Source organism: Campylobacter concisus (assembly GCF_002092855.1).
GTDB lineage: Bacteria > Campylobacterota > Campylobacteria > Campylobacterales > Campylobacteraceae > Campylobacter_A > Campylobacter_A concisus_AI.
This window is the reverse complement of the sequence record NZ_LVLC01000001.1, coordinates 748,983-806,402: the sequence shown is the minus strand read 5'-3', so window position 1 is coordinate 806,402 and position 57,420 is coordinate 748,983. Positions and strand designations below refer to the sequence as shown.

60 protein-coding genes (2 of these 60 running past the window's edge) are annotated in these 57,420 nt (G+C 37.2%); 36 read left to right on the top strand and 24 right to left on the bottom strand.

The window, feature by feature from the left end; genetic code table 11:
* The 7 genes from A3223_RS04090 to A3223_RS04060 all read right to left on the bottom strand — a co-directional run.
* Nucleotides 1–411 carry the 5' portion of a DUF2393 family protein gene (locus A3223_RS04090; protein ID WP_084109182.1) on the bottom strand. Its footprint begins 120 nt before the window's first position, so the window shows 411 of its 531 coding nt (coding positions 1–411); the start codon lies at nt 409–411; its stop codon lies beyond the left edge, outside the window.
* Complete coding sequence (gene hisIE, locus A3223_RS04085) at nt 401–1,135, bottom strand: bifunctional phosphoribosyl-AMP cyclohydrolase/phosphoribosyl-ATP diphosphatase HisIE (protein ID WP_084109180.1); 735 nt, start codon at nt 1,133–1,135, stop codon at nt 401–403. The genes A3223_RS04090 and hisIE overlap by 11 nt, the downstream gene beginning before the upstream one ends.
* A gap of 3 nt (nt 1,136–1,138) precedes the next feature.
* Nucleotides 1,139–2,257, bottom strand: a complete 1,119-nt coding sequence (locus A3223_RS04080; protein ID WP_084109178.1) for a prohibitin family protein — start codon at nt 2,255–2,257, stop codon at nt 1,139–1,141.
* Between the two features lie 17 nt (nt 2,258–2,274).
* Entirely contained in the window at nt 2,275–3,189 is a 915-nt protein-coding gene (locus tag A3223_RS04075) for a branched-chain amino acid transaminase (RefSeq protein ID WP_084109176.1), read from the bottom strand.
* A gap of 105 nt (nt 3,190–3,294) precedes the next feature.
* Complete coding sequence (locus A3223_RS04070; RefSeq protein ID WP_084109173.1) at nt 3,295–3,936, bottom strand: thiol:disulfide interchange protein DsbA/DsbL; 642 nt, start codon at nt 3,934–3,936, stop codon at nt 3,295–3,297.
* A gap of 9 nt (nt 3,937–3,945) precedes the next feature.
* Nucleotides 3,946–4,443 carry a thioredoxin-dependent thiol peroxidase gene (gene bcp, locus A3223_RS04065; protein ID WP_084109171.1) on the bottom strand — a complete coding sequence of 166 codons (498 nt, stop codon included), beginning with the start codon at nt 4,441–4,443 and terminating at the stop codon, nt 3,946–3,948.
* Nucleotides 4,440–4,643 carry a tautomerase family protein gene (locus A3223_RS04060; protein WP_084109169.1) on the bottom strand — a complete coding sequence of 68 codons (204 nt, stop codon included), beginning with the start codon at nt 4,641–4,643 and terminating at the stop codon, nt 4,440–4,442. The genes bcp and A3223_RS04060 overlap by 4 nt, the downstream gene beginning before the upstream one ends.
* 116 nt (nt 4,644–4,759) lie before the next feature.
* On the opposite strand from A3223_RS04060, the gene A3223_RS04055 reads away from it, so the two are divergent.
* Nucleotides 4,760–5,164: a hypothetical protein gene (locus tag A3223_RS04055; RefSeq protein ID WP_084109167.1), complete on the top strand. Its 405-nt coding sequence runs from the start codon at nt 4,760–4,762 to the stop codon at nt 5,162–5,164.
* Here the strand turns inward: A3223_RS04055 and A3223_RS04050 are convergent.
* Nucleotides 5,161–8,469, bottom strand: a complete 3,309-nt coding sequence (locus A3223_RS04050; protein ID WP_084109165.1) for a DUF748 domain-containing protein — start codon at nt 8,467–8,469, stop codon at nt 5,161–5,163. The two genes, A3223_RS04055 and A3223_RS04050, sit on opposite strands and share 4 nt — an antisense overlap.
* A gap of 163 nt (nt 8,470–8,632) precedes the next feature.
* Here A3223_RS04050 and A3223_RS04045 point away from each other — a divergent pair, with 163 nt between their 5' ends.
* From A3223_RS04045 to A3223_RS03930, 24 genes are all read left to right on the top strand, one after another.
* The gene (locus A3223_RS04045; protein ID WP_084109163.1) at nt 8,633–10,165 is read left to right on the top strand and encodes an ABC transporter substrate-binding protein; all 1,533 of its coding nucleotides are present in this window, start codon (nt 8,633–8,635) and stop codon (nt 10,163–10,165) included.
* Between the two features lie 12 nt (nt 10,166–10,177).
* Nucleotides 10,178–11,116 carry an ABC transporter permease gene (locus A3223_RS04040; protein WP_084109161.1) on the top strand — a complete coding sequence of 313 codons (939 nt, stop codon included), beginning with the start codon at nt 10,178–10,180 and terminating at the stop codon, nt 11,114–11,116.
* Nucleotides 11,113–11,913, top strand: a complete 801-nt coding sequence (locus A3223_RS04035; RefSeq protein WP_084109159.1) for an ABC transporter permease — start codon at nt 11,113–11,115, stop codon at nt 11,911–11,913. Before A3223_RS04040 ends, A3223_RS04035 begins: the two co-directional genes overlap by 4 nt.
* Entirely contained in the window at nt 11,910–12,590 is a 681-nt protein-coding gene (locus A3223_RS04030) for an ATP-binding cassette domain-containing protein (RefSeq protein ID WP_084109157.1), read from the top strand. The genes A3223_RS04035 and A3223_RS04030 overlap by 4 nt, the downstream gene beginning before the upstream one ends.
* On the top strand, nt 12,587–13,336 hold the full coding sequence (locus A3223_RS04025) for an ATP-binding cassette domain-containing protein (RefSeq protein WP_084109155.1): 750 nt from the start codon (nt 12,587–12,589) through the stop codon (nt 13,334–13,336). Before A3223_RS04030 ends, A3223_RS04025 begins: the two co-directional genes overlap by 4 nt.
* Nucleotides 13,337–13,364: 28 nt before the next feature.
* Nucleotides 13,365–14,438, top strand: coding sequence for an epoxyqueuosine reductase QueH (locus A3223_RS04020; RefSeq protein ID WP_084109153.1), 1,074 nt, complete (start codon nt 13,365–13,367; stop codon nt 14,436–14,438).
* 150 nt (nt 14,439–14,588) lie between these two features.
* Nucleotides 14,589–15,035 carry a 3-hydroxyacyl-ACP dehydratase FabZ gene (gene fabZ, locus A3223_RS04015; RefSeq protein ID WP_021091063.1) on the top strand — a complete coding sequence of 149 codons (447 nt, stop codon included), beginning with the start codon at nt 14,589–14,591 and terminating at the stop codon, nt 15,033–15,035.
* Nucleotides 15,036–15,056: 21 nt separating this feature from the next.
* Nucleotides 15,057–15,845: an acyl-ACP--UDP-N-acetylglucosamine O-acyltransferase gene (lpxA, locus tag A3223_RS04010; protein ID WP_084109151.1), complete on the top strand. Its 789-nt coding sequence runs from the start codon at nt 15,057–15,059 to the stop codon at nt 15,843–15,845.
* Entirely contained in the window at nt 15,845–17,077 is a 1,233-nt protein-coding gene (gene clpX, locus A3223_RS04005) for an ATP-dependent Clp protease ATP-binding subunit ClpX (protein WP_021090629.1), read from the top strand. The genes lpxA and clpX overlap by 1 nt, the downstream gene beginning before the upstream one ends.
* Before the next feature lie 9 nt (nt 17,078–17,086).
* Entirely contained in the window at nt 17,087–18,124 is a 1,038-nt protein-coding gene (locus tag A3223_RS04000; protein ID WP_021090637.1) for a rod shape-determining protein, read from the top strand.
* Nucleotides 18,114–18,869 carry a rod shape-determining protein MreC gene (gene mreC / locus A3223_RS03995; RefSeq protein WP_084109149.1) on the top strand — a complete coding sequence of 252 codons (756 nt, stop codon included), beginning with the start codon at nt 18,114–18,116 and terminating at the stop codon, nt 18,867–18,869. Before A3223_RS04000 ends, mreC begins: the two co-directional genes overlap by 11 nt.
* Nucleotides 18,869–22,129 carry a carbamoyl-phosphate synthase large subunit gene (carB, locus tag A3223_RS03990; RefSeq protein ID WP_084109146.1) on the top strand — a complete coding sequence of 1,087 codons (3,261 nt, stop codon included), beginning with the start codon at nt 18,869–18,871 and terminating at the stop codon, nt 22,127–22,129. The genes mreC and carB overlap by 1 nt, the downstream gene beginning before the upstream one ends.
* Nucleotides 22,130–22,293: 164 nt before the next feature.
* Nucleotides 22,294–22,734, top strand: a complete 441-nt coding sequence (locus A3223_RS03985; RefSeq protein WP_072593936.1) for an isoleucyl-tRNA synthetase — start codon at nt 22,294–22,296, stop codon at nt 22,732–22,734.
* Between the two features lie 49 nt (nt 22,735–22,783).
* Nucleotides 22,784–23,335, top strand: a complete 552-nt coding sequence (locus A3223_RS03980; protein WP_084109143.1) for a DUF507 family protein — start codon at nt 22,784–22,786, stop codon at nt 23,333–23,335.
* Nucleotides 23,335–24,453, top strand: a complete 1,119-nt coding sequence (gene carA / locus A3223_RS03975) for a glutamine-hydrolyzing carbamoyl-phosphate synthase small subunit (RefSeq protein ID WP_084109140.1) — start codon at nt 23,335–23,337, stop codon at nt 24,451–24,453. Before A3223_RS03980 ends, carA begins: the two co-directional genes overlap by 1 nt.
* 1 nt (nt 24,454) lies before the next feature.
* Nucleotides 24,455–25,120, top strand: coding sequence for a sulfite exporter TauE/SafE family protein (locus A3223_RS03970; RefSeq protein WP_257639240.1), 666 nt, complete (start codon nt 24,455–24,457; stop codon nt 25,118–25,120).
* A 79-nt stretch (nt 25,121–25,199) separates the two neighbouring features.
* Nucleotides 25,200–25,883 (top strand): response regulator transcription factor, encoded by a 684-nt coding sequence (locus tag A3223_RS03965; protein WP_021090989.1) that lies wholly within the window; start codon nt 25,200–25,202, stop codon nt 25,881–25,883.
* Nucleotides 25,884–25,975: 92 nt separating this feature from the next.
* A complete protein-coding gene (ccoN, locus tag A3223_RS03960) occupies nt 25,976–27,463 on the top strand; it encodes a cytochrome-c oxidase, cbb3-type subunit I (RefSeq protein WP_084041628.1) in 1,488 nt (495 codons plus the stop codon).
* A complete protein-coding gene (ccoO, locus tag A3223_RS03955; protein ID WP_084109137.1) occupies nt 27,463–28,128 on the top strand; it encodes a cytochrome-c oxidase, cbb3-type subunit II in 666 nt (221 codons plus the stop codon). Before ccoN ends, ccoO begins: the two co-directional genes overlap by 1 nt.
* Nucleotides 28,129–28,137: 9 nt before the next feature.
* Nucleotides 28,138–28,347 (top strand): cytochrome c oxidase, cbb3-type, CcoQ subunit, encoded by a 210-nt coding sequence (locus A3223_RS03950; protein ID WP_084109134.1) that lies wholly within the window; start codon nt 28,138–28,140, stop codon nt 28,345–28,347.
* Nucleotides 28,335–29,198: a cbb3-type cytochrome c oxidase N-terminal domain-containing protein gene (locus A3223_RS03945; RefSeq protein WP_084109131.1), complete on the top strand. Its 864-nt coding sequence runs from the start codon at nt 28,335–28,337 to the stop codon at nt 29,196–29,198. Before A3223_RS03950 ends, A3223_RS03945 begins: the two co-directional genes overlap by 13 nt.
* The gene (locus A3223_RS03940) at nt 29,198–29,410 is read left to right on the top strand and encodes a DUF4006 family protein (protein WP_021090794.1); all 213 of its coding nucleotides are present in this window, start codon (nt 29,198–29,200) and stop codon (nt 29,408–29,410) included. Before A3223_RS03945 ends, A3223_RS03940 begins: the two co-directional genes overlap by 1 nt.
* A 106-nt stretch (nt 29,411–29,516) precedes the next feature.
* Nucleotides 29,517–30,086 carry a hypothetical protein gene (locus A3223_RS03935; RefSeq protein ID WP_084109128.1) on the top strand — a complete coding sequence of 190 codons (570 nt, stop codon included), beginning with the start codon at nt 29,517–29,519 and terminating at the stop codon, nt 30,084–30,086.
* A complete protein-coding gene (locus tag A3223_RS03930) occupies nt 30,079–30,549 on the top strand; it encodes a FixH family protein (protein ID WP_084109125.1) in 471 nt (156 codons plus the stop codon). The genes A3223_RS03935 and A3223_RS03930 overlap by 8 nt, the downstream gene beginning before the upstream one ends.
* A gap of 122 nt (nt 30,550–30,671) precedes the next feature.
* On the opposite strand, the gene A3223_RS03925 is transcribed toward A3223_RS03930, so the two are convergent.
* A complete protein-coding gene (locus A3223_RS03925) occupies nt 30,672–31,259 on the bottom strand; it encodes a flavin reductase (protein ID WP_084109122.1) in 588 nt (195 codons plus the stop codon).
* Nucleotides 31,260–31,410: 151 nt separating this feature from the next.
* Between A3223_RS03925 and A3223_RS03920 the strand changes: the two genes are divergently transcribed.
* From A3223_RS03920 to A3223_RS03895, 6 genes are all read left to right on the top strand, one after another.
* Nucleotides 31,411–33,756 carry a PD-(D/E)XK nuclease family protein gene (locus A3223_RS03920; protein WP_084109119.1) on the top strand — a complete coding sequence of 782 codons (2,346 nt, stop codon included), beginning with the start codon at nt 31,411–31,413 and terminating at the stop codon, nt 33,754–33,756.
* Complete coding sequence (locus A3223_RS03915) at nt 33,753–36,572, top strand: RecB-like helicase (protein ID WP_084109116.1); 2,820 nt, start codon at nt 33,753–33,755, stop codon at nt 36,570–36,572. The genes A3223_RS03920 and A3223_RS03915 overlap by 4 nt, the downstream gene beginning before the upstream one ends.
* A gap of 80 nt (nt 36,573–36,652) precedes the next feature.
* Nucleotides 36,653–37,081: a 50S ribosomal protein L13 gene (gene rplM / locus A3223_RS03910; protein WP_002939292.1), complete on the top strand. Its 429-nt coding sequence runs from the start codon at nt 36,653–36,655 to the stop codon at nt 37,079–37,081.
* A gap of 2 nt (nt 37,082–37,083) precedes the next feature.
* On the top strand, nt 37,084–37,473 hold the full coding sequence (rpsI, locus tag A3223_RS03905) for a 30S ribosomal protein S9 (RefSeq protein ID WP_021084780.1): 390 nt from the start codon (nt 37,084–37,086) through the stop codon (nt 37,471–37,473).
* A gap of 153 nt (nt 37,474–37,626) precedes the next feature.
* Complete coding sequence (locus A3223_RS03900) at nt 37,627–38,643, top strand: OmpA family protein (RefSeq protein ID WP_084109113.1); 1,017 nt, start codon at nt 37,627–37,629, stop codon at nt 38,641–38,643.
* A gap of 75 nt (nt 38,644–38,718) precedes the next feature.
* Complete coding sequence (locus tag A3223_RS03895; protein WP_084109110.1) at nt 38,719–39,357, top strand: HAD family hydrolase; 639 nt, start codon at nt 38,719–38,721, stop codon at nt 39,355–39,357.
* Between the two features lie 211 nt (nt 39,358–39,568).
* On the opposite strand, the gene A3223_RS03890 is transcribed toward A3223_RS03895, so the two are convergent.
* Together A3223_RS03890 and A3223_RS03885 are read right to left on the bottom strand one after the other, a co-directional pair.
* Entirely contained in the window at nt 39,569–40,705 is a 1,137-nt protein-coding gene (locus tag A3223_RS03890) for an NAD(P)/FAD-dependent oxidoreductase (RefSeq protein ID WP_084109107.1), read from the bottom strand.
* Complete coding sequence (locus A3223_RS03885; protein WP_084109104.1) at nt 40,702–42,003, bottom strand: MFS transporter; 1,302 nt, start codon at nt 42,001–42,003, stop codon at nt 40,702–40,704. The genes A3223_RS03890 and A3223_RS03885 overlap by 4 nt, the downstream gene beginning before the upstream one ends.
* Nucleotides 42,004–42,116: 113 nt before the next feature.
* On the opposite strand from A3223_RS03885, the gene A3223_RS03880 reads away from it, so the two are divergent.
* The gene (locus A3223_RS03880) at nt 42,117–42,758 is read left to right on the top strand and encodes a non-canonical purine NTP pyrophosphatase (protein WP_084109101.1); all 642 of its coding nucleotides are present in this window, start codon (nt 42,117–42,119) and stop codon (nt 42,756–42,758) included.
* On the opposite strand, the gene A3223_RS03875 is transcribed toward A3223_RS03880, so the two are convergent.
* Nucleotides 42,751–43,473: a tetratricopeptide repeat protein gene (locus A3223_RS03875; protein ID WP_084109098.1), complete on the bottom strand. Its 723-nt coding sequence runs from the start codon at nt 43,471–43,473 to the stop codon at nt 42,751–42,753. The two genes, A3223_RS03880 and A3223_RS03875, sit on opposite strands and share 8 nt — an antisense overlap.
* A 63-nt stretch (nt 43,474–43,536) precedes the next feature.
* A complete protein-coding gene (locus A3223_RS03870) occupies nt 43,537–44,193 on the bottom strand; it encodes a hypothetical protein (protein ID WP_084109095.1) in 657 nt (218 codons plus the stop codon).
* A gap of 445 nt (nt 44,194–44,638) precedes the next feature.
* Between A3223_RS03870 and A3223_RS03865 the strand changes: the two genes are divergently transcribed.
* Both A3223_RS03865 and A3223_RS09530 read left to right on the top strand, forming a co-directional pair.
* Complete coding sequence (locus A3223_RS03865) at nt 44,639–45,853, top strand: saccharopine dehydrogenase family protein (protein ID WP_084109092.1); 1,215 nt, start codon at nt 44,639–44,641, stop codon at nt 45,851–45,853.
* Nucleotides 45,850–47,037: a hypothetical protein gene (locus A3223_RS09530; RefSeq protein WP_141081789.1), complete on the top strand. Its 1,188-nt coding sequence runs from the start codon at nt 45,850–45,852 to the stop codon at nt 47,035–47,037. The genes A3223_RS03865 and A3223_RS09530 overlap by 4 nt, the downstream gene beginning before the upstream one ends.
* Before the next feature lie 354 nt (nt 47,038–47,391).
* Here the strand turns inward: A3223_RS09530 and A3223_RS03850 are convergent, their stop codons facing one another.
* The 9 genes from A3223_RS03850 to A3223_RS03810 form a co-directional block, all read right to left on the bottom strand.
* Entirely contained in the window at nt 47,392–47,937 is a 546-nt protein-coding gene (locus A3223_RS03850; protein WP_021090726.1) for a hypothetical protein, read from the bottom strand.
* Nucleotides 47,938–48,048: 111 nt separating this feature from the next.
* On the bottom strand, nt 48,049–49,155 hold the full coding sequence (locus tag A3223_RS03845; RefSeq protein ID WP_084109286.1) for an NnrS family protein: 1,107 nt from the start codon (nt 49,153–49,155) through the stop codon (nt 48,049–48,051).
* Complete coding sequence (locus A3223_RS03840; RefSeq protein WP_084109086.1) at nt 49,148–49,837, bottom strand: ABC transporter ATP-binding protein; 690 nt, start codon at nt 49,835–49,837, stop codon at nt 49,148–49,150. The genes A3223_RS03845 and A3223_RS03840 overlap by 8 nt, the downstream gene beginning before the upstream one ends.
* Complete coding sequence (locus A3223_RS03835) at nt 49,837–50,634, bottom strand: ABC transporter permease (protein ID WP_054196111.1); 798 nt, start codon at nt 50,632–50,634, stop codon at nt 49,837–49,839. The genes A3223_RS03840 and A3223_RS03835 overlap by 1 nt, the downstream gene beginning before the upstream one ends.
* The gene (locus A3223_RS03830) at nt 50,631–51,596 is read right to left on the bottom strand and encodes an ABC transporter substrate-binding protein (RefSeq protein ID WP_084109083.1); all 966 of its coding nucleotides are present in this window, start codon (nt 51,594–51,596) and stop codon (nt 50,631–50,633) included. The genes A3223_RS03835 and A3223_RS03830 overlap by 4 nt, the downstream gene beginning before the upstream one ends.
* Before the next feature lie 11 nt (nt 51,597–51,607).
* A complete protein-coding gene (locus A3223_RS03825; protein WP_084109080.1) occupies nt 51,608–53,461 on the bottom strand; it encodes a TonB-dependent receptor domain-containing protein in 1,854 nt (617 codons plus the stop codon).
* Between the two features lie 240 nt (nt 53,462–53,701).
* Complete coding sequence (locus A3223_RS03820; RefSeq protein WP_084109077.1) at nt 53,702–54,163, bottom strand: molybdate transport repressor; 462 nt, start codon at nt 54,161–54,163, stop codon at nt 53,702–53,704.
* Between the two features lie 12 nt (nt 54,164–54,175).
* Nucleotides 54,176–54,610: a molybdopterin synthase catalytic subunit gene (locus A3223_RS03815; RefSeq protein WP_072593913.1), complete on the bottom strand. Its 435-nt coding sequence runs from the start codon at nt 54,608–54,610 to the stop codon at nt 54,176–54,178.
* Between the two features lies 1 nt (nt 54,611).
* A complete protein-coding gene (locus tag A3223_RS03810; protein ID WP_084041652.1) occupies nt 54,612–54,833 on the bottom strand; it encodes a MoaD/ThiS family protein in 222 nt (73 codons plus the stop codon).
* 83 nt (nt 54,834–54,916) lie between these two features.
* On the opposite strand from A3223_RS03810, the gene nspC reads away from it, so the two are divergent.
* Nucleotides 54,917–56,056, top strand: coding sequence for a carboxynorspermidine decarboxylase (gene nspC, locus A3223_RS03805; protein WP_084041653.1), 1,140 nt, complete (start codon nt 54,917–54,919; stop codon nt 56,054–56,056).
* A gap of 57 nt (nt 56,057–56,113) precedes the next feature.
* Here nspC and A3223_RS03800 read toward each other — a convergent pair whose 3' ends face one another.
* Together A3223_RS03800 and A3223_RS09790 are read right to left on the bottom strand one after the other, a co-directional pair.
* A complete protein-coding gene (locus tag A3223_RS03800) occupies nt 56,114–56,542 on the bottom strand; it encodes a DJ-1/PfpI family protein (RefSeq protein ID WP_257639239.1) in 429 nt (142 codons plus the stop codon).
* Complete coding sequence (locus A3223_RS09790; protein ID WP_257639238.1) at nt 56,485–56,709, bottom strand: hypothetical protein; 225 nt, start codon at nt 56,707–56,709, stop codon at nt 56,485–56,487. Before A3223_RS09790 ends, A3223_RS03800 begins: the two co-directional genes overlap by 58 nt.
* 233 nt (nt 56,710–56,942) lie before the next feature.
* On the opposite strand from A3223_RS09790, the gene A3223_RS03795 reads away from it, so the two are divergent.
* Nucleotides 56,943–57,420 carry the 5' portion of a formate dehydrogenase subunit gamma gene (locus A3223_RS03795; protein ID WP_021090567.1) on the top strand. 470 nt of this gene lie beyond the right edge of the window, so the window shows 478 of its 948 coding nt (coding positions 1–478); its start codon is at nt 56,943–56,945; its stop codon lies off the right edge, out of view.

Here is a 57,420-nt window from a genome sequence, read left to right as displayed (position 1 = left end):
AGCAAATGGATTAAGCGAGTTAAAAAAATCTTTCGTATTTTGCCTTGAGCTTAGATAGAAGTCAAGCTCGATTTTACAGACACTAAGTGCATTATTTGAATTATTTGTAATATTAAAATCAACCATTAACGCATCAACATATTGAAGCTGCTTGGTTATTATTTTGCTTATGCTAACTGGCCTTAAATTTTCATTTATATATTTGTTTGCGTAGTAATTACCTACAAAAAGTCCGAAAAAACCAGCTAGAATAAATAAAAATCCTATCTGCCACCACGACTTTATCGCGATAAAAATTCCTAAAAGCACAATTAGTATAAATGCTAAAAATATCCAGCCATAGGTTAAAAAATCAATGAGCTTTGCATTTTGCAATACAAAAAGCAAGTTGTGCTTAATGCTATTTAACATCTCGCGATCTTTTCTCTTCAATGCCGCTCATACCAAAACGCCTTGCAAGTTCGTTTTTTACAGCATCTGGATGGATATTGTGGGCTGAAAGTGCCACAAGTGCATGAAAGCAAAGATCGGCTGCTTCGTAGATCAGATCATTTTTTGCTTTTAATTCATTTGAGCCCAATGCTTTAGCAAAGCCAAGATCCTTTGCAGCCATTATAAATTCGCCAGCCTCTTCGCCAACTTTCTTTAAAATTTGATTTTCGCCTTTTTTAAAAAGACTTGCCACATATGAAGTCTCAGGGTTGGCATTTAGCTTCCTATCTTCTATCACGTGATAAAGCTCGTCAAGGATGCCGTAATTTGGTTTCTTAACTTCGATTTTTGCATCCGAAATTTTACTATCTTGTAAATTTATCTTATTAAAAAAACACGACCTTGCCCCAGTGTGACAAGCTGCACCTCCGTTTTGAATCACTTTTAAAAGCAAAGTATCGTTATCACAGTCTAGAAATACAGCTTTTATCTCCTGTGTATTTCCGCTCTCTTCGCCTTTTTTCCAAATTCTATTTTTGGTGCGTGAAAAGTAGTGAGCGTAACGGCTAGATAGACTTAAATTTAGTGCTTCTTCGTTCATGTAAGCAAGCATTAAAACTTCGTTTGTGGCATAATCGCAAACCACTACTGGAAGCAATCCGCCAACTTTTTGCCAGTCTATGCTTTTTGTTACGCTGTTCATTTTTTACCTTTCGCTTGCCGAGCTAGCTTTGGTTTTATCTTTTGTATCTAGCCAGATGTTTGGCACAGCTCCGCCAGGTGTTAAGAAAATTTTAGCATCTTTGTTTTCTTTTAGAGCTTCGTTAAATTTGTTTTGCGTCTCGATCTGCTTTAAATTTAGTAGATTTTGATCTACGCTTTTTGCAACCTCTTTGTTTGCATAAGCAGTCGCATCAGCCTCGATTTTAATGGCATCAGCCTTGCCTTTTGCTTCAATGATAGCAGCTTTAGCGGTACCTTCAGCAAGTGCAGCTTGTTTTAAGGCTTCTTGATTTGCTCTTTCTACTTCGTATTTTGTTCTTTCAGCTTCTTGTTTTGCGATCTGAACGCGTTCTATTTGCTCTTTTACCTTTGAAGGCAAGATGATCTCACGAAGTTGTACTGTTAAAAGCTCAACTGGCTTATTTGGCTGAGAGTCGATGTCTTTTCTTATGCCATCATCGATTTGTCTTGCTAGGTCGTTTCTTTTTGTTGGAAGCTCTTCTGCTGTATATTTACCAGCGATACTACGAACTACATCACGAACGACAGGATCGACAATCTTACTCTCCCAGCTAAGACCCCAAGAGGCAATAGTTTGAGGAGCATTTTCCGGATTTAAACGGTATTGTACAGTAATATCAATGCTAACTGGTAAATTTCTAGCATCGAGTACCGAAATAGAGTTTTTGCGTAAAATTCCAGCACCAACGCCTTGATATGATTTTTGCATTGATTCGCCCATATCCTCGCCAGAAGTATAGTTTATGATCCTAACTCTGGTATCCACGATGATGATATCTTGGATAAAAGGTAAAAAGAAGTGAAAGCCTGGTTGCAAAGGATTTGGCTCGTATTTACCTGCTGTAGACTTTATGCCAACTTCACCTGAGTGAATTACTTTAAATGGCTGAGTGATAGCAAAAATAGCAATAATTGCAATTAAAATATAGGCAAGTGCTCCAAATTTACCAAAACCATTTGGCAAATTTGGCATTTTAAAGTCCTTTTTGAAGGGTGGCTCTTTGTCGCTATTTTGACTAGAGCCCCTGTTGTCATTACCTGGCTTTTTTTTATTGAAATAATCGTTTAAATCAGCGGGCATTTCGTTCCTTTAAATTTTTAAATATATGTTAAAAATGATTCATATTTTTTATTTAGACCATAAACTACGTCAAAATAAGCTTTTTGTAGTCTCTTTGTCACTTCGCCTCTAGCGCCGTTGCCAATCACGCGGTTGTCTATGCTATTTATAGGTGTTACTTCAGCTGCTGTGCCTGTGAAAAACGCCTCATCAGCTGTGTAAGCCTGATCTCTTGTGATGCGCTCTCTTCTTACTTCGATGTCAAGATCATGAGCAAGTCTTATGACTGTATCTTGAGTGATGCTAAGTAGGCTGTTGTCGTTTGGCGGAGTGATTAAAACGCCATTTTCAACGATAAAGAAGCACTCGCCTGGACCTTCAGCCACAAAGCCCTCGCTATCAAGAAGTAGTGCCTCGTCGTATCCAGCCTCTTTTGCCTCGTAGTTTGCCATTTGTGAGCTTAAATAGTTTGAGCTAGCTTTTGCTCTGTTCATTTGAGCAGCAGGTGCGAGTTTGGCAAAGCTTGAAATTTTAACTCTGATACCTTTTTCTAGGCCTTCATCGCCAAGATAAGCACCCCATTCCCATGAAGCGATAGCAGTTTGCACTGGTGCTTTTGTGTGAGCTACACCCATTACGCCGTATCCTAAAAATACAAGTGGGCGAATATAAACATTGCCGTCATATTTGTTTGCGCGAAGAAGCTCTATTTGCGCTTTTTCAAGCTCTTCCTCAGTGTAAGGTACATTTAAAACAGTCATTTTTGCTGATCTTAAAAGCCTTTTTGTGTGATCTTGGAGTCTAAAAATAGCTAGACCTTTTTTTGTTTTATAAGCTCTTGTACCCTCAAATACGGCATTAGCGTAGTGCAAAGAGTGAGTTAGAACGTGTACTTTTGCATCGTCCCATTTAACTAATTTTCCATCCATCCAGATAAATTCTGAAGCATTCATTGTTAAACCTTTCTTTTTTCTTAGAAATTTTGGTCTGAGTTTATCTAAAATTGCTTTAAATTTACATTTCTAAGACCAAAATTTGCAGATATTGCCTGCTAAAAACTACTTATCTAAAAGCTCTTGTATGATCTTTGCCATCTCGTCGATCGACGAAGCTGCACTTAAATTTATCAGATATTTGCCACTTACTACAAAAGCTGGCACACCGCTGATACTTGCAACATCATAAGAGGCGAACCATGCGTCTAAAAGCTCTTTTGCTCGGTCGCTATTTAGTGCTTTTTCGTAGTCGTCCTTGCTCACGTGAGCTGCTTTAAGGGCTAAATTTATAAATCTCTCTTTGTCTTTGCCATCATCAAAATCATCTTTTTCATCATGTCTTGCTTTATAGATCGCAAATTTTGCTTGCTTAAATTTTGACTCATCGCTTAGTAGATCAGTGCCATTTGCCTCATCTATCGATATAAGAGCGGCAAAAATTTTACTCGCAGTCTCACCAAGCTTGCCTTTTGTGCTTAGATGATATGGGATAAATTTCACATCTTCAAGCTTTGACATCAGCTTTTTTGTGATAGTCCGGTCAAATTTATAGCAGTGTGGGCAGTCATAGCTAAAGACCTTAACGACCGAGTTTTTAGGCACATTAAGCGGCTTTGCTAGAGTTTGATACTCCACGCCTTCAGTCAGTGCTGATAAATTTAGCGCAAAAAACGCACTTAAAATTAGCATTTTTATAAGCTTCATCTTTGCTCCTTATTTTGCTAGATCAGCTAGTACTTTTGCGGCGTGATCTTTGGCTTTTACGCTTTTATAAATTTTAGCTATCTTGCCGTCTTTGCCGATCACAAAGGTGCTTCTTGCGATGCCAAGATACTCTTTACCGTAGTTTTTCTTAACTTGCCAAACACCATAAAGCTTTGAAATTTTTTTATCCTCGTCGCTTAATAGAATGTGCTTTAAATTTTGCTTTGCGATAAAACCCACATGTGACTTCACGCTATCTGGGCTAACGCCGATGATGACGGTATCGTTTTTGATAAACTGATCGTAGTTTGCGCTAAATTCGCAAGCCTCAGTCGTGCAACCTGGAGTGTTGTCTTTTGGGTAGAAGTAAAGCACTACATTTTTGCCTATAAAGTCCTTTAATGCGACCTTTACGCCATCTTGATTTAGTGCTTCAAACTCTGGCGCTTTATCGCCAACCTCAAGCGTTATCTTTCTTTCTAAGTCTGTTTTGCTAAATTCGCTCATTTTATCACCTTTCTCTTATCTTCTACGCTTTCGCCACCTACGCCGATGTTGCTAGCATCGTGAGTTTCTATGAAAATCATCACCGCCTCTTTTTTCTTGCCAAGCACTCTTGCAAGCGTCTCAGTCACCTCTTTAAAAACTTGATCTTTTTGTTCTTTTGTCGGCTCTGGACCTGCTATTTTGATATTAACATAAGGCATTGTTGCTCCTTTTTCAAGATGTAAAATATTAGCCAAAATGAGTGAAATTTCAGATTAAAGCCTTTATTTAAGAATTTGGCATTAAAATACAAAAACTTGTTACATAGGAGCGAAAAATGGACTACAACAAACATAACAAAGGCTTTGTTTGCTTTATGTATAGCTTTGGACGAAGCAGGGCAGTTTATGCTGTTTTGATGGTTTTAGTCATATTTTTGCTTGGTTTTTTGATATTTGGCTCAAGTGCTCAAACTGATATTTTAAATTTACAAATAGCCCTTGGTGTCATGCTTTGCGGGCTTTTACTCATCCTTGTAAATCCAAAAATTTTTATCATCAAGCTAATTGGCTATTTAATTTCACTTGCTGGCGTTATGATCGCTCTTCACAATGCAAATTTACTAGGTGAAGGCTTTAGCTTATATTTTTACGCAAGCCTAGTTTTTGGCGCATTCATGATGCTTATACTTCTTAGCTGGTTTGTTTATAACGCAAGAAGCAGCGAGATAAATGAAATTTAGTTCGCCACTCCCATAAGCACGCTTGTGTAGGTGTTTTGCTTAGGCTCTGAGCTTGTTGCATCGTTTATATTTATGCGGCTAGTCTCAAGTCCAGCCTTTATGAGCGCTTCTTTTACTGCATTTGCACGCTCATTTGCTAGCTCAACTAGCTTTTCCTTATCCGTTTCGATAGCTTTTATTGCCTCTTCTCTTAAGGCTTTATCGCTTTTATCTTTAGCGCTTGGAACGAGAGAATTTAGCACGGTAATATAATCTTTGCCACTTGATGCGATTATTTGATTTATCTTTTGATCAAGCTTTTTTTCTTTAAAGTAGAGCACATCTATTTCAGAGTAAGTAGGTGTGATGCTAAGTTTCATCATAGGCTTTGCAGTAGTTAATTTTATAAAATCAGCTATTTTTGGTGCTTCTGAGCTTATCAGCTCGCTACTTCCAGCAAGAAAATCAATAGAGCTTAGATCCTTGCTGCCAAGTCCTAGAGCATTACCTAAAAATCTAAACGGAGCTAACGTGATATCGGCAAAGAGTTTTTTAACAGCAGCCCAAATGACACCGCCATATTTAAAGTCAGGGTCGTCTAAATTTCCTTCAACTGGCAGGTCGATATTTATTTGATTATTTTGATCGCTTAATATCGATATAGCAAGCGAAAGTGGTAAATTTACAGCATCTTTTGAATCAACCTTTTCTCCAAGTGTGAGTGTGTCAAAATTTATAAGATTTGAGCCATTTAGTTTTGAATCAACAACGCTATAATTTAGATTTAAATTTAACTTACCTTTTTTTATTTTATAGCCCAAAAATTGCCCGCTATATGGCGTTATGTCGATTAGATCGATATCTTTAAAAGCAAGCTTAATATCGGTATTTTGCTTTAGCTCAAAAGGAAATAATTTTGCTGTAATCTGAGAAAAGCCATTTTTGCCAACTGTGCCTTTAAACTCACCCGAACTTGGACGTTTTTTATCGATGTCAGTTAGCTTGCCGTTTAGATTTGAAATTTTTGTAGCAAATGGCATAAATAGTGACGCATCTGAAAAATCAACCTCGCCATTATTAAGTGAGAAATTTTTGATACTAAAATTTAGCTCGTCGTCTTTTTTACTAGCCACCTTTTTACTCTCAGTTTTTTGCTCACTTTGGGCTTTGTTTTTATCTTCTTTTACGATTTTGCTTAGGTTAAATTCGCGCTCTTTACTTAGATGAGCCTTGATAAATGGCGAATTTAGAGCAACTCCAGTAATTTCAAGATTATTTTTAAAAAGTGAAATTTTATCTACATCTAAACTTTTAAACGCGATTAGCTTTTCTTTATCTTTAGCATCTATTCTAATATCTTTTACGCTAAACTTTGCATCCGCTTTTGTATCTTTCGCATAGTAAAGCTCGGCGTTTGCACTCATCTCTCCACTTGAAAGATCTGCCTCTAAAAATGGCTTTGCGTAAGCAAAATATTTTGGCAAATTTTTATCTTCAATTTTGATTTTAGCAGTTATATCAAGTGGTTCAAGTTTGATCTTTGAAGTTATGTCTAAAATTAGCTTTTGTGAGCTTTTCATATCCACTTTTGCGTCAAATGGCTTACTAAAATCGCTACTTAAATTTGCTATTTTTACAAATAAATTATCAAATTTATGAGCGATCTTCTCGCCTTCAAAAAGATGCGTCAAAGCGATATTGGCGTTATTTACATTGATATTTTTTATATCAAATTTAAACTCACTCTCTTTGCTTTTTGAAGCTGATGTATTTTCTTTTTTAGTTTTAGTGCGATGATTAGCTGTTTTTGCCGGCTCTTTCTCACCAAGTCCAAGCTGGCTTATCACGCTTAAGCCGCTATCATTTAACTCTGAGTTAAATTTTGGTCTATTTACATCGATATTCTCAGCACTCACAGCCATATTTAAAATATCAAATTTGATCGTTTTTGTAAGCACATTAGCGATATCTAAAATCTCTTTATTTTTTGCCTTTAAATTTATACCATTTATACTAAGCTCATCAAGAGTTGCAAGGCTTTTATTAGTATCTTGAGTGAAGCTAATATTTGAGAATTTAGCCCCTATCACATTTGCATTCGCATTTTTACTAAGCGGGGCATTGATGTCATCAAACGCTATTTTTTCAAGCGTTAGAGTGGTTTTGCTATTTGCTAAATTTGCATTTAAATTTGAGGCATTTATATCTTTTAGATTTACTAAATTTTTACTGGTTTCGTCTATTTTTAGGGCATTTGCATTTATGCTATTTAGTGCAGCTGTCGCACTTAGCTCACTTTTTTCATTTAAATTTGCTAAAAGCAAAATATTGCTTAAATTTAGTGATTTTAAGCTTGCTGTTATTGCATTTTTAAATGATACATCGCTTAAATTTATGGCCTTTAGCTCTAATTTAGCATCTATCTTGTCTGCTATTTTACTCGATAAATCAAATTTTGGAAGCTCTAGCTCACCAAGGCTTAGTTCGTTTTTGCCCTCATCTATGCTTAGCGATTTTACATTTAAAAAGCTACCCTTTAAATTTATATTTGTAGCGTTCTCGTCGGCAATTAAAGCGTAATTTATTCCTAAATTTATGACCGCATTTTTAAGATTTAGTGTGTCGTTATCGATAAAGCTAATTGCGATTGGATCGATACTAAAGTCCTTTATGCTGATATTGCCCTCGATTTTTAGGGGATTTAGCTTAATATCGCCATTTAGATCGATCTTGTTCGCTAGGCTTGAGTTTGAGTCAAAGATGTGACTACCTGCGCTATTTTTCTTCGTATTTAGCGAACTTAGCTCGTAGTTTATATCATCAAAATTTACGTTAAATGGCTTTGTTAAATTTTGATCGCTATATGAAAATGAGCCTTTGATAATTTTTGCGTTATTTAGGACAAAATTTATAGAGCTAGTGCTGTTATCTTCAGTAGTTGCGTTATCGTCGCTTATAAAATTGCTAAAGTTAAATTTTGAATTTTTATCCCTTAAAATTTTGACATTTGGCTCATCAAGTCTAAAAATATCAACTTCTACTAGCTTTTTAAAGATAGAAAATGGCTTTAGTTTTACGTCTATTTGTTTTGTGCTAAAAAGCGGCGAAGTGGTGTTTAGCTCGGCATTTGTAGCATTTAGCTCGAAGGTAAATGGGTTAAATTTAGCATCACCGACAAAAAGCGTTGCGTTGTAGTCTTTTAGGTATTTTGGCGCGATATTTTTGATAGCGTAAGGCAGACCAAAAAAGCCAAGAAGTGTGTAAATAAGCAGGAGTGAAACTAAACTTATGCCTGAAATTAGGGCTATTTTTTTCTTTTTATCCATCTAAATTTTACCTTGAAGTGAGCTAAAAATAAGTTCTAATTTTACTTTAAAAAGGTTAAATTCTAGTTATAAATTTGCAAATTCAAATTTCACACTTGCATTAATAATACTTTTATAAAATTCGTATTACCATTTCACAAATTTTTTAGGAAAAAGGGAAAAAATGAAGAGAATTTTACTTGCATTTTTCTTGTTATTTGGCGTTTGCCTTTACGCAAACGAGAGCAAAGTCGTGGTCGCTATCGAGGAGCAAACACCTCGCATAAACCCACTTTATGACGAGGATCACGATCCTACGCTTTCGCTAGTTTTCTCTGGCCTTACGAGCCACGATGAAAATAGCAACGTCGTGCCAGAGCTTGCGAAGTCTTGGCAGGTGAGCGACGATGGGTTGGAGTATGTTTTTGAGCTAAGAGATGATGCTCTTTGGCATGACGGGGTAAAATTTAGCGCAAAGGACGTTAAATTTACCATCGAAGCGGCTCAAGATAAGAAGCTAAATGCGCCAGCTATCTCAAATTATGAAGTGGTAAAAAGTGTTGAAATTTTAGGTGATTATAAAGTAAAGATTACGCTTAATGAACCGTTTCCGCCATTTCTTGACGCACTTAGCTTTGGCGTTTTGCCTGAGCACATTTTAAAAGGCAAAGATATCTCAACCGATAAATTTAACGAGGCTCCAGTAGGAACTGGCGCATACAAGCTTGTAAAATGGAAAAAAGATGAGAGCTTGGAGTTTGTGGCAAATGATAAATTTTACAAGGGTGAGCCAAAGATAAAAAAGGTATTTTTTAAAATTATTGGTGATGAAAATTTAAGGCTCGTTGGGCTTAAAAGTGGTGAGATCGATGTTGCGCTCATCTCTCCAACTGGTGTAAATTTCATAAAAGATGATAAAAAATTAAGCCTGCTTAAGTTTAAAAGTGCAGACTATAGAGCTTTGATGTTTAACTTTGAAAATCCTCTTTTTCAAGATAAAAATGTAAGAATCGCCCTAAACTACGCGGTAAATAAAGATGAGATAGTTAAAAATTTATTTCACGGATATGCAAGCGTAGCGAACAATCCGATAGAAAAAAGCTTTGCAAATGACGGTGAGTTTAAATTTAGCTACGATCCGCAAAAGGCCAAAGAGCTACTTGAAAAGAGCGGCTTTAAGAAAAACAAGGCTGGCTTTTTTGAAAAGGACGGCAAGGAGCTTGGCTTTGATATCTATGCCTTTAATAACGACATCTTAAGGGTCAATCTAGCCAAAATTTTAAGCAGCGAGCTAAATAAATTTGGCGTGAGAGCAAAAGCCTACGCTAAGCCAAGAACAGCCTTTAGTATAAGCGAGGTTGATAGCTTTATCATCGGCTGGGGAAGCCCTTTTGATCCAGACTTTCACACGTATAGAATTTTTGGTGGATTTGCCGATGTGAGCATAAATGAAAATGGCTGGAATTTTAGCCACTACAAGGACGCAAACGTCGATCTTGCCCTAAAAAACGCAAGATATACAAAGGACGTGGAGCTTAGGAAAAAATACTACAAAGAATTTCTAAAAGCACTTTTTGAAAATCCACCTTACATTTTTATAGCCTATCTTGACTATCCGCTCGTTTTTAACAACAAAATTTCAGGCATAAAGACGCAAATTTTGGGCCACCATGGGGCTGGATTTTTATGGAACATAAGAGAGTGGCAAGTAAAATAGTGGATAAAAAATTTGTTTAGAGCCATTTTAAAAACAGTGATCTCAAGCCTTGGGTTGCTGTTTTTTATCTCATTTTTTCTATTTTTGCTCATATATTTTTTGCCAGGAAACGTCACTGACGCGATGTTTTTGCGAAGCGAGGCGGTGAGCGTGGCTATAAAAGAGCAAATTTTAGAAAATTTGGGGCTAAAAGATGGCTTTTTTGTGCAGTATTTTAGATGGCTGGCTCACTTTGTCACGGGGGACTTTGGCACTAGCTTTGTAAGCGGAGCAAGCGTTTTTTTACTCATTAAAGAGAGACTTTTAAACTCTCTTATCTTATTTTTTGCTTCGTTTTTTCTGATAGTTTTCTTATCATTTTTATTGGGGCTTTTAAGCGCCATTTATAAAAATAAATTTGCCGATATCTTTATAAACTTTAGCTCGTTTTTACTAGCTTCATTGCCGCATTTTTACGTAGCACTCGTGCTAATAGCGATCTTTAGCGTCTATCTAAACTTGCTGCCAAGCTCTGGCGCAAACGAGCTAGGATCTAGCGGGGTGGGAGCTAAATTTATCATCTTGCCAACGCTTGCCATCATCTTGCCACACCTTGGCGCAAATGTGAAATTTGTAAGAGACAGGCTAAATCAAAGCCTAAATGCTGACTTTATCCAGACGGCTCACGCTAGAGGCTTGGGGCGGGGCAAAATTTATTTCTTTTCCATAAAGCATGCAAGCACCGATATAGTCTATTATTTCGCAACCCTTGTGGCTGGCGTTTTTGCTGGCTCATACGTGATTGAGAGCATTTTTTCATTTCCAGGCATAGGCAAGCTTAGCCTTGATGCAGTCATCGCCAAAGACTATCCAGTCGCACTTGCGACCATTTTGCTAACGGCTGTTTTTGTCGTTTTTGCAAATTTACTGGCTAAAATTTTCGCCATCTTGGCAGATAAGAGAAATTTATGAGAAAAGTCATATTTTTCCTAGCCTGTTTTGTCTTTTTAGCACTTGTCACATTTGCCTTTGTGACGCCGTTTTTTTCTAAATTTGAGCCAAATTTCACTAACTTTATGGCGGTAAATTTAGCCCCAAACGGCGAGCATATCTTTGGCACTGACATCCTTGGTAGGGACAATCTCATAAGAGTGGCCTACGCGCTTAAAAACTCGCTTCTTATCTTGCTGCTAGCTGGCTTTTTAACGACGTTTTTCTCGCTCATCTACGCATATTTTGGCACGAGTAAGAGCAGAACCTGCGAGAGCCTTTTTGATAAAGGGCTTGATGCCTTTTTAAGCATCCCAAACATCGTTTTTATCATGCTTTTTAGCTCATTTAGTAGTGGGGATCTGCTTATAACCTCTTTTATCATCGCCATTTGCTCGTTTATGCAGGGCGCAAAAGTCTTTATGCAAAATTTAAGACTTAATAAAACGTGCGACTACGCCGAGCAGGCTGTGATAAATGGGGCTAGCAAATTTAGCCTGATCTGCTTTGAAATTTTGCCAAATTTAAAGCATCTAATAATTAGCATCTTTGGCATAAACGCGATAAACGCAGTCGTCATGGAGGCTACGCTTGGCTTTTTTGGCGTGGGTAGCGATGCAAATAAGATAAGCCTTGGCATCATGCTAAATGAGAGCAAAGAAGCACTTTTCCTTGGCTCTTGGTGGATGGTACTTTTTCCTGGCGTGACGCTCTTTTTGCTCATACTTGCAACCTCGATCATCACATCAAATTCAAAAAATGGCAATATAAAAATATGATAGAGATTAAAAATTTAAACGTTTTTTATAAGGATAAGAAGCTTTTGCGTGAGCTTGATTTTGGTATGAGTGAGGGTAAATTTATAGGTATCACGGGCGTTAGCGGCAGTGGTAAATCGCTCTTTGCAAAGAGCTTAATAAGGCTTTTTGATGATGATTTTAGAGTGAGGGCGGATAATTTTAGCATTTATAAAAAAGATATCTTAAAACTTAGCCAAAATGAGCTAAAAGAGCACCGAAAAAAGGTTGCCGCGCTCATTTTTCAAAACTCCGTTGCTAGCCTTCATCCGCTCTTAAACGTGGGCGATCACTTTAATGCCTATCTTGGCGGCGATAATAAATCAAATAAAGAGCTTGCATTTAGCTATTTTAGGGAGTTTGGGCTGGGTAATGCAAATCTTATCTGGCACAAATACTCATACGAGCTAAGTGGCGGCGAGGCGAGCCGTGTGCAGATCGCTCTTGCGCTTTGCTTAAAGCCAAAAATTTTAATCTGCGATGAGATAACAAGCGGGCTTGATAGCATTAGCGGTAGCCACGTGGCGGGCATCTTGGAGAGTTTAAAGGGCAAGATGAGTGTCATTTTTATCTCGCACGATGAGGCGCTGACAAACTATCTTAGTGACGAAATTTGGCAGATGAGAGATGGGCGGCTAAATTTAAAGGAAAATGCGTGAAAATCAGGCTTGAAAACGTATCAAAAAGTTTAAGCTTTAAGGAGCATTTTAACGCTAGAGCTGAAGTACTGCACCTTTTAGAGGGGATAAGTTGCGAGCTTGATGATTGCGAAAATTTAGCCATTTTGGGGCAAAGTGGCAGTGGCAAAAGCACGCTTGCAAAGCTCATATCATTTAGCGAGCCAAAAAGCGGGGGCAAAATTTATATAAACAGTGAAGAGATCACAGACAAAAATGAGCTCAAAAAAGATATCAGATATATCTTGCAAAACCAAAAACAAGCCCTAAGTCCAGCGCTAAAAGTAAAAACCGCCATCGCTCATGTGAGGTCATATCTTAAGCTTAGCTTTAGCGAAAATGAGCTCAAAGAGCTTCTGGCAAATTTAAATTTAAAAGATGAAATTTTAGAAAAATATCCATCTCAGCTAAGTGGTGGCGAGGCGACAAGGGTCGGGATACTGCTAGCGCTTCTTTCAAAGCCAAAAATCCTAATCTGCGACGAGATAACAAGCGGGCTTGACAACGAGACGAAGCAAAAGATCATAAATTTGCTTTTAAGCTTAGATGAAAAGATCAGCATTATCTTTATCACGCACGATATTTTAAGTGCGATGAAGATAGCACAAAAAGTGCTAATAATCGAGGCTGGCAAGCAGGTGGCGTGGGGTAAATTTGAAGATCTTGCAAGCCAAAATGTCCTTAAAAAATACCTTGATGCTGCAAAAATTTATAAAAATAATCTTTGATATAATGCGAGCAAAAAAAGGTTAAATTTTGCTAGTTCACATCTGCTGCTCGGTCGATAGCCACTACTTTTTACAGCGCCTACGAAAAGACTATCCAAATGAACGAATAGTCGGCTATTTTTATGATCCAAATATACATCCATATAGCGAATTTTTACTGCGTTTTGAGGACGTGAAGCGAAGCTGCGAGAAGCTAGGCATCAAGCTAATATGCGGCGAATACGACTATGAGGCGTGGCTTGGTGGCACAAAGGGGCTTGAAGACGAGCCAGAAAAGGGCAAAAGGTGCGAGTACTGCTTTGATTTTCGTATGAAAGACTCTGCTAAAAAGGCGCTTGAGCTAGGACTTAGTAAGATCACGACGACGCTTTTGATGAGCCCAAAAAAGGACTTTTCTCAGCTTAAAAAGGCGCTTGATGAGGCGGTGGCTGGCTCAAATTTAGAGGCGGTCGCAGTTGATTATAGAAAAAATGGCGGCACAAGCGAGCAATTTATCCTCGCTAAAAAAGACAAGCTCTATCACCAAAACTACTGTGGCTGTGTCTTTGCGCTAAAAAAGCAGCGTGACTCGCAAAATTTGCCCCAAAGTGAGCTAATGAGCGAGCTACACGCAAGAGCACTTTATGGCAGCATAGAAGCTAGGCTTGAGCTTTACAAAAAGGTGCGCCTTTGCGAGGCGAGAGGTGAGAAATTTCATCTTTTTAGAAGGCGATTTTTAAACTACAGGCTTTTACGCGCTAGTGTTAAATTTGGCGGAGTTGTGGTACCAAGCTACTTTGTACTCTACTCTGGCTTTAAAAGAGAAAATTTAAAGCTAAATGTAGAGCGTGACTGCGAGATCGATGATGAGCTAAAAGAGGGCGTGATATTTATGAGCATAGAGCGCTTTAATAAATTTACAAATAGCAAATTTAAAAGCGTTGATGAGCTTTGCAAAAGGCCGCTTGAGCTTGACGCTGAGCTAAAATTTCGCCGTGATATAAGCGGAGAATTTTCGCAAAATCCTATCATCATCCTAGACGAGGTCAAAAAGGGCAGCTACGAAATTTACGCAAAGGCTGTTTTTTATAACGATAGTGAAGAAATTTTGGTTTTAGACTAAAAGGTGAGTTTATAAAATTTATCTTAAAGCAGTGAATTAAATTTTTGCCACATAAGGCGAAATTTAGAGATTTTTAAAAGAGGCTAATAATTTTTTTCTTAGTATAAATTTGTTACAATCGCCACAAATTTACATTACTAAGGCTAAAACGTGATAGACGTCGTAGAAATTCAAAAAATTCTTCCACATAGATTTCCATTTTTACTTATAGATAGAGTTGTTGAGCTAGAGCCAGCTAAGAATATCGTGGCTTATAAAAATGTAACCATTGGCGAGCCGATATTTCAGGGACACTTCCCAGGTCACCCGATATATCCTGGCGTAATGATAATCGAAGGCATGGCGCAAGCTGGCGGTGTGCTAGCGTTTAAGAGCATGAGTGATGAGCATCAAGCTGGTATTGAGAATAAAGTGGTTTATTTTATGAGTATAGACGGAGCAAAATTTCGCCATCCAGTCCGTCCTGGAGATAGGCTAGAGTATAGACTAAATGTGCTAAAGCACAAGGGAAATATCTGGGTGCTTGAAGGCAAGGCATACGTAGATGACGCACTTTGCGCTGAGGCTGAACTAAAAGCGATGATAGTCGATAAATAGGCTTTAAGAAAAAGAGAGAAAATGAAAAATATCCACCAAACAGCCGTTATAGAAGATGGAGCGATCATTGGAGATGACGCAAATATCGAGGCTTATGCATTTGTAAGTAAAGATGCAGTCCTTGGCAATAACGTCACGATAAAGCAAGGTGCAAGGGTACTTGGCAAGACTAAAATCGGTGATAACTCTCGTATATTTAGCTACGCGATCGTAGGCGACATCCCACAAGATATCAGCTATAAAGATGAGATTGATACCGGCGTCATTATCGGCGAGCACGCAACTATACGTGAGTTTTGCACGATAAACTCAGGCACGCACAAGGGCGATGGCATAACAAGGATCGGTGATAACGCCTTTATTATGGCATATTCTCATATCGCGCATGACTGTATCATCGGTAGTAACGTAATCTTGGCAAATAACGCAACCCTGGCAGGTCACGTCGAGCTTGGCGACTATGCTGTTGTGGGCGGTCTTACACCAATTCATCAGTTTGTTAGAGTGGGTGAGAGCTGCATGATCGCAGGTGCAAGCGCGCTTAGTCAAGATGTAGTGCCATTTTGCCTAGCTGAGGGCAATAGAGCATATATAAGAAGCTTAAATTTAGTTGGCATTAGACGTAGATTTGATAAAGAGCAAGTTGAGGAGCTAGTTCGCGCTTATAAATTTTTGTTTAATCAAGGCATCAGCCTAAAAGATCAAGCAAATGAGCTGATCGCTAAAACCAGCGACGAAAACGTAAAGAAAATGTGTAAATTTATATTAGAAACGACAAGAGGAATTCCGCTTGCAAAAGGAAGAGATTAATGGCTAGAAAGTGTAATTTTTGTGGAGAGGCAGAGTCTGCCGAGAGAAGATTACTTGCAGATATCGAAGGAAATGCCTATATATGCGAGTATTGCATCGCTGCTGCATACGATATGATACATGGAGATACTAGCGTAGAAGAGAGTAAAAACGACGAAACGATAGAATATCAAAAGCTCACACCAAAGGAGCTAAAAGCGGTACTTGATAACTATGTGATCGGTCAAGATAGGGCTAAAAAGGTCTTTAGCGTCGGCGTATATAACCACTATAAGAGAATTTTTAAACAAAGCGACATCAAAGACGATACTGAAATTTCAAAATCAAACATCTTGCTTGTTGGCCCAACTGGAAGTGGTAAGACGTTGATGGCTCAGACTTTAGCGAGATTTCTTGATGTGCCTATCGCAATTTGTGACGCCACAAGCCTAACTGAGGCTGGATATGTCGGTGAGGATGTTGAAAATATCCTAACAAGGCTTTTACAAGCTGCAAATGGTGACGTGAAAAAGGCGGAGCAGGGCATTGTCTTTGTAGATGAGATCGATAAGATCGCTAGAATGAGTGAAAATAGAAGCATCACAAGAGACGTTTCGGGCGAAGGCGTACAGCAAGCACTTTTAAAGATCATCGAAGGTAGCGTCGTGAATATTCCACCAAAAGGCGGCAGAAAACATCCAAACCAAGACTTCATCCAGATAGATACGACAAATATTTTATTCGTTTGCGGCGGTGCATTTGACGGACTTCTTGATATTATCGAGAGAAGAGTTGGTAAAAATGTACTTGGATTTAACCAAGAAAAACGTGGCAAAAATGAAAAAGAAAATTTACTAAGCCTACTTGAGCCAGACGATCTTGTAAGATATGGCCTCATCCCAGAGCTTATTGGTAGACTTCACGTAGTAGCTACTTTGAATGAGATAACAAAAGAAGATATGGTTAAAATTTTAACCGAGCCAAAAAATGCGATATTAAAACAATATCAAAAGCTTTGTGCGATTGATGGTGCTACGCTTAAATTTGATGATGAGGCACTTGAAGAGATAGCAAGTCTAGCCATTGAGCGAAAGACTGGAGCCAGGGGGCTTAGAAGTATAATGGAAGAGCTTATGACAGACATAATGTATGAGCTGCCAGAGTTAAAAGAGTATGATATTGTTATCTCAAAAGAGACTGTAAAAGATAAGGCAAAGCCAATTTTAATAAAACACGATAAGAAAATAGCATAAAGGAAATAGATGTTTTTAGATCAGGTTATAGGTTTTTTCTCAAGTGATATGGGCATAGATCTCGGTACTGCAAATACACTTGTTTTGGTAAAGGATAAAGGCATAATAATAAATGAACCTTCTGTTGTTGCAGTAAGGCGTGAGAAATATGGTAAGCAAAAAATTTTAGCGGTCGGACATGCTGCTAAAGAGATGGTAGGAAAAACTCCAGGCGATATCGAGGCGATAAGGCCGATGAGAGATGGCGTAATTGCGGATTTTGATATGACTGAGCGCATGATACGCTATTTTATAGAAAAGACTCACAAAAGAAAAAGCTTTTTACGCCCAAGGATCATCATCTCAGTTCCTTATGGGCTAACCCAGGTCGAAAGAAAAGCTGTTAGAGAAAGTGCTTTAAGTGCTGGAGCAAGAGAAGTATTTTTGATCGAAGAGCCTATGGCAGCAGCGATTGGCGCAAATTTACCAGTCCGTGAGCCACAAGGTAACCTAGTAGTCGATATCGGTGGTGGTACGACTGAGATAGGTGTTGTCTCGCTTGGTGGTCTAGTTATTTCAAAATCAATCCGCACAGCTGGAGATAAGATTGATATTAGTATTGTTAATTACATAAAAGAGAAATATAACCTACTAATAGGTGAGCGAACTGGCGAGGAGATAAAGATTGCTGTAGGTTCTGCTGTACAGCTTGAAAAAGAGCTAAGCGTAGTGGTAAAAGGACGCGACCAAGTAAGTGGTCTTTTAAGTAGAGTCGAGCTAACAAGCGAAGATGTAAGAGAAGCGATGAGAGAACCACTAAAAGAGATCGCAGATGCGCTTAAAACCGTGCTTGAGATGATGCCGCCTGATCTTGCTGGTGATATCGTGGAGACTGGTATCGTATTAACTGGTGGTGGAGCACTTATTAGAGGACTTGACAAATTTTTATCTGATATCGTTAAACTTCCAGTTTTTGTAGCTGACGAGCCACTCCTTGCGGTTGCTAGAGGAACTGGCAAGGCACTTGAAGAGATTGGGCTTTTACAACAGCTGACAAATGAAGAGTAAGATTGTTCTTTTTGTTTTTATAGCATTGCTTGCTACGGCCTCAGTTTTCAAGGGAGAAATTTTAAGTAATCTTTCTATTGGGTTTAGTAACTATGCTACAAATTCATACGACAATTTTGCTAAAAGTGTGAAAGACTATATAAACGAATATTTTAGGCAGGCTAGCGAGATAGAAAAACTAAGAGCGCAAAATGAAGAGCTAGAGCGCTCAGCCACGCTTCTTTCTACTTTTGCGAACGAGCTAAATCAAATTTTAAAAGATAAAAACTCGACTGCCTACGCCCCAGCTGTAAAGCTAGTAAAAGGGCTTAGCTACGTGCATATCGGGGATTATAATAAAATTTGGATAAGCGAGTTTGAAGGATATGACCCAAATAAAATTTACGGGCTCATCTATCAAGGAAATAGCGCTGGCATCGTCATTGCAAAAGATGGCAAGCCACTAGCTTACTTGCAAAATGATCCAAAAAGTATATTTGCAGTTTATATAGGAAATGACAAAATTCCAGGCGTCGCGCATGGAAATCAAGGCCAAATAATGGTGAAATTTATCCCACAATGGCTCAGCCCAAAAGAGGGCGACGAGGTCTTTACGAGCGGGCTTGATGGGATATTTTTTAGTGGAGTGCCAGTAGGGCGCGTGAGTAAAATTTTAAAAGAGAGCTCCTATCAAAGCGTGATAGTTGAGCCCTATGCAAAGCTAAACATACCAAACTATCTATACGTTGTAACAAAGGAAAAATGATGCCAAAAAGAACAGATATAAATACCATTTTGCTAATCGGCTCAGGCCCTATCGTCATCGGTCAGGCCTGCGAATTTGACTACTCAGGCACACAAGCAGCCAAGACGCTAAAAGAGCTTGGATACCGCGTAGTGCTTATCAACTCAAACCCAGCCACCATCATGACTGACCCAAATTTTGCCGATGCAACGTATATTGAGCCGATCACAAAAGATAGCATTTTAAAGATCATCGAAAAAGAAAAGATCGATGCTATCTTGCCAACGATGGGCGGTCAAGTAGCACTAAATGCCGCTATGGAGGTATTTGAGAGTGGTCTTTTAAAGGATGTAAAATTTCTTGGTGCAAACCCAGAAGCGATAAAAAAGGGCGAAGATAGACAAATTTTTAAAGCGACTATGCAAAAGATCGGCATGGACCTGCCTGAGAGTAGATATGCCTACAATATGGATGACGCGCTAAATGCGGCAAATGAGATAGGCTTTCCACTCATCATAAGAGCTAGCTACACGCTTGGTGGCGCAGGAAGCGGTGTGGCTTACAATATGGACGAGTTTAAAGAGCTAGCTAACACCGGCCTTGACGCAAGCCCGATACATGAAATTTTGATAGAAGAGAGCTTGCTTGGCTGGAAAGAGTACGAGATGGAGGTCATTAGAGATAGAAACGATAACTGCATCATCGTCTGCTCGATCGAGAATTTCGATCCAATGGGTGTTCATACAGGCGATAGCATCACGGTCGCACCAGCTTTAACGCTCACAGATAAAGAGTATCAGGCGATGCGTGATGCTAGCTTTGCCATACTTCGCGAGATAGGCGTTGATACTGGCGGCAGCAACGTGCAGTTTGCCATAGACCCAAAAACGGGCCGCATGATCGTTATCGAGATGAACCCACGCGTGAGCCGAAGCTCAGCACTTGCTAGTAAAGCTACTGGCTACCCGATCGCAAAGGTAGCGACACTGCTTGCAGTTGGCTTTAGCCTAGATGAGATCAAAAACGACATCACAGGCACGCCTGCTAGCTTTGAGCCGGTGATCGACTACATCGTGACAAAGATCCCACGCTTTACATTTGAGAAATTCCCAGGATCAAACCCATATCTAGGCACTGCGATGAAGTCAGTCGGCGAGGTCATGGCTATTGGCAGGACATTTAAAGAGAGCATCCAAAAGGCGCTTTGTAGCCTAGAGCGCGATCTTTGCGGATTTAACAGCCTTAGCCTAGAGAAAAACGCTTTGATTTATGGCATCAGAAATGCAAATGAGAGAAGAATTTTATATCTAGCACAAGCCTTTAGAGATGGCTTTAGCGTGGCTGAGGTGCATGAGTTTAGCAAGATCGATCCTTGGTTTTTGGAGCAAATTTATGAGATAGTTAAATTTGAAGATAAGATCGACATGGATATCTTAAATAACGAAGAGCTACTGCGAGAGGCCAAAAGCATGGGCTTTTCAGATAAAATGATAGCTGTGCTTATAAATGAAAAAGACGATCTTGAGCTTAGCCAAAATGATATCTATTTTGCTAGGCAAAAGCTTGGTATCGAGCTTGAATACAACGAGGTTGATACTTGCGCAGGTGAGTTTAAGGCACTAACCCCATATCTTTACTCAACCACAAATATCACTAAATTTCCTAAAAAAGAGCTAGCAAAAGACGCTAAAAAGGTGATGATAATAGGTGGCGGTCCAAACAGGATCGGCCAGGGCATAGAGTTTGACTACTGCTGCGTGCATGCAAGCTACGCTCTAAGAGACCTTGGCATAAAAACAATAATGTATAACTGCAACCCAGAAACCGTCTCAACCGACTACGACACGAGCGATATTTTGTATTTTGAGCCGATTGATTTTGAGCACGTGAGATCAGTCATCGAGCGCGAAAAGCCAGACGGCGTGATTGTGCATTTTGGCGGCCAAACTCCGCTTAAATTTGCAAAACGCCTAAGCGTGATCGGCGCTAAGATCATCGGCACAACAGCAAGAGTGATCGATGTGGCCGAGGATAGAAAGAAATTTAGCGAATTTATAAATAAAATAGGCGTCCTTCAACCTAAAAATGACACCGCCACTAGCTTAGAGGAAGCCTTACAAAAGGCCGCAAATATCGGCTATCCAGTGCTTGTTCGCCCAAGCTACGTTCTAGGCGGTAGGGCGATGAGAAGGGTACACAACGAGAGCGAGCTAAAAGAGTATATGAGTGAAGCGGTAAAGGTTAGTAACCACTCGCCAGTGCTACTTGATAAATTTTTACAAGATGCAAAAGAGCTCGACGTAGATGCGATATGTGACGGCAAAGAGGTCTATATAGGTGCTATAATGGAGCACATCGAGGAGGCTGGAATTCACTCTGGCGACTCGGCTTGCATACTGCCACCGATGAGTTTAAGCGAAGAAATGATAAAAAAGGTAGAGAAGCAAACCAGAGATATCGCACTAAATTTAGGCGTCATTGGCCTTATGAATATCCAGTTTGCCATCTATGAAAACGAGCTTTATATGATCGAGGTAAATCCTCGCGCGAGCAGGACCGTGCCGTTTGTGAGTAAGGCCACTGGCGTGCCTATGGCAAAGGTGGCAACAAGAGTCATGTGGCAGGGAAATTTACGTGAGGCGCTTAAATTTTATGATGATTACAAAGTTGTTTATGAGGACGGCGACATCCTAAAACCACGCGTTAGCTCGCATATTTGTGTAAAAGAGTGTGTATTGCCATTTAACAAGCTAAGTGGCGCCGATCTCATCCTTGGCCCTGAGATGAAAAGCACTGGCGAGGTCATGGGTATTAGCCACGACTTTGCAAGCTCATTTGCAAAGAGTCAGATCGCTGCTAGCAACACTTTACCAAGCAAGGGTAGGGTCTTTTTAACGCTAGCTGACGCTGATAAATCTTACGCGCCTGATCTTGCAAGAGAACTAATAGCCCTTGGTTTTAGCATCGTCGCAACTGGCGGTACGCATAAAATTTTAAGCGAGGCTGGTGTGGAGGCCGAGTTTGTCTATAAGATAAGCGAGGGCAGACCAAACGTCGAAGATAGGCTCAAAAACGGCGATATCGCACTTGTTATAAATACAAGCGATACAAAATCAAGCGTGGATGATGGCAAAAAGATCCGCCAAAATGTGCTTAGATTTAAAATTCCTTACTTTACAACGATCCGTGCAGCACTTGCAGCTGCTAAGTCGCTAAGCTCGGTACAAACCGGCAAAGCACTTGAGGTAAAAAGCTTGCAAGAGTATTTATCTAAAAAATAATAATTTAAGGCAGTTTAGCTTATAGCTAAACTGTTTTTTTAAAGTATTATTAGAAGTAATAGATGCCCATATATAGAATTTTGCTTTGAATTTTAGTCCAGCTTTCATCAATCTAGTAATATTAAAGCTTATGTTTAATATAATCTCACTCAAAAGGAGAGATTATGAAAATTTTAAATGCTTTTTTTACGGGTATTATATTTGTCCTTGCTCCTATTTTTACGCTATTTGTTGGAATTTACAACAACTACTTTTCTTACTATGGCATAAGTGAGTATTTTAATGTTATTTTTGTTGATAACGTGCCTTTCTTATGGCTTTTGCCCGTATTTTTTATATTTGGGTATTGCTTTTTTTACGCGTCTTTTAGAAAAATTTTTAGAGCCTTTTATTTAGTTTTGCTGATAGTTTGTGCTTTTAGTTGGTATCCTGACTTTGGACGCACTTTAGGAGAGAATTATTTTATGAGCAAATCGCTATCTTTAGATATCTCATCAAATTTAGAAAATGAGCAAAAGACTGATGGAAAGATACTTTATGAAGGACGAAGAGAAATTTATTTTTTAAGAAGCGATAATAATAAAGTCGTTAAAATTTCAAAGTAAAGTTTTACCTTTATTTAGTTAAAATGGCATAAAAATTTAAAGGTTTAAAATGCGTTTAAAACTCCCACACGTTCCGTATATTTCACATAAAATAGCAATAGATCTTCTAAATTGTGGTTTCGTAAGACTAAATAAAGGCATTGAGCCAATCGTAGCAAAAACAAGTGAAATTTTAACAGTCGATATTCAAAAAGAAAGAGCTTTAGATGAGCGAGTAAATGAGCTTTTGGAGAAAAATGAAGATGAGATGCAAACTATGCAAATTGACCGCAAAAATATGTTTTGGCTCGTTAAAAAGAAGCTCGCAGGTGAATTTGATGTAATCTTAATCCACGAAGATAGATTTAGTAATATCGCTCACAAAGTGCTTGAAACTATTTGGAAGAGCGGTCTTGTTGATTATAATGTATCTGAAAATCGCGTAAAAAATGTGATTTATAACTCGATAGACGAGTACTTAAAAAGCTATGAGAAGATAGAAGATGATGTTTATGAAATGATACAAAATTATAAACATAAGCTAATCCCAGGAACTGATGAATATGATCTTGTCTTTGAGCGTTTGTATCAAGATGAGCTTAAAAAAAGAGGCATGCTTTAATGAAAGCTTACATTTATATTGAAAATGGTGTTTTTTTAGAAGCAAAAGCTTTTGGTGCTCACGGTGAATGTGCTGGCGAGCTCGTTTTTAATACCTCGATGACTGGCTACGAAGAGATCATGAGCGATCCAAGCTATGCTGGTCAGTTTATCGTCTTTACGATGCCAGAAATAGGCATAGTAGGTATAAATGAAGACGATATGGAGAGTCTTAGGATTCATGCAAGTGGCGTTATAATGAGAAGCTACAATGAAATTCCATCAAACTACCGCTCGCAAAAATCTTTGGGAAAATTTTTCGAAGAGCAAGGTAAATTCGGCGTTTATGACGTTGATACTAGATACCTCACAAAGATGCTACGCGATGAAGGTGCCTTGATGGCTTATATCTCAACGCAAATAAGTGATAAAGATGAGCTAAAACGTAGACTTGAAAGTAGCGGACGTATAGAAAACATAAACTACGTAAAAACAGTTAGTGCGATGGATGAGTATGAGCACAAAAAAGGCGCTTGGGATAGAAATTTAAAGTCATATAAGCCGCTAAAAAGTATTGGCAAAAAGATAGCTGTTTTTGACTTTGGTGTAAAGAAAAATATCCTAAACGAGCTATGTGAAATTGGCCTTGAGGTTATTGTCGTGCCACACGACACTAAGGCTGAAATTTTAATAGAAAAATTTAAAAACGGTGAGATAAATGGGGTATTCTTATCAAATGGTCCTGGTGAGCCAAAAAATTTAAAGGCCGAAATAGGCGAGATCAAAAAGATGATAGAGGCTAGGATACCTATATTTGGCATTTGCCTTGGGCATCAGCTACTATCAAATGCCTTTGGATATGAGACATATAAGCTTAAATTTGGTCAGCACGGAGCAAATCACCCAGTCTTAAATTTAGAGACAAAAGCGATCGAGATAACAACACAAAATCACAACTACAACGTACCTGAGAGTATCGCAGAAGTAGCTGTTGTGACTCATAGAAATTTATTTGACAACACGATCGAGGGTGTGAGATACAAAGACTATCCGATCTTTTCAGTTCAGCACCACCCAGAAGCAAGTGGTGGTCCAAGCGAGAGTAAATATATATTTAAGCAGTTTTTAGAAATTTTATAAGATGCAAAACATAAACCTTTACATGATTGTCTCAGTTGCATTTTTAAGTAGCTTTAGTCATTGTGTAGGTATGTGCAGCGGATTTTTGAGCTTGCAGACTCTATTTTTTAAAGGTAAGAATAAAATAGAAATTTTAATGCTAAGCACACTTTATAGTCTAGCTAGAATTTTTGCTTATGTAGTTTTAGGAGCTTTGTTTGGCGCCTTTGGAGTTGTTATTAGCTTTAGCATGCAGGCAAGAGGTCTTATATTTTTCATAGTTGGTTTAGTGATCGCGTTTATCGGCATTGCCTTACTTTTTAGGGGTGAGCTTTTAAAATTTGTAGAGAATCAAAAGGCGCTTAATTTTGTAGTAAGAATTGCAAAAACAAGGATTCAAAAGAAAAATTTAGCAAATTTTTTATTACTTGGTTTTTTAAATGGCTTTTTGCCTTGTGGTGTGGTTTATTATTTTTTGGCACTTGGGATTTTAAGTGCAAATTTTATTGATTCGGCTTTTATAATGCTTGTATTTGGTCTTTGTACATTGCCAGCTATGCTTTTAGCTAGCTTTGTATTTGGAATTTTAAATGAAAAATTTAAAGACATAATGTTTAAGATCTCAGCTAGCATAATGATAATAAATGGAATTTATCTATCATTTTTAGGATATAGAGCAAATGCTTAAGATAAAAAATAAGAGAAATAATTGTTAATTGCGTCAAAATTTATGAAGTTTGATAAATATAACCAAAAAGGAAGAATAAATGAGCAAGATTCTTAATAATCTAACTGTTCTTATCGTTGAAAATGAGGGAGATGGTAAAAAAATAGTACAAGAAGTTATGCGAGATAAATTCGAAAAAGTTATCACTGCTCAAAATGGAGATGAAGGACTTAAGAAATTTAAAAAATATAATCCAAATATGGTTATAACAGACGTTTTTATGCCTATAATGAATGGCCTTGATATGGCTAAAAGCATTAAAGAAATTTCAAAAGATACACCTATTATAGTTTTTAGTACAAATAGTGAAAAAGAAACACTTCTAAAAGCGATAGATGTTGGTATTGATAAATACGTTTTAAAGCCGATTGATCTTGATGATTTTTTGGTTACTTTAGAAAATGTTGCTAAAAATAAGATAGAAACAGCAAATATTATTCAGGTTACAAATGGATATAGTTTTAATAAAATAAAACGTGTGCTTATCAGAGATGGTGTTGAAATTTCTCTTACAAAAAAAGAACTTGCTTTTATATCCTTACTCATAAAAAGACTTGGTACGCTTGTACTTCACGATGAAATAAAAAATGTTGTTTGGGTTGGCGAGAGCGTAACAGAAGCTGCTATTAGGACCTTTGTTAAACGTGTTAGAGATAAAGTTGGCAGTAATTTTATAAAAAATGTTCCTGGGCTTGGTTACAAAATAGATAGAAGACTCTCTTAGTAAAAGATAATTTATATTAATTAAGTCTTTTTATAGTTTTTCTACTCTAAAATAACCGAAAATTAATATAAATTTAACTAGGAGGAAAATTTATGCGACCATCCCAGTTGCTACATTATGATTATAGTGTGGCAAAACTCTTTATGTTCTCCACGATATTTTTTGGTATTGTTGGCATGGCTATTGGTGTTTTGGTAGCTTTTCAGCTTGCCTGTCCTGATCTAAACTATATAGCTGGTGAGTATTCGGCATTTGGTAGATTGCGTCCTCTTCATACTAACGGTATCATTTTTGGTTTTATGCTCTCTGGTATATTTGCCACTTGGTATTACATAGGACAGCGTGTCCTAAAAGTATCAATGAGTGAATCTCCGTTTTTGATGTTCATTGGTAAGCTTCATTTTTGGCTTTATATACTTGTTATGATTCTAGCTGTCGTGACACTTTTTATGGGCGAGAGTACATCTAAAGAGTATGCCGAGCTTGAGTGGCCACTAGATATCGCAGTAGTAGTAGTCTGGGTGCTTTGGGGCGTTAGTATATTTGGACTTATTGGTATACGCCGTGAGAAGACACTTTACATCTCAGTTTGGTATTACATTGCTACATTTCTTGGCGTTGCTATGCTTTATCTATTTAATAACATGGAAATTCCAACAAGACTAGTTAGTGGATATGGCTCATGGCTACACTCAGTTTCGATGTATGCTGGCTCAAATGATGCTTTGGTTCAGTGGTGGTACGGCCACAACGCAGTTGCGTTTGTATTTACAGTAGCGATCATCGCCCAAATTTATTACTTCTTACCAAAAGAGAGCGGACAGCCAATATTTTCTTATAAGCTTTCGTTATTTTCATTCTGGGGCCTTATGTTTATCTATCTTTGGGCTGGTGGTCACCACCTAATATATACTGCTGTGCCTGATTGGATGCAGACTATGGGTTCGGTTTTTTCTATTGTTTTGATTTTACCTTCTTGGGGCTCAGCTATTAATATGCTTCTTACAATGAAAGGCGAATGGACACAACTTCGCGAGAGCCCGCTTATTAAATTTATGATTCTAGCTTCAACTTTTTATATGTTTTCAACTCTTGAAGGTCCTATCTTAGCTATTAAATCTGTAAATGCACTAGCTCACTATACTGACTGGGTGCCAGGACACGTACATGATGGTGCACTTGGCTGGGTTGGTTTTATGACTATGGCGGCACTTTATCATATGACGCCACGTGTCTTTAAGCGCGAAATTTATTCAAAATCCTTAATGGAAGCTCAATTTTGGATACAAACAACAGGTATTGTTTTATACTTTGCTTCGATGTGGATTGCTGGTATTACGCAAGGTATGATGTGGAGAGCGACTGATAGCTATGGAAATTTACTCTACTCATTTATTGATACTGTTGTAGTGCTTATACCTTATTATTACATTAGAGCTATTGGTGGACTTTTGTATTTGATTGGCTTTTTGATGTTTGCTTACAATATCTACAAATCAACTTCTGCTAAAGCTATTTTGGCAGAGCCAAAAAGTGCAACGCCTATGGGCAGTGCTAAAGCCAATGCGGAGGTGATGTGATGTTTGCTTGGTTAGAAAAAAATCCATTCTTTTTTGCAGTTTGCGTCTTTATCGTCATAGCCTATGCTGGCGTGGTAGAAATTTTACCTGACTTTGCAAATAGAGCTAGGCCACTTGAGGGTACAAAACCTTATACGGTTTTAGAGCTTGCTGGAAAAAATATATATATACAAAATGGTTGCAACACCTGCCACTCACAGATGATACGTCCGTTTAAAGCTGAGACTGATAGATATGGCATGTACTCTTTAAGCGGCGAATTTGCTTATGATCGCCCTCATCTTTGGGGTTCAAAAAGAACGGGTCCAGATCTTATGCGTGTGGGTAATTATAGAACAACAGATTGGCATGAAAATCACATGCTAAACCCAGCCTCTGTTGTGCCAGGCTCGATCATGCCAGCATATCCATTTTTATTTAAGAAAAATGCTGATATAGAGACTGCTTACGCTGAAGCACTAACTGTTAAAAAGGTCTTTAACACGCCTTATGATGAGAAAGATATGCCAGCTCTTGGCACTTTTGAGCAAGCAAATGCTAACGTAAAAGAGCAGGCTTCAAGTATCATTGAAAGTATGAAAGATGAGCAAGTAAAAAGTGCTTTTGCAAAGGGTGAAATTCGTCAGATTGTGGCACTTATCGCCTATCTAAATAGCCTAAAATAGGAGTTAGTAATGGATGTTAGAGAACTTCAAGCTTATGGCTATTTTATTTTGACAGCATTTTTAGCTATCACTTTGTACGCTTATTTTTTTCATCTTTATAAAAGTGAAAAGCAAGGTAGAAGAAATTATGAGAAATATTCAAGATTAGCCCTAGATGATGAGATCGGAAGTAAAATTTTAGAGCAAAAGGCTACAAAGGAGAGCGTATGCAATGGCTAAATTTAGAAGATAATATAAATTTACTTGCGTTAATAGGTGCCATCTTAATTATCGTACTAACTGTCGTTGTAGCTGGCAAGTATGTTGGTCAAATGAAAGTTAAAAAAGATGAAAGTGTAGAGCTTAGCGAGCATAACTGGGACGGAATAGGCGAGTATAAAAATCCAGTTCCATTTGGTTGGGCGGTAGTTTTTTTGCTAACGCTTGTTTGGGCGATCTGGTATTATTTACTTGGTTATCCACTAAATTCTTACTCACAAATCGGTGAATATAATAAAGAGGTAAGAGAAGCAAACGCTAAATTTGAAAAAGAGTATGCAAGCCCAAGCAAAGAAACGCTTCATGCTATGGGAGAGAGCGTATTTTTGGTGCAATGCTCAGCATGTCATGGTATCACAGGCGATGGCATTGGTGGCAAAGCTGCAAATTTACAAATTTGGGGTAGTGAACAAGGAATAGTTGATACAATACTAAATGGCTCAAAGGGACTTGATTATCCTATGGGTGAGATGCCAGCAGGGCTAGCTGATGCTGATGGAGCAAAGGCTATCGCAGCTTATGTGGCAAAAGAGATAAGTGCTATAAAAAGTACAAAAAATGAAAATTTAGTAGCTATGGGAAAAGAGCTTTACGCAGCTTGTGCAGCTTGTCACGGAGATGATGGCAAAGGCATGGATGGTATGTCGGCTGATCTTAGTAAATATGGTTCAAGTGAGTTCATCGTAGATGTACTAAATCGTGGTAAAAACGGCAACATCGGTGTCATGCCTAAATTTAATGATGGCAGATTAAACGAGATACAACAAAAAGCAGTTGGCGAATATGTCATATCGCTATCAAAGGGCGAATAATGGAAAATAAAAATAGAAATATCTTTGCTTTAAATGGTATTAGCGGTTATTTGGTGGCGGTTTTGCTTTTGCTATCTATCCTTGGCGTACTTACTTATATTGGTATTGGCTTGCAAAAAGATGTAGCAACCAAGCCTTACTCATTAAAAGATGCAAGTAGTATTGAAATGAAGAGCGTTGATAACGCTAAACACGTCATTATAAAGGAGTAGTGATGCTAGGCATAATAGAAAAAGCCATAATCTTGCTTATAGTTGTTGCAGGAGCTATTTGTGCGTGGTCAGTGCTTACATCAAACCATCTTTTTGTAGGCTAGGTGTGAGAAAATTTATACTCATTTTTATATTTTTGCTCTCACAAAGTTTGGCTTTGGGAGCAAATTTTGTGATAAATAATGATGAAATTCTAAGCCAAAAAGTAAGTGTAAAGCTAAATGAGATCGGCAGCGAGCTTTACACAAAAAGCGGTATAAATTTAGTAGTTGGCGTATATAAAGGTGGTGAGCTAGAAGCTCTTTTTAAAGAGCAAAACCTTAGCTCGCCTTATGCTTTTTTGCTACTTATAAAGGATAAAAAGAAAGTAGAAATTTTTGCCGATTCTAATACTTCAAAGCTTTTTAATAAAGAACAAATTTTAAGTGTAAATCCAGAATCAGGAACGATAATTCCTATTTTAGTTTCTAAAAATGGCAAAGATGTCTATAACGCTGCTATATTAAATGGCTACGCTGATATTGCCGAGCAAATCGCATCTAGCTTAAATTTACAGCTTGAAAGTAGTGTTGGAAATTCAAATAAAACTACGTTAAATTTTTTAAGATTTTTCATCTATGGCTTGGTTGCATTTTTTATAATTGTTATCTTTTATAAAAAGGTAAAAAATGGATAAAAAAACCTTTTGGCCTTATGCTATCGTGCTTAGTTTCATTGCTATCATTATCGCTTGCGCAGTAACGATCATCATAGCGCTGAAACATCCAGTCGAGATGGATAGCTCCTATATGCAAAGCTACCAAAATGTCGATGAAAACATAACCTTTATCAAAGATAGTGAAAAACGTTTTGATGAGAAATTTGATCTAAAATTTGAGCCAAATTTTAATGCTCTAAATGCTAAGTTTAAATTTCATCTAACTCCAAAAAAAGGAGAAATTTCAGCTTTAAAATATGAAATTTTACTCACTCGCCCACAGACAAATAAAGAAAATAAAATTTTAAGAGCTTCATGGCAAGAAAATGATCTAGTAAGCGAAGAAACAAGTCTAAAAGAAGGTAGATGGCAGCTACTTTTAAGGCTAAGTGACACTAATGATACAAGGTATTATAAATTTGACCTTAATGTCACAAAATGATCTTAAAATCGCAGCTTTGGCATCTGGAAAAGATCTCAAAGCCAGATTTAAATTTTAATAAACTAATCTTTTGGCTAAATCTAAAACCAAGTTGCTAAGTTTTTATCAAATAAAGCTATAAATCAAATCTCTTTAAATCCAAAATTTAATCCCAAACGCTTGCAAGTGCTGACATATTCTTTAAATTTATAGATTAGTGGATGCCATTTTTGCGTATCTATCTTTTCATCTTTTAGTAAATTTTCATCTACAAAAATGCCTGTAATCTTGCAAGTAACGATGCTAAACCACTCTTTTAACTCTATCTTTTCCACAACCGTTTCTATCTGTATCTTGCACTCTTTTATCCTGACGGTTTTTGCATTTATGCCAGGCTCTTTGCTGAGATTTGCTGCCTTAAATTTGTCGTGCTCGTAGATGTAGCCAAGATTCTTTTTTTCTTCTGGTACTTCACTATCGCCAGTTAGTTTTTCCATTTTTTGCACAGCTTCTAGCAGGCTTTCATCACATAAATTTAGCGTGATATCTGAACTATTTTTGATATTTTTAAAGCCTTGATTTTCAATACCTATGCCAAGCACCACTGTATTTCCTAACGTCCAAGAGGATGAAAGCACCGTGATATCATCGTTTGCGTTTTTGTCTTTTGTGGTAGCTAGCAAAACTGGAAAGCCATAGTAAAAACCTTGTCTGTTTAACTCTTTATGCATTTTTGCTCCTTTTTTTGTGATTGTAGCTTTTGGCTCTTTAAGGCTTAAAATTTTAATGTATTTAGATAAAAATTTAAAGCTTTACCTAAGCGTAAAAAGCGCTCTTTTATAAGCAATTAGCTATCATTGCTTAAAAATTTAAGAGAGAAAAATGCATAACCTAAACCAACTTTTTGTATTTACGAACTCGCGTAAGATTCGTGAATTTAATGCAAGTTTTAATGATGAACTAATCCCAAAAAGCCTAAGTATTGCTGAGTTTTATAAAAAGGTAGTTTATGTAGATGGTAGGTTTGAGATTGATAGCACCTATGCTTTAGTGCTTATGAATAGAGCCTGTGCCAGTGTCAAAAAGGCAAACTCAGTTCTTAAAATTCCAGCTGAGTTTTTTGAGTTTTTGAAAAACAATGACTATCTTTTTTCGTTTTTTAAAGAGCTAGCTATTAGCAAAAAGAGTATCGCCGAGATCAAATTTAACGATATTTACGCTAACTTTGAGGAGCATTTAGACATACTTGAAGCGGTTTTAAAAGAGTATGAGGACTTGCTTGATAGAGAAAATCTCTACGATGATATAACCTTGCCAAAAATTTACTCCATTAATGAAGGCTATATCAGAAGCTTTAGTGAAATTTCACTGCACATAGATGGAATTTTAAGTGAGTTTGAGTGGGAAATTTTAGAGAAAATCTCAAAGCTAACTACGCTAAAAATTATCTTTCAAACTAGCGTTTTCAACACAAAGCTAATCAATAAAATAAAGCAAATTTCAGCTATTAGCGAGATTGAAAATTACAAAAAATATGAGCTAAATTTAAAGACAAATGAGCTAATTTGCTTAGAAAATATCAAAAAATTTGAGCCAGTCTTAGAGAAGCGATTTGCCACTAGAAGCCTGCAATGTGCCTACGCTATGGCAAAGGTGAGCGAGTTTGTGCGTGAGGGCATAAAGCCTGAAAACATCGCTGTCATATTGCCAGATGAGAGCTTTAGTGAAATTTTAAGGCTACATGATAGAGATAAAATTTTTAACTACGCTATGGGCGAGAGTTTTAAAAATACAAAATTTTATGAGACGCTTTTTTACCTTATAAGAGCGATAAACGAAGAGGCAAGGCCGGTTTTTGATCAAAGCAAGTGTGAGAGCTACGAGGAGCTTGGCTTTATCTTGAACACACTTGGCGTAAGCGAAGAGCTTTTTAATAAATTTAAATCAAGCTACTTTGATCTTTGTGACTTTGCTAAATTTAAAGAGCTAATAGATGAGCTTTTAATGCTTGAAAATGAGCCAAGATGCGAAGAGAAGCTCGCGCTTGAGCTTTTTAGGATTGAGAATTTATGTAGGTATTTTAGCTTTAGCTTAAAGCAGTTAAGTGAAATTTTTTTGCTAAATATCTCACGCCTTAGCATCGATGATGTGGGTGGTGGAAAGATCAGTGTCATGGGCATGCTAGAGAGCCGTGGAATGAAATTTGATGGCGTAATCATAGTTGATTTTAATGATAACTTCATCCCAGCAAGAAGCACAAATGAGATGTTTTTAAACTCAAAAGTGAGGCAAAAAGCAGGGCTTATAAGCTACCTTGAGCGTGAAAATTTGCAGAGATTTTACTATGAAAGTCTTATAAACAATGCTAAAAAGGTCGCCATAAGCTGTGTTTTAAACGAAGAGAGTATTCCTTCAAGATTTTTAAAAAATTTCAAAATAATAAAAGATGAGAAATTTAGTGACGAGGCTTATTTAAAATTATTTTTAAAAGGAAGTACAAGCCTAAATTTAAGCGATGATGAGATCATTTTGGAGCATGATTTTTTCACTAAACCGCTATCATTTTCTACACTAAATTTATTTCTAACCTGCCCAAGAAAGTATTATTACGCAAAGATAGCTGGTATAAAAGGAGCAAAAGGCATAGCAACTGAGCCAGGATCTAAGCAAGGAAATAGCGTGCATAAGGCGCTTTATGAATACTATACAAGTGATTTTTATGGACAAAAAAATATATTTGATTTGGCTATTTTTAAAGAAATACTTGCAAAGCAAGATTTTTCTTCGCTTGAGCTTGAGATTTGGTCGCAGAAATTTAAAGAATACGCAGAGTTTGAAAATGAACGTTTAAGTGCTGGCTTTAGAGTGCTTGAGTGTGAAAAAGACATAGAGAGTGATTTTTGTGATGTAAAGATAAAAGGCATTATCGATAGGATCGATGTTAGCCCTGATGGTGAGCCTTTTATACTTGATTATAAAACTGGTGAGGCAAATGCGAACTCGCTTCAGCTTGCATTTTATGAAGCACTTTATGGCAGCGAGGTAAAAAGTGCTTATTTTGCCCTAAAGAATGAACCAGTGCTTATTAGCTCAAAAAAAGGCGTGGATGATCTAAAGGCCGAGATAGAAAATCTAAAGAGCATAAATAACACTAAGATAAATTTTGAAAGAAAGAGCGGAGCTTGTAAATTTTGCGAGTATGCCATACTTTGTAGGAGAGAGTTATGAAAGATTTTTTAGCCCTAAAAGCAAGTGCTGGAAGTGGGAAAACATTCGCTTTAAGCGTTCGTTATATCGCTTTGGTGCTTAAAGGCGAAAATATAAACGAGATCATCGCTCTAACCTTTACCAAAAAAGCGGCCAATGAGATGAAAGAGCGCATAATCACAACTTTTTTGGACTTGCAAAACAAAAAAGACGAGCTTGATAAGCTTTGCAAAGAGCTTAGTTTGAGCCAAGATGAGGTCATAAAAAGACGCGATGAGAAGCTTGATATGTTTTTGCAAAGTGAGTTAAAAATTTATACATTTGATGCATTTTTCTCTGGAATCCTAAAGAAATTTAGTCAAAATTTAGGGCTTAGTCCTGATTACAGTGTGCAAGATAGTCTGCAAGATTTAGCGTGGAAAAAATTTGTAAAAGAGGCAAGCAAAGATCAAAAGCTTCTTAGTGAGCTTGCACTCATGATGATCATCTCAAGCCAAAAAGAGGCGAGTTTCTCACAGACTTTGGCTAAATTTTATGAGAGCTTTGGCGGTGAACTAAAAGATAGTGGTGCAAGCTATCCAGATGATAGCAAGGTAAGAGCAGCACAAAAGGAGATAAATGAGCATATAGCCTTGCAAAATGGTGCTAGTGATACGGCTAAAAAGACATTTAGTGAGCAAAATTTGTTTGAGCTTTTTAAAAATAAGGTCTTTGAAAGAGAGAGCCTAGATTACCGCACTTTTAGCAAAATTTATACAAGTGAGCTTGATAGGCTCTTTAACGATTTAAAAGAGGCAGCAAAAGAGTATATTTTGGAGGTTGAAAGATACAGACTTAGCGGTTTTAGTAAGCTCTTAAATGTTTATAAACACTCAAATTTAGAGCTAAATAAAGAGATAAATGCTTTAAGTTTTGCTGATATAAATAAGCTGGTATTTAAGCTTTTGGTTGAAAATTTTGATAAAGATGTGCTTTATTTTAGGCTTGATGGCCGCATAAATCACCTTTTGATAGATGAGTTTCAAGATACAAATGTGATCCAATATGAGATCATCTTGCCGCTCATCACTGAAATCGTTTCAGGATACGGACAAAACGGACTTAGAAGCTTTTTTTACGTTGGAGATACTAAGCAAAGTATCTATAAATTTAGGGGCGGTAAAAAAGAGCTTTTCGATAAGCTTGGAGATGATTTTAGTCAGATAGATATAGAAAATTTGCCTAGTAACTACCGCAGTTTAAAGGCTTTGGTGAAATTTAATAATGCTGTTTTTGAAGAAATTTATCATAGATATGGACTTAGTTTTGAGCCACAAGAGCCAGCTAAAAAAGATAAGGAGCTAAGCTACAAAGTAAGTGGCGAGTGTCCTTATTTTGAGGCCAAGGAAGATGATTACGGCTACTTGCGCGTGCTAAGCGATGAAGATATCGCGGGTGCAGCACTTTCACAAGTAAAAGAGCTACTTGCAGCTGGCGTAAATGCAAGTGAGATAACTGTGCTTTGCTGGAAAAATAGCGATATCAGCCTCATCTCAGAGGTGCTTAGCAGTGAGGGGATAAAAAGCGTAAATGAAGGCACCTTGGAGCTAAAGCGAACACCGTTTGTTGCAGCGATCATCGAGTATGCGAAATTTTGTCTTTTTGGTGAAGAAATTTATGAAAAAAATGTAAAAGCACTTGTAAATACAAATCCTAAAAGGCTAAAAATAAAAGCTGAAGATAGTGCGACAAAAAGCCTATTTTATCTAGCTAAAAATTTATATATAAATATGGCTGATGTTGATATTCTAAGGCTTTTTGAGCTAAGCAGTGGCTACAAAAATTTAAGCGATTTTATCTTTAATCTTGAAAATTTTAGTTCTAAAATCAGTCCTAAAAATGCTGACGGCGTAAAGATAATGACTGTTCATAAGTCAAAAGGGCTCGAGTTTGCTCACGTGATAGTTTGTGATATGATGAGTAAAGGCAGAGGCGATGACTCAAACTTTATAACCGAATATAGCGAAAAAGGCGAGTGGATAGTAAAAAGTAGAATTTCTGGTAGAGAAAATTTTGACCCTGAGTATGCTGGTGTGTTGGAGCAAATGAAAGAGCTTGAGAAGCAAGAAAATATCAATAAAATTTACGTTGCTTTTACTAGAGCTACAAAGTCGCTTATCATCATTAAACAAGCTGCTCCAAGTGGAAATAGCCCTAGCTTTTTTTCGTTTTATACTAGAAGTGATAAAAGCGAAGTAAACGACTATCTTGATCTAAAGGAGTTTAGCTTTGGCAAAATTTTGCCTAGCAAGAGCGAGCAAAAAGAGGCTACAAAAGATGAAAAAATGCCTGAAATTTTAAAGATAGAAAGGCAAGATCTAGAAGCAAGAGAGCAAAAAACGAGCGGTAAAAATTTAGAGGCAATCTATTTTGGCTTAGCGTTTCACTATTTGCTTGAGATGAGTGAGAAATTTGATGAAAATTTGCTTTTAAAAGCTAAGAGTTTAATGCTAAATAAATTTTATAAATTTCTCTCACCTGATAGACTTGAAGATGCCTTTAAACGGGCAAAAATGCTAATAAATGAGCCAAAATTTCTAAAGTGTATAAAAGATAAAGAAATTTACAAAGAGCAGCCATTTAAAGTAAAAAACGAACTAAAACAGATGGACTTATTTTGTATTGGAGAGAGCAAAATTTGCGTGATTGACTATAAAACGACAGATAAAAATATTGAGGAAAATAAAAAACAAGTTGGAGAATACAAAGAGGCATTAAGTAAATTTTATCCAAAGCATAGTATAATCGCCGTCATCTTCTACGCTATTGATGGAAAAATTTCATATATTGAAGTTTAAATGCTACTTAATTTAAGCTTTATAAAAGCATTGTTTAAATACAATCACAACTCAAAAATTAACTTGGCAAAGGTAAGAAAATGACAAAAATAACAAAGCCAAACGAAGTTAAACGAGACTGGATCGTTGTTGATGCAGCTGGTAAACGTTTTGGTAGATTGCTAACTGAGGTAGCAACTATACTTCGTGGCAAAAACAAACCATGCTTCACGCCAAACGTAGATTGTGGCGACTATGTTATCATCATAAATGCTTCAAAAGTAGAATTTACTGGTAATAACAAAGCTGAAGATAAACTTTATCACAGACACTCAGGATACTTTGGTAGCGTAAAGAGTGAAAAATTTGGCGATTTGATAGCAAATAAGCCAGAAAAACTATTTAAATTAGCTGTTCGTGGAATGCTTCCAAAAACTAAACTTGGAAGAGAGATGATAAAAAAACTAAAAGTTTATGCTGGCAGTGAGCATCCTCATACGGCACAAATAGCTAAAAAAGAAGGAAAATAATTATGGCAAAAGTTTATGCAACTGGTAAAAGAAAAACTGCCGTAGCAAAGGTTTGGATAAAAGCTGGAAGCGGTAAAATCGTAGTAAATGGTATGGATCTTAATACTTGGCTTGGTGGACATGAAGCTATAAAACTTAAAGTAATTCAGCCACTTCTAGTTACTAAACAAGAGAGTTTAATAGATGTAGTAGCTACAACTTTAGGTGGTGGTTATTCAGCACAAGCAGAGGCTTTAAGACACGGTATTTCACGTGCTTTAGCTGATATGGATGCTGATTTTAGAGCAGCACTTAAACCAAAAGGCTTGCTAACTAGAGATTCTCGTGTTGTTGAACGTAAGAAATTTGGTAGAAGAAAGGCTAGAAGAAGCCCACAATTCTCTAAACGTTAATGAATTTTTGCAAGTGCTTTTGCATTTGCAAAATTTAAGTTGTGTAAATTTCAAATTTACATTGTTAATTAAATTATGATTTAGAGTCGGTTAAATTTTATTCAGTTAAAATGTAACCACTTTAAAATAAATCCTAAGAAAGGAATTCTAAATATGAAAAAGATTGCTTTAGCTATGGTTGCCGCAACAGCGGTTTTTGCGTCTAACGCAGCATATAATTATGAAGTTACTCCAACTATTGGTGGCGTTCACCCAGAGGGAAATTTACGTGTAAAAGACCACAACTTCGTTGGTGTTAGAGCTGCTAGAAATCTTGAAGATTTTTTCTTTGATCAAGTAGAGCTTGGTGTTGATTACACTCAAAAAGCAAAAGAAAAAACAGGTAGCTTAACAAGAGAAGGAAGAGTTCTTAGATATCATGCAAATCTTGTAAAAGATATAGTTGATTTTGGACAAGTTAGTCTATATGGCTTAGTTGGTGCTGGATATGAAGATGTTCCAGCTATTTTTGTTAAAAATGAAGATGGCGGTTTTGGCCAATATGGTTTTGGTTTAAGATATCAAGTAACTGATAGATTTGCTCTTAAAGCAGAAGCAAGAGACGCTATCAAATTTGAGCACGCTGATCATAACCTATTCTATTCACTAGGCTTTGGTATCGGTCTTGACTCAAAAGCAGCTCCAGTTGTGGCAGCAGCTCCAGTTGCAGCAGCAACTCCAGCAGCAACTCCAGTTCTTGATGATGATAATGATGGCGTGCCAAATGATATAGATCAATGCCCTAACACTCCAGCTGGCGTGGTTGTTGACGAAAGAGGATGCGAGAAAGTTATCGTTCTTAGAGACCTAGATGTTAACTTTGCATTTGATAGCTATAAAGTCGGACCAAAATATGCAGCTGAGATCAAAAAAGTAGCTGACTTTATGGGCGAACACCCAGATTATAAAGTTGTACTTGCTGGTCACACTGATAGTGTAGGCGCAGAAGCTTATAACCAAAAACTATCTGAAAAAAGAGCAAAGGCAGTAGCTGATGTTCTTGCTGGCTATGGCGTAAGCGAGGATAAAATTTCAACAGTTGGCTACGGTGAGCTTAAACCAATTGCTACAAATAAAACTAAAGAAGGTCGCGCTCAAAATAGACGCGTTGAAGCTACTTTCAATAAATAATCTTAATTGTTTAAGGTTACTTCTTTTAGGGGCTTAGCTTCGGCTAGGCCCTTTTTTATTTCTACGGAGAAAATGATGAACAAAACCATACTTTTTGATTTGGACGGTACGCTTATTGATTCTACTTCTGCTATTTTAAAAGGATTTGATAGAGCTTTTTTATCTCATGGCAAAAAAGAGCCAGACCATAATGCATTAAAGTCTTTGGTTGGTCATCCGCTTGAAATAATGTTTGAAAGACTTGGTGCAAGCAAAAATTTAATTGATAGCTATATAAAAGAATATAAAGCTTGTTACGAAAAAATTTATCTTGATGAGACAGTACTCTTAGATTATGCAAATGAAGCATTGAAGGAGGCAAGTAGCTTTGCTGATGTAGGTATAGTTACTACTAAAACTTCAAAATTTTCTATTATCTTGCTTGAGCATTTAGGAGTTATGAAATATATAAAAACTGTTATTGGAAGAGACGATGTTGCTAATCCAAAACCAAATCCAGAGCCAATAAATTTGGCTTTAACTAGACTTAATAAAGATAAAAATAATGCATTTATGGTAGGTGACACCATTATGGATCTAATGGCTGCACAAGCCGCTTTTGTTACAGGCGTAGGTCTAACTTGTGGATATGGTCAAAAGAGTGATTTGGAGAAATTTAGTAAACATATTTTCTCAAACCCATTTGAAGCCGTTAGCTTTATAAAAGAGGTTTAATAATCTAATATTCCTAAACTGCTTATATTTTAAATTAAATTCAACATAACGTTTAGCTTGCTTAGCTATAAAATTTACTCCAAAATCTTTTTAAAATATTTTAAATATCTAAATTACTCTAAATAAATTGCTTAAAAAACTTGCTTTCATAGTAAATTTATCTTATTTAAAATATGAAAATCTGTCTAAAAGTTAGCTAACTTCTAGGAGATCATAGATTTAAGACCCTAGCCACCTTTAGAGCGCTTGCAAATGCAAAATGTAAGTTATATCCGCCAAGCATGCCAGTGATGTCCAAGACTTCACCAACAAAATAAAGTCCCTTAACGTTATAAGCTTGTAAATTTTCATCTAAAAATTCACTCTTTACGCCACCTTTTGTAACTTCCGCTCTTTCAAAGCCAAATGTCCCAGCTGGGGCAAATTCATAAGCAAAAAGCCTTTTTATTATTTGTCTATCATTGTCGTTAAATTCATAAAAGGCTCTGTCTTTTAAGCCAAAATTTCTTAAGAATTCTAGCACAAATCTCTTTGGCAAGGGCAAAACCGAACTAAGCTGCTTTTTGCCATTTATTAAATTTTTCTCATTAAATTTGGGTAAAAAATTTATACAAATTCGACCTTTTTGCCAAAATAACGAGGCGTTTAGTATCGCTGGTCCGCTTATGCCTCTATGTGTAAAAAGTAAGTCTCCACTAAATTTATGGCTTTCATTTTTGCTATTTATCTCCACTTCGGCGTTTAGGCTAACACCACTAAGTTCTTTAAACCAAAACTCATCTTTTTGCACGCTAAATCCAACAAGTGCAGGCGCAAGAGCTGAGGTTTCAATGCCAAAATCATTTGCTATTTTATAGCCAATATCACTCGCGCCAAGGGCTTTGTAGCTTAGTCCTCCGCTTGCGATGACTAAATTTCTAGCTCTAAATTTCTCATCTTTTGTCAAAATTTCAAAAATTTCATCTACTTTTTTAGCACCAAGAACCTCTTTATTGTAAAAAATTTCTGTATTTTGCCTTTTTAAAAGTACGCTCAAGACGCTCTTTGCACCGCTATTACAGAAAAATTGATTTTGCTTTTGCTCACTAAATTTAAGCTCACTAAAAAATTTTAAAACTTGATCTGGAGTCAGTACTTTTAAAATTTGCTCTATAATTTTTTGCTCTCCAAGATAGTTTTTAGCGCTTATAAAGCGGTTTGTGATGTTGCATCTGCCTCCACCACTTGTTAGGATCTTTTTGCCAGCGCTGCTATTTTTCTCTAAAATCGCAACCTTTTTATCCTTTAAATTTGCTCCTAAAAATAGTCCGCTAGCGCCAGCACCAATGATGATGACGTCGTAGATCAAAATTTCAAACTCTCTTTTAAAGCCGCCTCGCTTATTAGGCGAGAGTCAAATTTGATCACTTGATTTTTCTCGTTTTTGTAATAATCGACTACACCTTTTTGGCCATTTAGTAACTCTAAATTTAAGCTTACTTCAGGGCTTAGATAGATATTCTTAAAAATTCTTGGATCGCTTAGGCTAAAGAGCAAAATAAGCCATATCACGCAAAGTACCACGCAGATGACGGCTAGTACTTTAAAGCCAAAGGCATGCAAGATGTATCCACCAAATGCACCTCCAACAAAGCTTCCTAGATAACCAAATGAATTAAATACACCGAGAGCTGAGCCTTTTTGTGAGGATTTTACAAATTTTGTTGCGGTTGATTGCATGATGGGCTCGTGAAGGTTAAATCCTATAAAAAATATAGCAACTCCCAAAACGAAGATAAAAAGTGTAAAACTAATGGCAAAAATGGTGTAGGTTAGAGCGAAAAGTAGCGTGCCAGCTATCAAGATGACCTTGCTAAGTCCCTTGCCATCGCCAAGGGCGCCAGCTAGCCCCATAGCTAAAAAGCCAAGCACGGCACCAAGCGTATAGACCTTGTAAAGCTCGCTGCTTTCGTAACCATACTCTTTTACTAAAACGATAGGGATCACCAAAAATGCGATGCTTGCTAGCATCTTTTGCATAAAAGAGGTGAAATTTATGATCATGTAGTCTTTTTGCAAAAACAGCTTACCAAATGGTACTTTTTCACTTTTAGCGCTCACTTTTATCTCTTTTGGCACAACGGTGTAAAGAAGCACAATGCAAAGTAGGCTAAGAGCGGCGCTTAGATAAAAGAGGCTTGAAAGCCCGAAACTTCTAGCAAGAAGCGGTCCAAGCACCATCGAAAGCGTGAAGCTAAGTCCTATAAAAGCACCCATTATCGCCATAGCTTTTGAGCGTCTTTCTTCTGTTATATAGTCACTTATCATCGCAGTTGCAACTGCTCCGATAGCACCTACACCTTGTAAAAATCTACCAAATAGCATGGTAAAAATATCGCTTGTATGTGCACAAATTATTGAGCCGATGATAAAAACCAAAAGTCCGATTGTTAATGTTTTTTTGCGTCCTATCCTATCCGAGAGCGCTCCAAAAGGCACTTGAAATATCATTTGTGAGATCGCATAGACGCCTACTATTAGCCCTACTAAAAACTCGTTTGCTCCGCGTAAATTCAAGGCATAAAGGCTAAGCACTGGCAAAACTATAAAAAGACCTAAAAATCTGCTTGCTATGATAAAAGATAGTGGTAAAACGCTTTTTAACATAAAATTTTCCTTATTTTTAAAAGGACTAAGTTTATCATTTTAACGCTAATTTAAATTTAAAAATTTAATCTACTTTTTTGTAAAATACGCCCAAAAATCAAGGAGCTCTTGCAATGAAGATCGTGCTTGCGACATCAAATTTAGACAAAGTAAAAGAGATAAAAGAGTTTTTAAAAGGCTATGAAATTTACGCTTTAAGCGAGGTTGTAAAGCCATTTGAGATCGTTGAAGATGGTAGTAGCTTTCAGCAAAATGCGCTCATAAAGTCAAAGGCTGTTTTTGCAAAGCTTAAAGAGCAAGGGCTTGAGGATGAGTTTATCTCGCTTAGCGATGATAGTGGCATCAGCGTGGATGCGCTTGGTGGCGAGCCAGGGATTTATTCAGCTCGCTATTTTGACCTTGATGAAAATGGCAAAGTATGTGGCAAAAACGCAAATGACGCAAACAATAGAGCAAAGCTAATTAGTAAGCTAAAGGCGCTAAATTTAAAGAGCTCACCAGCTCATTACACCGCCTGTATCGCTATTAGCTCGAAATTTGGCGACTACACAACTCATGGCTTTATGTATGGCAAAGCGGTAAATGAGGAGCATGGTACAAATGGCTTTGGCTACGACGCACTTTTTATCCCAGATGGCTTTACTAAAACGCTTGGTGAGCTAGATAATGAGACGAAGCTTAAAATTTCTCACCGCTCAAAAGGGCTAGAGCTTGCAAATTTTGTGCTAAAAAGTCTAAAGAAAAACTTTAGTTAAGCCCATTTAGCCCTTTGTTAGCTCTCTCTAAAAGATCCCGTGCGCGAGGATTTTGCTCTTTTCCATTTAAAATTTCAAGCACTTTTTTGTAGTTTTTGGCGGCTTCGTCCTTTTGCTTAAGCTTTGCTAGGTCGTTAGCAAGCTCTACTAAAAGCTCTGATCGCACAAGCTCGTTGCCGCTTAACTCCGGCGTGATATCAAGTAAATTTAGCGCTAAAAGGTAGTTTTCGTGGGCTTTGTCAAAGTCGTTTTTTAGGTAGTAGGCGCTAGCGATGCCTTTTATACAGATGAGTTCGTCGTTCATTGGGGCATTTGGCGCGTTGTCATAAATTTTTAGAGCTTCTTGAAAATTAGCAAGTGCTTCGTCGTATCTGCCTAGCGCCTTTTGTGCCGCACCTAGGCTATGATAAGAGCGAGCTAGTAGCAGCTTGTCGCTAACGTTTGCCGCAAGCTCTAGGGCTCTTTGTGAGAGCTCTAACGCCTTTTGTGGCTCTTTATTTACCATGCAAATGCTAGCGCTATTTATGAGCGAAGTGATCGCCTGCTCGGTGTTGCCCTCTTTTAAGCAGACATCAGTCGCTTGCTCGGCTAAATTTATGGCTCTCTCCAAATTTCTATCGCTTTTATAAAACTTCCTCACACTCTCTTGTATTAGCTCGTCACAGCTACTTGCAAAGAGGCAAATAGGCGCTAAAAATGGCAAAATTTTCTTCATGTTTTTACCTTTAAAATTTCGCGCTATTGTAGCGATTAAAAGCAAATTTTGTTCAGTATTGCCTCATAAATCATTATTATTTCTTGGCAAATAAACTTGTGACATTATTTTTATGTCTTCTTCTGGATTTTCGATTTGAGTATCAATTATCTGCCTCATTAGCGCCATGCAAAATTTCATACCCATCTCTTCTGCGATTATATCTTTTAGATAAATATTTGTTATTTCATTGTATTCACTGGGAAATTTAACAGAAAAATAAGTCATTTTTTTCTTTTTTACTTCCCATATTCTATATTTGACCTCTGATTTATCATCAATTTTATATTCTTTTGCCTTGATGAGAAATTTATTTATTTGCCCAGCCTTATCCCAAGTGGCAAGACTTTTATTTATATATACTTCATCCCATGTGTCAAAAATAGGAAAGTGCAATAAGAGGTTTCTAATAAAACTAAATAGATCATCGGCAATCAATCCTTCAAAAAAAGGTCGTCCTCCTTTTTTCATCCACTTTAAATATTCTTTAATTGGTTCATAATTAGAAATCTCTTTAAATACCGAAAATGCTTCTCTGAGTCTATAAAATCTAAAGCATGGCTCTTGAGTTTTAAAATTTTCATTAGAAATTTCATCATATAAAAAATAGAATCTATTATAAAAAAGAGTTAATGCTTCTACCTCTTTTTTATTCGGTCTTTGCTTGCCATTTTTAATCATTGGTGTCTCTTTTTGTGTCCTCTTGCCAGGCGCTAATCCATCCAAGTTTTTTAAATCAGTTGCGATATTTTTCTAGATTTAAATATGTTGATTATACCTAAAACAGCTAACTTGATAATGTATCGTTGTATGCTTTAGAATAAATTTAGGCACTCAAATTTTAGTGAAAAAATTAAACCTAAAAAATTTAAGCTTATTTCTTAATACAACCTATCTCAAACTAAAAAATAGAATCTGAGAGAAAATTCATCGTGCGTTGTCAGGAGGTAAATTTAATTTTGTGCCGCCGTCAATCGACATGCCACTATCTGTGTTAGCGCTATCTGTTTTTTGTCTTTCTTGTTAGACTTTGTGCCGGCCATGTCCAACTTTATAGTTAATTGCACCCCGTCTCTTAAAATTAATATTAACTTTGCTAAAATCACTAAAATTTAAAGGAGCTTAGATGTCAAATATCTTAATCATAGGCGCAGGTGGCGTAAGCCAAGTCGCGACCGTAAAATGCGCGATGAACGCGGACGTTTTTAACAAGATCACCCTTGCAAGCCGCACCAAAAGCAAGTGCGATACTATCGCTAAATTTATCAAAGACCGCCTAGGCGTCACTATCGATACCGCCCAGATCGACGCGGACGATACCGACGCCGTGGTCGCGCTCATCAAAAAAACGGGCGCCGAGCTACTGCTAAACGTCGCGCTACCGTATCAAGACCTAACCCTCATGGACGCGTGCTCTCGCGCCGGCATCCCATACATCGACACCGCAAACTACGAGCACCCCGACACCGCCAAATTTGAATACAAGCTACAGTGGGCGAAAGATGAGGATTTTAAAAAGGCGGGCACCATGGCGCTGCTGGGAAGCGGCTTTGATCCTGGCGTGACAAACGTATTTTGCGCCTACGCGCAGCAAAATCTCTTTGACGAGATCCACGAGATCGACATCCTAGACTGCAACGCGGGCGATCACGGCTATGCGTTTGCGACGAATTTCAACCCCGAAATCAACCTGCGCGAAGTGAGCGCAAAGGGTCGCTACTGGGAGCGCGGCGAGTGGAAAGAGACCGAGCCGATGGAAATAATGTTCAAATGGGACTACCCCAAAGTCGGCGTCAAAGATAGCTACCTGCTCTACCACGAGGAGCTAGAAAGCTTAGTAAAAAACATCAAAGGATTAAAGCGAATTCGCTTTTTTATGACCTTCGGACAGAGTTACCTCACGCATATGAAATGCCTAGAAAACGTCGGCATGCTGCGCATAGACGAGGTCGAGCATAACGGCGTGAAAATCGTACCGATACAGTTTTTAAAGACGCTTTTGCCTGATCCAGCGAGCCTCGGCCCTCGCACGAAGGGCAAAACCAACATCGGTTGTGTAATACGTGGCTTAAAAGATGGCAAAGAGCGCCAGGTCTACATCTACAATGTCTGCGACCACGAGGCTTGCTACGCCGAGACGGGCGCGCAGGCGGTGAGCTACACCACAGGCGTGCCTGCGATGATCGGCTCGATGATGGTCGCAAAGGGCATCTGGAGTGGAAAAGGCGTCTTTAATATGGAAAATTTCGACGCCAAGCCTTTCATGGACGAGCTAAATAGGCAGGGATTGCCGTGGGAGATGATAGAGATGAAACCGGGCGAGAGGTATGAGGTAGAGTGATAAATAAAATCTACTATGAATCATACGTTATAAGAGACGAGAGTATCAAAAGTATTCTCGTCGCAAAAAAAGATACTTCTCACACTAAAGATGATTTTTATCGTAATTTCCAAAAACTTTTTTACAATCATTTTGAGCTTGAGCAACCTAAAAAAGAAATATTTTATAAAGATAAATTTTGGGCTTTTAAAATAAAAAAATATGCTGTTACGACATTGGATTCTATGAAAAATCATAAAGATAGCTTTTTTAATAAAGTATCAAGTTTTTATAATAGAGGAATACCGTGCAAAAATGACGAGGAAGCTAAAGAAATAATACGTAAGACCAAATGTTGCAGAAATGAAAAAGAACTAGCGGATTGTATAAGTAAATTAAAAAACTATATTTCACAGAATCAGGATTTAAATACAAAAATAAAAAGAAATGTAGAGTTATTTGAACGGCTACCATCTACTATTTATTTTATATTCTTAGAAGATTTTAATATCTTGTTTGGGGTTCGCATAATAGCCGAAGAAAATATTGACTTATACTATAAGAATTTGTTTGTATTTTTGACAGAAAATGATAGTGATACGGTAAGTAAAGCAAACATAAGAATATATTCTGAAAAATGTGGTATTAAGAATATTAATGAACAAAATATTTTTACATCTGACTCTAATAAACTAATGATTTATTTTAACAAGAGTACAGTATTATACTACACTTCATATCCAAAAAGAAAGCATATTTTATCGACAAATGTTTTAAAAGTATTAATTTTGCAGTTATTAATTATATCAAACGATGAAATGAAATTAGAATTTGTAAAAGCACTAAGGCAGTCGCCTCAAAGGTATATATTTTTTAGGAACTTTAGATATTATCGCGATATTTTGGCAATGAGAGATAAGATTGTTAATTTGCGATTAGACTTATTTGGTAATTACGGTATAAATTCAAGGGAAACGCTTACAATTTATGAAAAAATAAGACACCTATACAAGCAAGATGACGAATTAGAAGAAATTTTAACACATGCAAAAGAAAAATTTGAAATTCTTAGCGTAAAGACAGCTAGATGGTGGCAAATAGTAGCCGCAATAATCACAGTTCTTACATTAATAAGCGTACTAGATAATGGCTTTAATTTAGTAGATAGATTTAATAAATATACTTCGACTATAAATAAAAAATAATTTTTGATTTTATTACACATAACCTCAAATTTCTGCTTTAAAATTTTAAAAATTTCGTGCTTTGAGAGTTCGTATTTGTCGTATATCACGGCGTTATCATCGCCACTAGGCTGTATGAGGCCATATGCTAGCCCGCCTTTTTTTAAATTTTATGTTTGAAACACTAATTTTGCGCTTGGCGTCTATCTCGCGGATGCCGATTTCGTCGATATCTTTAAAATAAAATTTCGCATTCCCGCTACTTTTTTTGTATCAAAAATCCGTCGTCTTCGATTTTTCGGCATCATAGAATAAGAAACTAGGATAAAGAGGTAACTTCGGCGCAAACTAACTTACTGGCGCCGAAATTGAAAGTTATTTTATCACCGCTTCAAAGCCAACATCTACATCTGGATAGCTCTTTCCACCGTGAAATGGTTTGGCGGCAGCGGCAAATTTATCAAAGCTCTCATTTAGCTTCAAATCATTTACAAGATCAACTGAAAATTTTGCTACTAGCTTGCCATTTTGTACTTCATATTTTGTTTTAAAAATTTTTGAATTGCCATTTATGCTAAGCTCAACATCCATTTCTCCAGCCTTATCGTCGCCATTTACTGCTACGATCTTGCCATCTACTGCCTTGCCATCGAAAATAATGCCAATCCTTTTATCGCGATCAGGTAACTTTGTATCGATATCTTTTGGCTCAAGCTTAAATTCAAAGCTCTTTAAAAAATCAGCAAAATTTGCATTTTCTTGACTTTTAAAATTTATCGTCTTAAAAGTACCTGGTACGGCTGTTTTATTTGCTAGCTTGTAACCAGTAAATGTTACCTTTGGTTCACCTTCTACGCTAAATGCAAGAGCTGAAACTGCAAAAAATGAAGCTGCTAAAGCAACAGAAGTAAGTTTGTTCATAAAGAATCCTTTTTATAATATTGATAATAAATATCGCAAATTATATATCCACTTACTTCAAAAAAGACTTAAAAACTCTTTTTAATTAATGAATAAATTTTTAATATCTTTTTACTCTGGATCATCGCTAAAATCGTTATCCCTAAAGATCACATAAAAATTTATGAGCCAAAAAACAAAAGCGATTGCTATGAGTGTTGCTGGTAAATGAATGTAAAAGCCACTCCAAAAATAAGCCAAAATTCCTCTGCTAACACCAGCTAAAAGAATTAAAATAAAAGCAATTTTACTAAGGCGTAAAAACTCAAGTTCTTGTCCACTATGACGAAGTCCTGCGACATTAAATATAAGCATCACGCTAAAAATTACCGCATTTATCGCTATTAGATGCATAAAATTTGTTTCAAGATGGAGCCCAAAAATACCGCTAAAGCCGATCCCTAAAAATCCAAGCGCTAAAAATAGTTGCATAAAATAGTATAAAAGCACAAAGCTATGTTTAAAAAGCTCTTTATAGTGCCACTCTTTAAGCTTTGCAAGTACCGCACTTCCACAAGCTATCGCAGCATAATAGACACCTAAGCTTGCTTCAAAAAATATATTTAAAAGCAAAAAGGCACAAACGCAGCAAATAGCGATATTTTTATAGATAAAATTTGGCACAAAAACAGCTTCATCCATACCTTTTTCTCTTTTTAGCGCTTCTTTTCCAAGCACGACACTAACGCGGTAGGAGATGAGTAAGATAGCGATTACGTGGATAAAAACTTGTAAATTTAGAAATTTTTCGTTGCCGCTTATTAGATAATAAATTTCAAAGCCTAAAATGCCAAACAAAAAGCCAAGTACGCCAAATTGATCATCGTTTTTATCCCGCCAGATCATATAAAGGCAAAGCAAAACCAAGTAAAGCCAAAAAAGAGCAATAAAGCAGTGTGCTAAAAATAGGCTAAAAAATGCCAAGATAAAGCTTGTAAAAAAGAGTGAAAATAATATATAGGCGTGTATTTTTAGAGATGCTTGAAAATTTGTCCAATCAGTTAATCCAGTTAGCAAAAATCCAGCATAAGCAAGCGCTAAAAAAAGTTGCAAAAATATAAATTTATGCAAACTCACAAAATCAGTTGGAGTAAAAAACACACTTGCACCAAGCACCGCACAGGCGGCACTCATTAAGAAAAATATCCTCATAGGATGAGTAAAAAAATTATTAATCATAATAAATTTGTCCTTTGAAATTTTCATCTATCATCTTGCTAATAAACGTAAAATCGCGCTCTTTGAAATCTTTGTCTATTTCAAGTTCTCTTTGTATGACCGCACCTTTATTTGATAGGAAATAAATTCTATTTGACATCTTTACAGCTTCCATTCTATCGTGCGTGACAAGAACTACGCTCATACCTTCACTTACTCTTTGGCCAATAATCTCAATTAAAATTTCTTTCATATCATAATCAAGCCCAGAAAAAGGCTCATCCATCAAAAGTAGATCAGGCTTTGTCACGACCGCTCTTACAAAAGCGACTCTTTGCCTCATACCGCCGCTTAGCTCACTTGGGTATTTTAAAGTGTCCTTTTGACTTAGTCCAACCTTTTTAAAAAGCTCTAAAACAGCGTTAATGTCTGGTTTATTCATAACCAAAAGCACATTTTCAAGAGCATTTTTCCATGTAAGTAGGCGATTTTCTTGAAAAAAGTATGTAGTCTTTTTAAAGTTATTAAAAATTTTTCCTTTTCTAGGCTCATTTAGTCCGCTAATAAGCCGAAGTATCGTTGTTTTGCCACATCCTGATGGCCCAAAAAGCGTCACTACCTCGCCACCTTTTACATTTAGACTAAAATTCCTTACGACCTTATCTCTTAAAATTTCATACTCTACATTTTTAAGCTCAAGCATCATCTTCTCCAAGGCATCAAAGCTATTTTTAGTGGCTCGATGATGAGGTATTCAAAAAGCATGATAAGAGTGATGCTTAAAAGAACATACGCCATTACCTCGGTTGTTTCAAGCATTGCCCTTGCATTTGCTATCTTTGCTCCCATGCCGTTATTTGCACCTAGTAGCTCAGCCATTATGACTATCTTTACACCCATTGCGACAGCTACGCTAATAGAGCTTATTATGTAGCTCGTAAGATGCGGGATGTAAAGGTGTCTTATCTTTTTTAAAATTCCTAGATTATAAGCGTCAAACATCTCTTTTAGCTCCTCATCTACACTACTCATAGCAACTGCCGAGCTTGCAAAAGTAAGCGGTAAAACGGTTATAAAGATAGTAAAAACGGTGCTAAAATTTCCAAATCCAAACCAAAAAATAGCAAGCACTATCCAAATAATCGGCGGCATTGACAAAAGCAAGGTTATAACAGGTTTTAAAAAGGCTGCAAAACTTTTAAAACTACCTGCTATTAGCCCTAGAAATATACCAAAAAATGTTGCCGAGCAAACTCCAATCAGTGATCTGCAAAGTGTTATGTTTATCTCGCTGTTTTTGTAATCTTTTAAAATTTCACAGGCTTTTAAAAATACATCTTTTGGTGGTGGAAGTAGGAGTGGGGAGCTAAACTCGCTTCCCACTTGCCAAATGGCTAAGATCAAAAAAACTACGGCAAATCCGCTAAATCCACCCCAAAAATAGTCAATTATTTTTAAAAAGCTTGAGCGATCCTTTTTAATGCCATCGATTAGTATCATAAAAATAGACCTTTATCTGGCATCTTGCCACCTAGAAATTTTGGATTAAACTGATAAATTTCTTCAAAAAATGCCATGATCTCATTTTGTAGTTCATTTGCTTTTGTTACTGTTAGATTTGCCTTATCAAAAGCATTTGCAAGCGCTACTTCTGGAGCTGGCAAGTAGCTCGAGCCAATCTTTGCTGCACTTTGTTTGTTCTCAAGTATCCATGAAAGTGCATTTTTAAGATCGCTATGAAGCGTATCAAATAGATTTAAGTTTTTCTCGTAAAAGCCTCTTTCTACGATAATGCCAGCCATTGGGATTATCGGTTTTGTACCAAAACTCTCGCCCCAAATTTTTGGAAAATCAACTGAGTAATGCACGCTAACGCCTGCTTTTTTACCGCGCAAAATAGTCGCTTCGCCAAGAGGTTGTGGAACTATTAAAATATCAAAATCTTTTTGTAAAAATAAAAGCAGAGCCTCAGGCGGCGTTGCTGTGTAGGTGATGTCTATCTTGCTAACGTCTATGCCTCGTTTCTTGCAAAGCGCTCTTAGGATAAGATCAGGCATGTCGCCTCGAAATGGCATGATGAGCTTTTTGCCTACAAAATCCTCTAAATTTTTGATCTTTTCATCCTTAACCATAGCGTTCATAACGCCAAGGGTCAGTAAATTTAACATAGCAAAATCAAGCCCTTGATTCCTTAAATTTGCAGCTACATTTGATGGTGACATCGTGACCTTGATATCGCCGCTAGCTACGCCTGCACGAAGCTGATCTGGTGTTTTCCAGATATTTAGGCTTACATCATAAGTTTTATTTAACTCCCCTTGCAGTGCAGCAACCGCCATTATGACGCTTGGGATTGCTGGCGCACCCCACATATTAAAGCTCTCTTTTGCAAATAAATTTGGTGCAAATGCGCTAACGCCTAAAGCTGTGCTAAGTCCTAAAAATTTTCTTCTATTTAACATCTTTTTCTCCTTCAAAAACTGCTGTGAAAGCTAATGAAAAATGTCCTGCCAGGGGCATGAACGACTACTGGATCAAGTGCTGCCACGTGATCACCGCTAATAAATTCTGCATAATCTTTATCAAATAAATTTGCTACGCCAAATCTTATGCCGACTTTGTTTTTAAATTCTACGCCACCATAAAGATCAAGCAAGCCAAATCCTTTTGCGGCCTCTTTTTTATCAATGCCTAGACCATTTTGCTTGCTAAAATCGCCTCTAGTTTGCTTTGAAACTAGCCTTAGTGCGGTGCCAAGATTATAGCTACCAAAGCTTGCATAGTCTTTGTAGTCAAATGCAAAATTTGCCTCAAAAGGCCTTATTTGATAAAGCGGCTTGCCATCAGTTTTGTTTTGTCCGTAGTTGTAGTAAAGTGAGCTTTTTAAGCCAAAGTGCCTTGCAAAGCTATATTCTGTATTGAAATTTACACTATAAAGCGTTGCATCAACGTTTCTCGAGATGACAGCATTTTTGTTTAGCGGCATTGGGACTTTTGAGTGGCGTCTATCAAAAATGATCAAATTTTTAACGCTATCAGCGATGAAATGCCCGCTAAAGCTAAATGCATCTTTGTTTTGAAGCGAGTTTAGATACTCTTTGTAAAACTCGCTACCAAATTTAAAGCCAAGAACCGCTCTGTTGTGTCTTTCTGGCTCTAAATTCGGATTTGCTATCCAGCCAGAGTCATTTTGTCCATAAAGTGCGTTAAAACGCTCCATATTGCTTGGCAAGCGAGATAAACTCTCAAGTTTTGCAAAGTAGCTATCCTTGTCGTTTGGTGAAAATTTATATTTTAGGCTTGCACTAAAAGCGTCTTTTTTGATCTTATCGCTTACGTCCTCACCATAAATTTGACGAACTAATTTGCGAGTGGTATTAGGTGCGATCGGATTTGGTGCGAAAAATTTAGTGTCGATACCATTTAATTTACTTCTTTGCTCTTCATATTTTAAGGCAAGCGAGGCTTCATTTGCTTCATTAAATTTATAAGCAAGTGTGTCAAAGAGCATAAATTTATCATTTCGAACATCAGCAAATCTATATCCATTAAAGATCCAGTTGTTGCCTTGCTTCATGTATCTTTTGCCACCATGTTTATCTTTTTCAAAGCCAGCGCCTATTTGATTGTGAAAGCTTGCAAAGTCAGCGTCATACTTTAAATTTGCCTCAAATATATTTCTCTTTAAATCCACTTTCACATTTGGAGTAGCATCTCTTAAATGAAAATTATCAGCTTTTCGCTCAACTTTTTTTAGGATAAATTCGAAATTTAGCGTATTTGAAAGATCTTCTTCGCCTAATCTAATATTTAGCTTGCCAACTTTTCTTGTCGTTTTAAAGGCATCCATTGCGTGCTCTGGCTGCTTGTCTTTATCGATATTATCCCTTAAAAACGTAAGCCTAAGCTCGCTAAGATCATTTGGCACGAAGCCTAAAATAGCGCTTTGACCTTGCCTATTGTAGCCATAGTTCCATTTTTTGCCACTTCCATCTTTATAATTATTTGCTTTGGTGAAATTTGCATTTAAAATGGTGTAAAAATTTGCGCCGCGATATTTAAAAAGCGATGAGTTGTAAAAGCTTTTGCCATACATTCCAGCTGAGATATGAAACATATCAGCTGAGTTATCAAGCAAATTTGTAACAAATGGATATTCGCTTCTTTGAGTGCGGTCAAATTGATTTTCAACAAAGGCACTCTGTGCAACGTTTGGCGTAATGACTGGTGGCGGAGCAAATTCTTTAATAGGCTTTATAATGTCTAAATTTGCTTCATTTGCTAGAAGCAGTGATGAAAGAACTGCTAGGCTTAAAATGGGCCTCATGTAAACTCCTTTTAAAGATATAATTATGATTTCTTTTATCAGAATTGTAGTAGCAAAACCCTTTATAAAAGTTGATGTAAGTCATCCTTTAAATTTTTAATCCATAATTACGAGATTATTGTAGATAAAATGCTTGATTTTATTTTTGCAAGAGTAGTTAAATGGTGTAAATTTAATGTGAAAAAATGTATAAAATTTTGATAATTGTTATATAAAATTTTAAATCACAGATCGATTTAATTATGCTCTAAAATTATTAAGCCTATCTCTTAGCTCTTTTGAAATAGTAAATTTTGAGAGTTCATATTTATCAAAAATGATGATCAAATCATCACCTAGTGGTTGCACTAATCCAAAGCAAGCATCTCTATCAAGACGGTTTTTCTTAAATTTTATGCTCAAAGTTTCAACTTTTTTCTTATCGCCAAAGCTTTTAATGGCGATTTCGTAGATATCCTTAAAGTAAAATTTTATGCTTTTTGAGCCTTTTGTGATGATAAACCCATCATCTTCAATACGTAAAAAGTTGTTTTGAAAAATTTTTCTAACACAAAAGAACACTGAGAGAGCACCAATGATGATGCCAAAGAGAGACACTGCACCAAGAGCTAGATAAAAGTAGCCAACGATGCTAAAGGCAAAAAGCCCAAGCCCAAAGGCTAGTGCCCAAAAAACATCTTTTTTACTCTCTTTTGTTATCATCATTTTTCCCTTTTAAGCTAAAATTCCAGCACCATTTATCGCTTGGCTGCGCTCTTTTGCATAAATTCTCTCGCCATTTATCACGTCATATTTCCAGATCGGCGCATTTGCCTTAAAGTCCTCGACAAACTCATTGATTAGCCTTAGCGCGACCTTTCTTTGAGGGCTCACAACGCCTGCTACATAAGAGCTCGTATGCACGGCTACATCGCCTTTTGAGTGAGCAAAGAGTACGTAGGCATTTTCTTTTTTGGCTCGCTCCTGCCAAGCATCTAGCCATTTTTTAAGGATCGGCTCATAGATATCAAAGCTAAGCGCCGAAATACCACCTTCTTCTCTTACGATTCCAACAAAAGTGATGAGCGCACCGCAGTTTTTATCCTTAAAGCGTTCATACCACTCGTTTGTGATGCTTTGAACATCCAAACTTCCATTATAAATTTGCATCTTAGCCCCCACAAACTGGTGGCAAAATAGAAATTTTATCGCCTGATTTAAGAGCAAAATTTATATCGCTTACGATCTCGTCATTTACGGCAACCGCACAGATATTTAGCCATTTTTTAAGCTCTTCTTTCTTGCTTAAAGCCGCTTTTACTTCGCCTAAATTTTTTGCTTCTACTTTTATATTTTCAAGCCCGATAGGCCCAAGAAATTCGATCTCTATCACGTTTTATCCTTTGAGATTTTTGCTGATTTTACTTAAAAATAAATTTAGATATACTTATTTGAAAATTTAAAAAGCGAGTAAAAATGAACGAAATTTTAAAGAGCATAAAAACCCCAGCCTACGTTTGTGAAGAGGCAAAAGTACGTAAAAATTTAGAGCTTTTAAAGTATGTAAAAGAGCAAAGTGGGGCTAAAATTTTAGTAGCTCTTAAAGGCTTTGCGTTTAGCGGAGTGATGGATATGGTTGGCTCTTATCTTGACGGTGCGACTTGCAGTGGGCTTCATGAGGCAAAATTTGCAAACGAATACGTAAAAGGCGAGATTCATACTTATAGTCCAGCCTTTAAGGACGAGGATTTTGATGAAATTTTAAAAATTTCAAAGCATATCACATTTAACTCTTTTGCTCAGTGGCAAAAATTTAAAGGCATTGCCCTGCAAAATGGCATCATCTGCGGCCTGCGCGTAAATCCAGAGGTCTCGCTAGCACCGACTGATAGCTACAACCCATGCGGTAAATTTAGCAGGCTTGGCATTACAAGGGCAAATTTTAAGCCTGAGCTTCTTGATGGTATTAGTGGGCTTCATTTTCACGCGCTTTGCGAGGAGAGTGCGAGTAGCTTGCAGACTGTGCTAGAGGCATTTGAGGAGAAATTTGGCGAGTTTATCCCAAAGATGAAATGGATAAACATGGGCGGAGGACATCACATCACGAGGGCTGATTACGATGTGGAGCTACTTATAAAGATAGTTAGGCGCTTTCGTGAGAAGTACGGCGTAGAGGTCTATCTGGAGCCTGGTGAGGCTGTGGGCTGGCAGACTGGCTTTTTGATAAGCAGCGTGCTTGACATCGTGTATAACGAGAAAGATATTGCCATCCTTGACACCTCGGCCGAGGCGCACATGCCAGATACCGTGCTCATGCCTTACCGCCCAGCTGTTAGAGGCGAGAGTAAAAATGGCAAATTTACTTATAGATTTGGCGGCAATACCTGCCTAGCAGGTGATATAGTGGGACTTGAAGCGGGCGATGCGGAGTATAAATTTGATAGTGAGCTAAAAATCGGTGACCGCGTCATCTTTGAAGATCAAATCCATTACACGATCGTGAAAAACACGACATTTAACGGCATAAAACTGCCTGATTTGGTGCTTTTAAAAGAAAATGGCGAGATTAAGATGATCCGTGAATTTGGATACGAAGAGTATAGGCGCAGAAACTAATCATTAGTATTTTGGCTAACTTTTGGCTGCTAAATACTGAGAATTTTTCTACACGGATTAGTATCCATAATTTTTGGCAAATTTGTCTATCTTTGAGCTTTTTTGCCAGTTGTATTCAGTCTCGTTTGCGATCTTTTGGGCTAGTTCCTTGCCAAAATGATCGCTAATAAAACCAAGCGCCATATCCATGCCAGCAGCCACGCCTAAAGCTGTGTAGAACTTACCTGTCCTCACCCACCTAGCGCACTCTTGCCACTTTACCACTAAGCCGCAACTTTTCACCCATTTAAGTGACCTTTTATTTGAAGTAGCCCTTAAGCCGTCAAGCTCTCCTGTGCGAGCGATGAGCGCCGAACCTGTGCATACGCTTAGGCAAAATTTGGATGCCAAAACGCACTCTTTAAGTCTCAAAATAAACTCACTATCATTTACAAGTGCCCTTGTGCCCTGACCACCAGGGAGTAGCAAAATGCTCTCATTTGGCATCTTGTTAAGTTTTTTGTTTTTATCAAAAAGCCTTGCTTACTTCTTTTCATCCCACCATCAAACGAGACATAATTAATGTTAATTTCAGGCACCCTTGCCAAAAACTCTACCGGCCCCATTAGATCAAGCGTCTCATAGTCATCAAAGATAAGGCAAAAAAGATCCATAGCACAGTCCTTTTTAACTAAAATTTGGCTTTATTTTAGCTAAATTTTCAGATCAAAAACGCTAAAAATTAACAAAACTTAAATATTTTTTATAAAATTTTTAGTAATCTTTTTTGCTAAGGTTTGCTTGTGATTAGCTCTGATATAATAGCGACCAAAATAGCGTAGCTATGCGATTTAACGTATTTAACCAATACTTAAATTGTTTAAGCTCAAACTCATAAAGGACTACAATGACGAGAATTCTTACTCTGCTTTTTACATTATTTGTAACAGCAATGGCAACTCAAGGACCAACTGGCGTCAATCAATATAATAGTGCCATTTGGGCGGCTGAAAGGATAGAAAATATCAAGCCATACGAACAAGGTTTGGGGCCGATATTTACTTTTATCCAAGGTAATGATTATTTTGCAATAGCAGCACTTTCTATCATTTTGGCTGTTATTGGAGCATTTGCATTACACTTTTTAATCATTGGACCAAAACATTTTAGTCATGATGGTAAAAAGGTGTTTGCTTTTTCATTGATCATACGTATAGCTCATGGTTTGGCAGCGATCTCATGGATCATTTTAGTGCCAACTGGTATCATCATTATGTGGGGTGCAGAGCTTGGCGGTGGAACATTTGTGCGTTTCTGTAGATACTTGCACGATACAGCAACTGTGATCTTTGCTGTTTCTGTGCTTCCTATGTTATTTACCTGGA

Bases quoted from the DNA above. Each gene is read 5' to 3' on its own strand.
- A3223_RS03870 (WP_084109095.1), bottom strand. From the start codon at position 44,193: ATGATTAAAAATGGCAAGCAAAGACCGAATAAAAAAGAGGTAGAAGCA.
- A3223_RS03945 (WP_084109131.1), top strand. From the start codon at position 28,335: ATGCAATGGCTAAATTTAGAAGATAATATAAATTTACTTGCGTTAATA.
- carA (WP_084109140.1), top strand. From the start codon at position 23,335: ATGAAAGCTTACATTTATATTGAAAATGGTGTTTTTTTAGAAGCAAAA.
- mreC (WP_084109149.1), top strand. From the start codon at position 18,114: ATGAAGAGTAAGATTGTTCTTTTTGTTTTTATAGCATTGCTTGCTACG.
- A3223_RS03915 (WP_084109116.1), top strand. From the start codon at position 33,753: ATGAAAGATTTTTTAGCCCTAAAAGCAAGTGCTGGAAGTGGGAAAACA.
- A3223_RS03930 (WP_084109125.1), top strand. From the start codon at position 30,079: ATGGATAAAAAAACCTTTTGGCCTTATGCTATCGTGCTTAGTTTCATT.
- lpxA (WP_084109151.1), top strand. From the start codon at position 15,057: ATGAAAAATATCCACCAAACAGCCGTTATAGAAGATGGAGCGATCATT.
- A3223_RS04055 (WP_084109167.1), top strand. From the start codon at position 4,760: ATGGACTACAACAAACATAACAAAGGCTTTGTTTGCTTTATGTATAGC.
- A3223_RS03845 (WP_084109286.1), bottom strand. From the start codon at position 49,155: ATGATTAATAATTTTTTTACTCATCCTATGAGGATATTTTTCTTAATG.
- A3223_RS03815 (WP_072593913.1), bottom strand. From the start codon at position 54,610: ATGCAAATTTATAATGGAAGTTTGGATGTTCAAAGCATCACAAACGAG.
- A3223_RS04075 (WP_084109176.1), bottom strand. From the start codon at position 3,189: ATGAATGCTTCAGAATTTATCTGGATGGATGGAAAATTAGTTAAATGG.
- A3223_RS03875 (WP_084109098.1), bottom strand. From the start codon at position 43,473: ATGAAGAAAATTTTGCCATTTTTAGCGCCTATTTGCCTCTTTGCAAGT.
- A3223_RS04070 (WP_084109173.1), bottom strand. From the start codon at position 3,936: ATGAAGCTTATAAAAATGCTAATTTTAAGTGCGTTTTTTGCGCTAAAT.
- A3223_RS04030 (WP_084109157.1), top strand. From the start codon at position 11,910: ATGATAGAGATTAAAAATTTAAACGTTTTTTATAAGGATAAGAAGCTT.
- A3223_RS03925 (WP_084109122.1), bottom strand. From the start codon at position 31,259: ATGCATAAAGAGTTAAACAGACAAGGTTTTTACTATGGCTTTCCAGTT.
- rpsI (WP_021084780.1), top strand. From the start codon at position 37,084: ATGGCAAAAGTTTATGCAACTGGTAAAAGAAAAACTGCCGTAGCAAAG.
- A3223_RS03980 (WP_084109143.1), top strand. From the start codon at position 22,784: ATGCGTTTAAAACTCCCACACGTTCCGTATATTTCACATAAAATAGCA.
- bcp (WP_084109171.1), bottom strand. From the start codon at position 4,443: ATGAGCGAATTTAGCAAAACAGACTTAGAAAGAAAGATAACGCTTGAG.
- A3223_RS03950 (WP_084109134.1), top strand. From the start codon at position 28,138: ATGGATGTTAGAGAACTTCAAGCTTATGGCTATTTTATTTTGACAGCA.
- ccoN (WP_084041628.1), top strand. From the start codon at position 25,976: ATGCGACCATCCCAGTTGCTACATTATGATTATAGTGTGGCAAAACTC.
- A3223_RS04080 (WP_084109178.1), bottom strand. From the start codon at position 2,257: ATGCCCGCTGATTTAAACGATTATTTCAATAAAAAAAAGCCAGGTAAT.
- hisIE (WP_084109180.1), bottom strand. From the start codon at position 1,135: ATGAACAGCGTAACAAAAAGCATAGACTGGCAAAAAGTTGGCGGATTG.
- A3223_RS03835 (WP_054196111.1), bottom strand. From the start codon at position 50,634: ATGATACTAATCGATGGCATTAAAAAGGATCGCTCAAGCTTTTTAAAA.
- A3223_RS03965 (WP_021090989.1), top strand. From the start codon at position 25,200: ATGAGCAAGATTCTTAATAATCTAACTGTTCTTATCGTTGAAAATGAG.
- A3223_RS03970 (WP_257639240.1), top strand. From the start codon at position 24,455: ATGCAAAACATAAACCTTTACATGATTGTCTCAGTTGCATTTTTAAGT.
- A3223_RS03940 (WP_021090794.1), top strand. From the start codon at position 29,198: ATGGAAAATAAAAATAGAAATATCTTTGCTTTAAATGGTATTAGCGGT.
- A3223_RS04035 (WP_084109159.1), top strand. From the start codon at position 11,113: ATGAGAAAAGTCATATTTTTCCTAGCCTGTTTTGTCTTTTTAGCACTT.
- A3223_RS03825 (WP_084109080.1), bottom strand. From the start codon at position 53,461: ATGAGGCCCATTTTAAGCCTAGCAGTTCTTTCATCACTGCTTCTAGCA.
- A3223_RS03840 (WP_084109086.1), bottom strand. From the start codon at position 49,837: ATGCTTGAGCTTAAAAATGTAGAGTATGAAATTTTAAGAGATAAGGTC.
- A3223_RS03820 (WP_084109077.1), bottom strand. From the start codon at position 54,163: ATGATAACAAAAGAGAGTAAAAAAGATGTTTTTTGGGCACTAGCCTTT.
- A3223_RS09790 (WP_257639238.1), bottom strand. From the start codon at position 56,709: ATGGATCTTTTTTGCCTTATCTTTGATGACTATGAGACGCTTGATCTA.
- clpX (WP_021090629.1), top strand. From the start codon at position 15,845: ATGGCTAGAAAGTGTAATTTTTGTGGAGAGGCAGAGTCTGCCGAGAGA.
- A3223_RS03885 (WP_084109104.1), bottom strand. From the start codon at position 42,003: ATGTTAAAAAGCGTTTTACCACTATCTTTTATCATAGCAAGCAGATTT.
- A3223_RS03900 (WP_084109113.1), top strand. From the start codon at position 37,627: ATGAAAAAGATTGCTTTAGCTATGGTTGCCGCAACAGCGGTTTTTGCG.
- A3223_RS03985 (WP_072593936.1), top strand. From the start codon at position 22,294: ATGAAAATTTTAAATGCTTTTTTTACGGGTATTATATTTGTCCTTGCT.
- A3223_RS03880 (WP_084109101.1), top strand. From the start codon at position 42,117: ATGAAGATCGTGCTTGCGACATCAAATTTAGACAAAGTAAAAGAGATA.
- A3223_RS03850 (WP_021090726.1), bottom strand. From the start codon at position 47,937: ATGAACAAACTTACTTCTGTTGCTTTAGCAGCTTCATTTTTTGCAGTT.
- A3223_RS03830 (WP_084109083.1), bottom strand. From the start codon at position 51,596: ATGTTAAATAGAAGAAAATTTTTAGGACTTAGCACAGCTTTAGGCGTT.
- nspC (WP_084041653.1), top strand. From the start codon at position 54,917: ATGAACGAAATTTTAAAGAGCATAAAAACCCCAGCCTACGTTTGTGAA.
- rplM (WP_002939292.1), top strand. From the start codon at position 36,653: ATGACAAAAATAACAAAGCCAAACGAAGTTAAACGAGACTGGATCGTT.
- A3223_RS04045 (WP_084109163.1), top strand. From the start codon at position 8,633: ATGAAGAGAATTTTACTTGCATTTTTCTTGTTATTTGGCGTTTGCCTT.
- A3223_RS03920 (WP_084109119.1), top strand. From the start codon at position 31,411: ATGCATAACCTAAACCAACTTTTTGTATTTACGAACTCGCGTAAGATT.
- carB (WP_084109146.1), top strand. From the start codon at position 18,869: ATGCCAAAAAGAACAGATATAAATACCATTTTGCTAATCGGCTCAGGC.
- ccoO (WP_084109137.1), top strand. From the start codon at position 27,463: ATGTTTGCTTGGTTAGAAAAAAATCCATTCTTTTTTGCAGTTTGCGTC.
- A3223_RS03895 (WP_084109110.1), top strand. From the start codon at position 38,719: ATGAACAAAACCATACTTTTTGATTTGGACGGTACGCTTATTGATTCT.
- A3223_RS03865 (WP_084109092.1), top strand. From the start codon at position 44,639: ATGTCAAATATCTTAATCATAGGCGCAGGTGGCGTAAGCCAAGTCGCG.
- A3223_RS04000 (WP_021090637.1), top strand. From the start codon at position 17,087: ATGTTTTTAGATCAGGTTATAGGTTTTTTCTCAAGTGATATGGGCATA.
- A3223_RS04060 (WP_084109169.1), bottom strand. From the start codon at position 4,643: ATGCCTTATGTTAATATCAAAATAGCAGGTCCAGAGCCGACAAAAGAA.
- A3223_RS03800 (WP_257639239.1), bottom strand. From the start codon at position 56,542: ATGCCAAATGAGAGCATTTTGCTACTCCCTGGTGGTCAGGGCACAAGG.
- A3223_RS04050 (WP_084109165.1), bottom strand. From the start codon at position 8,469: ATGGATAAAAAGAAAAAAATAGCCCTAATTTCAGGCATAAGTTTAGTT.